Consider the following 56,710-nt stretch of genomic DNA (forward strand, 5'->3'; position numbering starts at 1 on the left):
GACCTTCACCAACGCGCTCACCCGTGACGCGGGCGAGTATGACGTCAAGGAAGTGTTCGGCGAGCTTCGCGTGCCGCTGCTCACCGATACCTTCATCCACAGCCTCGAAGTGGGCGGCGCGGTGCGCTTCTCCGACTACTCGACGATCGGCAGCACCACGACCTGGAAGGTCGACGGCGCGTTCTCGCCGATCCGCGATATCACCTTCAACGGCACCTATTCGAAGGCGGTGCGTGCGCCGAACATCGGCGAGCTGTTCTCGGGCAACTCGCAGACCTTCGAGTTCATCACCGATCCGTGCCTGTCGACCGAGCTACAGTTCGGCACGCAGTATCGCGCGGCAAACTGCCAGGCGCTGCTGACCTCGCTAGGCGCCAACCCGGCGACCTATGACGATACGCGTTCGACGAACATCCCGGGCTTCGCGGGCGGCAACCCGAGCCTGCAGCAGGAAGAGGCAACCACCTGGACTGCGGGCGTCGTGCTCCAGCCGAGCTTCCTGCGTGGCTTCTCGCTGCGTGCGGACTGGTATGACATCCGCCTCAAGAACGCGATCAACACGGTCACCTCGCAGGAGCTCTCCGAGCTGTGCGTCGATCAGCCGACGCTCAACAATCCCTTCTGCGCGGGAATCGTCCGCCAGAATGGCGGCGCGGGCACGGCGGATGCGGGCAATATCGTCGGCTTCACGCTCACCCCGCAGAACGTCGCCGAGTTCCGTACCGCGGGCCTCGACGTGAACCTCAACTACACGTTGCGCACGTCGAAGCTGGGCACGTTCAATCTGAGCGTGATCGGCAACTATCTCGACCGGCTGCAGTTCATCGGCACCCCGGGCGCGGACGTCACTAATTCGCGCGGCGCGGCTGGTGCGCCGAAGTACACGGTCAATGCCGACCTGAGCTGGCAGTATGAGGGCTTCCGGGTCAACTACGGCATCCTGTGGACCGACAAGACGCTGCGTTACTCGAACCAGGCGGTGGCCGGCGATCCGGACATCGTGGCGCCGGAGTATCTCTACTTCAACGAGCTGTGGCAGCACGACATCTCGATGAGCTACAACGTGAACGACCGCTTCCAGCTCTATGGCGGTGTGCGCAACCTGTGGAACCAGAAGCCGGACATCGGCACGCTGGGTACCCCGATCAGTGCCGTCGGCCGTTTCGGCTATGTCGGCGCCCGCGTGAAGCTGCCGAACCTGTTCTGAGCAGCCTCACCGCTGTAAAGCGAACCAGCGAAGGGCCCGGCCGCAAGCCGGGCCCTTTTCGTTTGCGCCGAAACTGTCCTAAGGGTCCGCAATGAATCCCCGGAGCGGCGCGCTTTGATCCACATCACGCAATCGGCCGCGGTGCTCGCGGGTGCTGCGCTGGCGCTGCTCGTGATCGGCAGCGTCTGGGCATTGTTCGCCGGGCTGCGCGCGCGTGCCGAAGCTGCCGGGATCGCCGAGATCAATGCCCAGCTCGCCGCCCTGGTGAGCGGATCGCCCGCGCAGGCGATGCTGGTCCGTGCCGATGGCCGGCTCGAGCTGCCGCGCCGGCTCGGCGACTGGCTGGGCCTCCAGGACCTGCCCCGCGGGCTGGACGCGTTGAGTGGGAAGGGGGCGGGGCTGCTGCCCGAGGATGCAGATGCGCTGGGCGTCCACGTCTCTGCCGCGCAAAAGGCGGGCAAGCCGTTCGCCCTCTCGGTACGGGCACAGGGCTCCGAACGCGCGCTGCTGGTGATCGGCGAGCGCGCGCCCCAGGCAGTCAACGCGCCGGGCGGCGTGGTGCTGTGGTTCCTCGACGCGACCGAGAGCCAGGCCGAGATCAACCGGCTCCAGCGCGAGGCGACGCGCCTGCGCGCCGCCTTCGACGCGCTGACCGCGCTGATCGAGGCTGCGCCGATGCCGATGTGGTATCGCGGCACCGACCTTCGCCTGCTGATGGTCAATACCGCCTATGTCGAGGCGGTCGAGGGCAAGGATGCCGAGGACGTGGTCGCCCGCGGGCTCGAACTGGTCGAGGGCGTCGGCTTTGGCGGGCCGCTCGCCAATGCCGCGATCGCGCGCGACACCGGCGAGCCGCAGACCGTGGCGATGCCCGCGACGATCGGCGGCACCCGCCGGATGCTGCGCCTGCACGACATGCCGTTGGGTACCGGTGGGGTGGCGGGCTTCGCCGTCGATATCGAGGAGCTCGAACAGGCGCGCGGCGGCCTGAAGCGCTTCGCCCAGGCCCAGCGCGCGATGCTCGACAAGATATCGGCAGGCGTGGCGCAGTTCGGCGCGGACCGCAGCCTGATCTTCTCCAACCAGCCGTTCCGCCGCATGTTCGCGATGAAGAACGAGTGGCTGGCCGATCGCCCCGAGTTCGACCGCGTGCTCGATCGCATGCGCGAGACCAATCGCCTGCCCGAAGTACGCGACTATCCGGCCTGGAAGGCCGAGCGGCGCGAATGGTTCGTCTCGGCCGAGGCGGTGGAAGAGACCTGGACGATGGGTCCGACCCATCTGCGCGTCGTCGCGCAGCCTCTGCCCGAGGGCGGGCTGCTGTTGCTGTTCGAGGATCGCACCCAGCAGTTCGAGCTGCAGCGCGAGCATGGCGAGATGCAGCAGGTGCGCACCGCGACGCTGGAGAGCCTGGCCGAAGCCGTCGCCGTGTTCGGCAAGGGCCGGCTCCAGCTGTGGAACCGCAAGTTTCGCCAGGTCTGGGACTTCGAGGATGCCTTCCTCGACGGGCACCCCCAGGTACTGGCGCTCACCCGTGCGGCGGGCCCGAAGCTGGCCAATCCGGCGCGGGCGGACGTGATCGGCGATCTGGTGCGCATGGCGGCGCAGGAGCGCCAGTCGCGCGGCTCCAGCATCGCCTTTGCCGATGGCCGGCATTTCGACGTCACCGCGGTGCCGCTGCCCGACGGCAATGCGCTGGTGACGATGCTCGACACTACCGATCATCACCGCGCCGAGCGTGCACTCAGGGATCGCAACGAAGCGCTGGAGGCGGCGGACCGGGTCAAGACCTCGTTCCTCGCCAACATGAGCTATGAGCTGCGCACGCCGCTCACGTCGATCAAGGGCTTTGGCGAGATGCTGCACGGCGGCTTTGCCGGCCCGCTGAGTGCGAGCGGGCAGGAATATTCCGAGGCGATCCTCGTCTCGGTCGAGCGGCTGGGAACGATGATCGACGAAGTGCTCGACCTGACCCAGAGCGAAGGCACGCCGCTGGAGCGGGTACCGGTCGATATCGAGATGGCCGCGCAGAATGCTGCCGAGGCGATCGCGCAGCTGGCCAAGGCCAAGGGTATCGAGCTGGTCGTCGAGGATGCCGGCAGCGCGGGCAGCGTCATCGGCGATCCGCGGCGCCTCCGCCAGGTGATCGAGCATCTGCTGCGCCACGCCGTCGCGGCGACGCCGGAGCAGGGCAGGGTGCTGCTCCACTTGGACGGCAACAGTCGCGTGGCGCGCGTGATCGTTTCCGACAACAGCCCCGGCATGAGCCCGGAGGCGGCGGCGAGCGCTTTCGATCGCTTCGCCCAGTTCGGCAATGCCCGGGGCAGCGAGCGCACGCTGGGCTTGGGCCTCCCAATCGCCCGCCAGTTCGTCGAGGCGCATCGCGGCCGCATCGAGCTGATCTCCGAGCCGGGTGAGGGCACTTTGGTGACGGTGGAGCTGCCGCGGGCATGATCCTGCGCTCGCCCGAAGAATCGCTCGATCTCGGCCGCAAGCTGGCCGAACTCGTCCGTCCGGGCGACGTGATCGCGCTCTCCGGACCGCTCGGCGCCGGCAAGACCAGCATTGCCCGCGGGCTCCTGGCGGCGCTCGGCCTGGAAGAGGAGGCGCCGAGCCCCAGCTTCGCGATCGTCCAGCCCTATGCGCCGCCCGAAGTCCGCTTCCCCGTCTTCCACGTCGATCTCTACCGAATCGATGACCCGCAAGAAGCCGAGGAGCTGGGCCTCGACGACGCCCGCCATGATTCGCTGCTGATCGTCGAATGGCCCGAGCGTTTGGGCGATGCGGCGTGGCACGATGCGCTGTGGTTGTCCCTGGATGTGGCACCGGACGGCGCGCGCGCCTTGACAGCCAAGGTCCCGGCGGCATGGAAGGACCGATGGTCTCTGACATGAATCCGCCCGCCACGGCGCCCGACTTCCTCGTTGCCGCCGGTTGGGGCGGGGCCGAGATCCGCCCGCTTGCCGGCGACGCCTCGTTCCGCCGCTATTTCCGCGTCGTGGAGCATGACCGCACCGCGATACTGATGGATGCGCCGCCCCCGCACGAGGATCCGCGCCCCTTCATCAACATCGCCCGCTGGCTCACCAGCCACGGCTTCGCCGCGCCCGAGATCCTGCACGAGGACCTTGGCGAGGGCCTCGTCCTCATCCAGGACTTCGGCGACGCACGCATGCGCGAGACCGTCGACGCCGCCCCCGAGAGCGAGCTGCGCCTCTACGAGGAAGCGGTCGACCTGATCATCCGCCTCGCCGAGCATCCGGCGGCAGACATCCTCAATCCCTACACCCTGGCCGAATATCACCGCGAGGCGGACCTGCTCCCCGAATGGTATTGCCCCGCGGTCGGCCTCGACGCCGATATCGAAGGGTATCGCAAGGCCTGGGACGAAGCCCTCGCCCCGGTCCTTTCCGGTCACACGCCCGTCACCGTGCTGCGCGATTACCATGTCGAGAACATCATGCTGATCGACGGTAGCGCGGCGGAGACCTTGGGCCTGCTCGACTTCCAGGACGCGCTGGCGGGCCACCCCGCCTATGACCTCGTCTCGCTGCTGCAGGACGCGCGCCGCGACGTGCCCGAGAGCCTCGAGACCGCGATGCTCGACCGCTACAAGCGCATCACCGGCGCCGGCGATGCGTTCGACGTGGCCTATCACGTGCTCGGCGCGCAGCGGAACGCCAAGATCGTCGGCATCTTCACCCGGCTGTGGAAGCGCGACGGCAAGCCGCGCTATCCGGGCCTGTGCCCGCGCGTCTGGACCTATCTCAACCGCGACCTCCAGCACCCCGCGCTCAAGCCGGTGGCCGACTGGTTCGCCGCGAACGTCCCCGAAGACATGCGCGGCGACCCGCTGACCATTGCCGGCGCATGAAGCAGTCCGCTACCTATTCGCTGCGCCCCAATCCGGACGTCGCCATGCCGGAGACCGCGATGGTGATGGCCGCCGGCCTCGGCAAGCGCATGCGCCCGCTCACCGTCACGCGCCCCAAGCCGCTGGTCGAAGTCGCCGGCAAGACGCTGCTCGACCACACGATGGATCACCTGCGCGAGGCCGGGATCAAGCGCGCGGTGGTCAACGTCCATTACCTGGCGGACCAGGTCGAGGCGCACCTGAAGGCCCGCGCCGAGGGTGTCGACGTGCTGATCTCCGATGAGCGCGCCCAGCTGATGGAGACCGGCGGCGGCATCGTCCAGGCGCGCGCGCTGCTCGGCGACAAGCCCTTCTTCACGGTCAACAGCGACACGCTCTGGGTCGACGGCCCGATCACTTCGCTGCACGCGCTCGCCGCCGCCTGGGACGACGACAGGATGGACGCGCTGCTCCTGCTCGTGCCGCTCGCCCGCGCTTTCAGCCACAAGGGGCAGGGCGATTTCCGCCTCGACCCGTTGGGGCGCATCACCGAGCGCCGCAAGCCCGGCCGCCTCGCGCCCTTCGTCTATGCCGGCGCCCAGATCCTCTCGCCGCGCGTGATCCGCGACTGGCCCGAGGGGCCATTCTCGACCAACCTCTTCTGGAACCGTGCAATGGAGCAGGGGCGGTTGTGGGGCGTGGTCCACCAGGGCCTGTGGTTCGACGTCGGCACTCCCGGCGCGGTCAAGGAAGCCGAGGACGTGCTGGCGACGGTTTGAGCCAGGTCCATCGCCAAATAACCTCCGTCATCTCCCGCCTTCGCGGGGATGACGATGGAAGGGCGATGCTCTAGGTTTCCCGTGCCAATGCCCACCGCCCCAAACCTCTACACCATCCCCCCGCACCGCGCCTTCGCGGATGCACTCGCGAACGGCTTGCTGAAGCGCTTCGGGGCCGACCCCATGCAGCTCGCCCGCGGCCTGATCCTGCTCCCCAACAATCGCGCCAAGAAAGCCATCCAGGACGCCTTCGTCCGCGCCAGCGGCGGCGGCCTGTTGCTCCCGCGCCTTGTCGCGGTCGGCGATCCCGAGCTCGACGAAGCGGTGTTCGATGCTGCCGGCGATCCCGATCCCGTGCCCCCCGCGGTCGAGCCGCTCCAGCGCCAGCTCATCCTCGCCCGCCTCATCCAGGAAGCCGAGCCCCGCCACGACGCCGCCGAAGCCGTCCGCCTCGCCGGCGACCTCGCCGCCACGCTCGACCAGCTGCTCATCGAGGAAGTGCCACCGCGCAAGCTCAAGGAGCTCGATCTCGGCCCCGAGCTGTCAGCGCATTGGGAACGCTCGCTGCACCTTTTCGAGATCGTCCTCGAACGCTGGCCAGGCGAACTCGCCCGTCTCGGCCGCATCGACCTCGCAGACCGCCGCCGCCTGCTCATCGACAAGGTCGTCAAGCGCTGGAAGACCAGCCCGCCCACGGGCTTCGTCTGCGCCGCCGGCATCACCGCCAGCGCGCCCGCCATCGCCCGGCTCCAGCGCCTCGTCGCCGAGCTCCCCAATGGCATGGTCGTCCTCCCCGATCTCGCCATCGCGATCAGCGACACCGAATGGGACATGCTCGGGCCCCACGCGCCCGATCCCGTCACCGGCCGCCGCAAGCGCAACCTCGAGACCCACCCGCAATTCCACCTCAAGCTCCTCCTGGAGCGGATGGGCGTCCACCGCAGCGAGTTCGATCCCTGGCGCGCCGCGAGCGAGCATGACGCCGCGCCGTCGCGCAGCAAGGCGATCGCCTCGGCGATGCAGCCGCCCGGCCTTACCCATGGCTGGACGACGCTCCCCGAAAAGGAACGCAAGCTCGACGGCGTCCGCGTCCTCGAACTCGCGACGCCTGCCGAGGAAGCCCAGGCCATCGCCCTGGCGCTCCGCCAGGTGCTGGAGACCCCGGAAAAGACCGCCGCGCTCGTCACGCCTGACCGCGCGCTCGCCCGCCGCGTTGCTGCCCATTGCGCGCGGTGGGGGATCGTCGTGGACGATTCCGCCGGCCAGCCGCTTTCGATCCTGCCGCCGGGCACCTTGCTGCTCGCGCTCGCCGATGCCGCCGCCCAGCGCTTCGCCCCGTTGCCGCTGCTGACCCTGCTCAAGCACCCGCTGGTGATGCCCGAGACGCGCCCCGAATGGCTCGAAGGCGCCCGCCTGCTCGACCGTGCGCTGCGCGGCCCCCGCCCGGCGCCCGACCTCGCCGGCATCGACCGTCATCTCGCCGAGCAGGAGGGCAGGGACGGGCCCATCCGCAAGGCCGCCCAACGCTGGTGGCCCGAGGCCAAGGCGCTGCTCGCCCCGCTCGAAGCCGCCTTCGCAACCGGCGCCCAGCCGATCCCGGCCCTGCTCGCGGCCCTGCGCGAAGCCGCCCAGTCGCTGGGCGGCGACAGCCTGTGGAGCCGCGCCGAGGGCCGCGCCGCCGCCACGCTGCTCGACGATCTCGAACGTGAAGCCGCCGACGGCCCGCGGCGCGCCGATCCCGAGACGCTCGCCCCGATGCTGCGCACGCTGATGGACCAGATCGCCGTGCGCCCGCCCCAGGGCGGCCATCCGCGCCTTGCCATCCTCGGCCAGATCGAAGCTCGCTTGCAGACCACCGACCTGATGATCCTCTCGGGGCTCAACGAAGGCGTCTGGCCGGGCCTGCCCGCGCCCGATCCCTGGCTGGCCCCGCGTATCCGCGCCGAACTGGAGCTGCCCGGCCTGGAGCGCCGCATCGGCCTGTCCGCCCACGATCTCGCCGGCGCGCTCGGCGCGCCCGAAGTGCTGCTCACCCGCGCCCGCCGCGACGCCACCGCGCCGACCATCGCCTCGCGCTTCTGGCTCCGGCTCGAAGCGCTGTCGGGCGGCCTCGATCGCGCCCATGACCTTGCCGGCTGGGTCCATGCGATCGACGCGCCCGGCGTCCACGAACCTGCCGAGCGCCCCGAGCCCTCGCCGCCGGTGGAAGCGCGTCCCAAGGCGATCTCGGTCACCGAAGTCGATCGCTTGAAGGCCGACCCTTACGCCTTCTACGCCCGCCGGATGCTCAAGCTCGGTCCGCTCGATCCGGTCGATGCCGATCCCAGCGCGGCGTGGCGCGGCACGGCGGTGCACGACGTTCTTCAGAAATGGTTCGAGCTCGACGCCTGCGATCCGGCGAAGCTGCGCGCCCGCGCCGAGGCGATGCTGGCGGACGAGCGCACCCACCCGATGATGCGCGCGCTCTGGCAGCCGCGCCTGATGGAAGCGATCGACTGGATCGCCCGCCAGATCGCCGAGAATCCCGATCGCAAGGTGCTCGCGGTCGAGCTCGACGGCGAGATCGAGTTCGCCGGCGTCAAGCTGCGCGGCAAGTTCGACCGGATCGATCGCCTTGCCGATAACAGCCTGGCGATCGTTGACTACAAGACCGGCCAGCCGCCGAGCACCCGCGCCGTCCGCGCCGGGTTCAGCCTCCAGCTCGGCCTGCTCGGGCTGATCGCCGAACGCGGCGGCTTCGCGGACATCGAGGGTGTCGCCCGCGCCTTCGAATACTGGTCGCTCGCCCGCTCCCCGCGCACCGGCGGCTTCGGCTATGTCGACAGCCCGGTCGACCCGAAGAAGAAGGAGCCGATCCCGGCCGAGGAGTTCGTCGACATCGCCGCGCACCACTTCGCCGAAGCGGTGCGCGCCTGGCTGACCGGCGACGAGCCCTTCACCGCCAAGCTCGTCCCCGAATATGCCCCCTATGCCGAATATGACCAGCTGATGCGCCGCGACGAATGGTATGGCCGTGATTGAGGTTGGTGTGACCGCTCCCACCCAATCCCGTCATCCCCGCCCAGGCGGGGATCCAGGGTTACTCTGCCCGGTCGGTCCTGCTTGGCCTTGGATCCCCGCCTGCGCGGGGATGACGGAAAAGAGCGCGGGGATGATTGTGGTGGAAGCGCGGATGACGGACACGGGAAATGACTGAAGTCCGCCCCCTCCACAAACTCAAGGGCAACCAGAAGGCCGCCAGCGATCCCGGCCGCCATATCTGGCTCTCCGCCTCGGCCGGCACCGGCAAGACCCAGGTGCTCGCCGCGCGCGTCTGGCGGCTGCTGCTCGGCGGCACCGATCCCGGCGCGATCCTGTGCCTCACCTTCACCAAGGCCGGCGCCGCCGAGATGTCCGAGCGGATCACCAGCCGGCTCGCCCGCTGGGTGCGCGCATCCGACACCGAGCTTGCCGCCGATCTGGAAGCGCTGGGCGAGAACATCTCGCCTTCGGGCCGCGAAAAGGCGCGCCAGCTCTTCGCCAAGGTGCTCGATGCGCCGGGCGGCGGCATTCGCATCCAGACGATCCACAGCTTCTGCCAGTCGCTACTCGCTGCCTTCCCGATGGAAGCGGGCTTGGTCCCCGGCTTCCGCCCGCTCGACCAGCGCGAGGAAGCCGTGCTGGCGCGCGAGGCGCTGGCCGAGATGCTCGTCGATGCCGAGCGTGAACATCGGGGATGGGTGGTGGACGCTGTCGGCGCCCTCTCGCTCCGCCTGGGCGAAGGCAAGGCCGAGGATTTCCTCAAGGCCTGCGCGCGGGAAGGGGAGGCGCTGGCCGAATTGCCCCTGCTGATCCAGCCTTATCTCCGCGAGGCGCTGAGTCTCCCCCTCGGCGACGTCGATGCCGAGATCGCCCGCCGCTGCAGCGATGAACAGTTCGATCTCGGAAGTTTGCGCGCGCTCACGGTCATGAACGCCGATTGGGGCACCACGCGCGGCCTGGAGCGCGCCGACATCGCCGCCGCCTGGCTCGGCAAGGGCCCCGAGGCGCGCGCCGCCAGCCTTGCCGACCTCCACGGCATCTGGGCCACCGCCAAGGGCGAGCCGCGCTCCTTCGGCAAGGGCCAGACGCCGCAGGACCCGGCCTATGCCGATTATGCGATGCGGCTCTACGCGACCTGCGCCGAGCTGCTCGGCATGAAGACGCAGGCGGCGTATGCCGACCTGCTGGCGTTGGGGCTCGAAGCAGGCCGAATCTATGCCGAGACCTACAAGCAGGCCAAGCGCCGCCTCGGCGCGGTCGATTTCAACGACCTGATCCACGCCACCGTCGCGCTGCTCGGCACGCCGGGCATGGGCGAATGGGTGCGCTTCAAGCTCGACCAGGCGACCGAGCATGTCCTGATCGACGAGGCGCAGGACACCAATCCCCAGCAATGGGCGATCGTCAGCGCGATTGCGGACGAGTTCTTCGTTGGTGAGGGCGTGCGCGCCGAAACGATCCGCACGCTGTTCACCGTCGGCGACTACAAGCAGGCGATCTTCGGCTTCCAGGGCACCGATCCGATCTTCTTCCGTGCCGCCTTCGAGCGGTTCCTGGCGAAATCACGCATAGTGGCCGATCCGGACTTCGATGTTTACCCGCGCGAAGTCGAGGAGCTCTCGCTTACCCACAGCTTCCGCTCGACCCGCCCCGTGCTCGAATTCGTCGATGCCGCGATCGGCGCGCTGCCGCTGCCCGGCATGGGCGACCTTTCCGATGCCGAGGAACATGCCAGCGAAGTCCCGGGCCCGGGCACCGTGACTTTGTGGCCTCCGGTCACCGAAGGTGGCACCGAGGCCGACGAGGAGGAGTGGGTCAGCGACGCCACGCGCAAGCTCGCCGGCGACATCGCCCGGGCGATCAAGGGGTGGGTGGGCACGCTCGACCTGGAGAGCAAGGGCCGCAAGCTCGCGCCCGAGGATGTGATGATCCTGGTCAAGCGCCGCGGCGAGCTGGCCTCGCTGATCGTCGCGCGCCTCTATGCCGAGGGCGTGCCGGTGGCGGGTGTCGACCGCCTGCGGTTGAATGCCCCGCTCGCGGTGCAGGATTTGCTCGCGGCGATCCGCTTCGCGCTCCAGCCCGAGGATGACCTGTCGCTCGCGTCGCTGCTGGTCTCGCCGCTGATCGGCTGGAGCCAGGACGAGCTGATGGCGGGCGCGGTGCGAGAGCGGGGCGGGCTGTGGCGCCACCTTCGGAATACGCAACCGGACGAACGCCTGGCGCCGCTCTACGCGCTGCTCGCCCGTGCCGACATCGCCACGCCCTATCGCTTCCTCGAGGAGATCCTCTCCGGCCCCCTGAACGGCCGCTACAAGCTGCTGCGCCGCCTCGGCGAAGAGGCGCGCGACCCGATCGAGGAGCTGCTGAACGCAGCGCTCAACTTCGAGAAGGTGGCCACGCCTTCGCTGCAGCGCTTCCTCGACTGGTTCGATCGCGGCGATGTCGAGATCGTCCGCGACGCCGCCCAGCCGCAGGGCGCGGTACGGGTGATGACCGCGCACGGCGCCAAGGGCCTGCAGGCGCCGCTGGTCATCCTCGCCGACGCCACGGTCGACCCGACAAGGTCCCCGCGCGACTTTCTGAGTTGGGAACCGTCCAGTGAGCTCGGAAAGCTGCCGATCTTCCGGCCCCGCGCCTCTGAGCGGGGCGTACTCGGAGAGGTCCTCGAAAAAGCCGATGCGCGCGAACTTAGCGAGCATTGGCGTCTGTTCTACGTGGCCGCCACCAGGGCCGAGGAACGCCTGGTGATCGCCGGCGCGCTGGGCCCCATGGCCAAGGGCGTTCCCCCGCAGAAGAGCTGGTACGCCGCCTCCGCCGCCGCCCTCGATGCGCTTGGGGTAGGGGAGGGCGAGACGCGAGAATTCAAGGGCTTGCACCCCCAGAACCCGGTCCCCGCCAGGCCCCGTCCCGCCCAGGGGCCCGCCGAGCTGGCGGCACTCCCCGACTGGGCCCGCCGCCCGGCCCCCGAGGAAGCCCGCCCGCCACGTCCCCTCGCGCCCTCGTCGCTGGGCGACGACAGCGTGGCCGATCCCCCGCCCACGCCGGCCCTCCGCGCGGCAGCCGAGCGCGGTCGGCTCCTGCATGCTTTGTTCGAGCGATTGCCGTCGGTTAGCCCCGGTGAGCGCGCCGCTGCGGCCGAGCGCTGGCTGGCCGGAGCAGGGGGCGTCTCCGACGCGAGCCTGCGCGCCGAACTCGCTTCGGCCGCGCTGGCGGTGACCGAAGATCCACGCTTTTCCGGGCTTTTCGGCCCCGATTCCCTGGGTGAGGCCCCCATCGCCGCGGTGCTGGGCGATGGCCTGGTGGTCTCCGGCACGGTCGATCGCCTGGTGGTCACCGACAGCCATGTCCGCGTGATCGACTTCAAGACCGGCCGCCGTGCGCCCGCCAGCCTTGCCGACCTGCCCAACTATCACCTGCGCCAGATGGCCGCCTATGCCGCCGCTCTCACGGTGATCTTCCCGGGGCGCATTGTAGAGGCGGGGCTGCTCTATGCCGCAGGGCCGGTTCTCCACCTGCTGCCCGCCGAATTGCTGGCGGCAAACAAGCCGGGCTTCGCTGCCACGGAGCAAAGCTTGGCTTCGCGCGCTTGACCCAGCGAGGTCGCACCATAGATTAGCCCTCACATCGTATCAGGAGTTTACCCCATGGCCACCAAGGCTACCACCGACGCCAATTTCAGCAGCGACGTTCTCGAAGCCGGCAAGCCGGTCCTCGTCGATTTCTGGGCGGAGTGGTGCGGGCCGTGCAAGATGATCGCCCCGGCGCTCGAAGAGCTTGCCGAGGAGCTTGCCGACCAAGTTCAGATCATCAAGATCGACATCGACGAGAATCCCGACGCGCCGACCAAGTACGGCGTGCGCGGCATCCCGACCATGATCCTGTTCAAGGACGGCCAGCCCGCGGCGACGCAGGTCGGCGCAATGCCCAAGAACGGCATCAAGAAGTGGCTCGAGGGTGTGCTCTGAACCCATAGGGCGGGAGGCGCCACGCCTCGCGCTGCTTCGGCTCAGCTCCGGTAATCGGCGTTGATCGAGATATAGCCGTGCGTCAGGTCGCAGGTCCACACGGTGGCGCGGCCCTCGTCCAGGCCCAGCTCGATGCCGATCTCGATCTCGCGGCCCTTGAGATGCGCCGCCACCGGGGCTTCGTCATAGCCTTCCACCGCGAGGCCATCGCGCGCCACCTGCGTGGCGCCGAAGCGGATCGCGAGCTTGTCGCGCTCGGCCGGTTCGCCGGCCTTGCCCACGGCCATGACGACGCGGCCCCAATTGGCGTCCTCTCCGGCGATGGCGGTCTTCACCAGCGGCGAATTGGCGATCGACATCGCGATGCGGTGGGCGCTGTCGTCGCTCTCGGCGCCCTCGACGGTGATCTCGATCAGCTTCTGCGCACCTTCGCCATCGCGCACGACGAGCTGTGCGAGCTGGTGGCACATGTCCTGGAGCGCGGCGCGAAAGGCGTCGGCGCCCTCATCCTCGTCGCTCGCCAGCACTGCGTTGCCCGCGCTGCCGGTGGCGAAGGCTAGCACCGTGTCGCTGGTCGAGGTGTCGCCATCGACGGTGATGCACGAGAAGGTCTTGCGGTTCGCGTCGCCCAGCGCAGTCTGCAGCCAGGCGGGATCGACCGCGGCATCGGTGAAGATGAAGCCGAGCATCGTCGCCATGTCGGGCGCGATCATGCCCGATCCCTTGATGATGCCGGCCAGCTGGACGGTCCTGCCGCCCACCACCGCGCGCGTCACCGCGCCCTTGGCGAAGGTGTCGGTGGTCATGATCGTCGCGGCGGCGTCTTCCCAGCTACAGGGTTCGGCGGTGAAGGCGGCGTCGAGCCCGGCCTCGGCCTTGTCGATCGGCAGCGGCACGCCGATCACGCCGGTGGAGGCGACGAACACGTCCGAAGGCTGGCAGCCCAGATGCGCGGCGGCCCGCGCGGCGATCGCCTCCACGGCGGCGCGGCCGCGATTGCCGGTGAAGGCGTTGCTGTTGCCTGCGTTGATGACCAGCGCGCGCGCCGCGCCCAGCGGCAGCGCCTTGCGGCACCATTCCACCTCGGGGGAGGGGCATTTGCTGCTGGTCAGCACGCCCGCCACCGCGGTGCCCGGCGCCAGCTCGATAAAGGTCAGGTCGCAACGGTCCCAGTTCTTGTAGCGCGCCCGTGCGACGCGCGTGGTGACGCCGGGAATCACCGGCAGGGCAGGGAAAGGCAGCGCGAGCGGGGAGCGTTCGATGGACATGGGCAGACCTGTTGCTAAGCTGGCGCTCGCTTCGGGCAAGCAGGGGGAAAGATCAAATGCTTTTGATGGCGCTTGCGCTACAGGCCGTGCCGGCTACGCAGGACACGTCCGTTCCACCGAATATCAGCAAGCCCACACCGCGCGGCATGCCACAAAGCTGGCTCACCGATGACGATTATCCGGCAGGTTCGTTCCGTCGTCGGGAGTTCGGCGCGGTCAAGTTCCGCGCGGATGTCGATTCCAAGGGTAACGTGGCGGATTGCCATATTACCGGCAGTTCCGGCTATTCGGAACTTGATGAGCTTGTATGCAAGCTCCTGCGCAAGCGTGCGGTGTTCAGGCCAGCGCGTGATGCAGCCGCGGCACAGGACATCCCCTCCTTCTACGACGGCACCTTCACTTGGGTCCTGCCGGGCGGGCCGAAAATCAACCCGATCAGCGCAGTTACCAGCAAACCCGTGGATGTGGTCGTGGGCTTGCGGGTGGTGCCAAAAAGCTATGCCAATCCCGCCCTGTTGCGGCTGGTCTTCGACGCGGGCAAGACGAAGGCCTGCAATGTCGAGCTGACCAGTGGCAATCCGAAGCTCGATGTGCTCGCCTGCGAGCAGGCCAAGGCCCAGGTGTCGCCGCTCATCGTTGGCAAGAAGGGCTGGCCGGAACCTGACAGCCGCATGGCATCGGTGACGTTCGAGGCGGATAAATAGCACGAACAGCCCGGCGCCTCGCCCTTTGGCAGGCAGATATTCGCTTTCGATTGGACGAAGCCGATCTGAGTTACTATGTCCACTCCGCACGTCCCGCAGCCTCGGGACGCCAAGGGCATTTGCGAGCTTCGTTTTTGGAACTGCTGCTTCTCCTGACTGCCTTCCTCGCGAGCCTGACCGGTGTCGGTCAGGCCGATCGCGGTGGGATGCGCCAGGTGCAGGGCGTTGCAGTCGTCCAGGCAGCGCAGGTGGCTCAGGCGGCGGTGCTTCCCGCCCGCCGCGCGGCACCTGCGGTGGCGGTGCCTCTGCTTCGGCCGGAAAAGGCCATCCCGCTCGCCGCCATGCAACATGCGCTCGTCGCGCTGCATCTGCCCTTCGAGCGCATGCTCGATTGAGCTTTTTTGCGGCCCGCTGAACCCTAGCGGCCGCTTTTTCCGTTTCTGCATCCAAACGGGCGCCGACCGTAGCGGCGCGCCCGTCCGACCACCCTAGATTTAGACTGGAAAACCCATGCTCGGCGGCTTTGCCAAGAACCTCTTCGGCTCCTCGAACGACCGTTACGTCAAATCGCTCGATAGCATCGTCAAGAAGATCAACGGATTCGAGCCTGCTATCTCGGCGATGAGCGATGAGGAGCTTTCCGGCCAGACCGCGAAGTTCCGCGAGCGGCTTGCGAACGGCGAGAAGCTCGACAACCTGCTTCCCGAGGCATTCGCCACGGTGCGCGAGGCTGCCAAGCGCGTGCTCGGCCAGCGCCATTACGACGTGCAGATGGTCGGCGGAATCGTCCTCCACCGCGGCGAGATCGCCGAGATGCGCACCGGCGAGGGCAAGACGCTGGTCGCGACGCTGGCGACCTATTTGAACGCGCTGCCCGGCGACGGTGTCCACGTCGTCACGGTGAACGACTATCTCGCCGCGCGCGACGCGGACTGGATGGGCCGGGTCTACAAGTTCCTGGGACTCACCGTCGGCGTGATCATCCCGAACCTCTCCGACCATCAGCGCCGCGAGGCCTATGGCGCGGACATCACCTACGGCACGAACAACGAGTTCGGCTTCGACTATCTGCGCGACAACATGAAGTATGACCGCGCTTCGATGACCCAGCGGCCCTTCGCCTATGCGATCGTCGACGAGGTCGACTCGATCCTGATCGACGAAGCCCGCACCCCGCTGATCATCTCGGGCCCGACCGACGACAAGTCCGAGCTCTATATGGGCGTCGACGCGGTGGTGAAGCAGCTCGTCCGCGAAGATTACGACATGGACGAGAAGCAGCGCACCATCGTGTTGACCGAGGACGGCACCGAGAAGGTCGAGCGCATGCTGGAGGCCGCCGGGCTGCTCGAGGGTGCCAATCTCTACGACTTCGAGAACACCCAGGTCGTCCACCATCTGAACCAGTCGCTGCGCGCGAACGTGATGTTCAAGCGCGACATCGATTATATCGTGAAGGACGACAAAGTCGTCATCATCGACGAGTTCACCGGCCGCATGATGGACGGCCGGCGCTGGTCGGACGGCCTGCACCAGGCGGTTGAGGCCAAGGAAGGCGTCAATATCGAGCCGGAGAACCAGACGCTCGCCTCGATCACCTTCCAGAATTATTTCCGCATGTACCCCAAGCTCTCGGGCATGACCGGTACTGCGGCGACCGAGGCGCCCGAGTTTTTCGACATCTACAAGATGAACGTCGTCACCATCCCGACCAACTTGCCGGTGCAGCGCGTCGACGAGGAGGACGAGTTCTACAAGACGCTCGACGAGAAGTTCGCGGCGATCGCCAAGAAGATCAAAGTCCATGCCGCCAAGGGCCAGCCTGTGCTGGTCGGCACCGTCTCGATCGAGAAGAGCGAAATGCTCTCCGAGTTCCTGAACAAGGAAGGCGTGGAGCACAGTGTGCTCAACGCGCGCCAGCATGAGCATGAAGCGCATATCGTGGCGCAGGCGGGCCGCCTGGGCGCGGTGACCATCGCCACCAACATGGCTGGCCGCGGCACCGACATCCAGCTGGGCGGCAACCTCGAATTCCGCACCCATGACGAGCTCTCCGAGATGGAGGAAGGCCCGGCCAAGGACGCGGCGATCGAGCAGATCAAGGCCGAGATCGCGGCCGAGAAGGAGCGGGTGAAGGAAGCCGGCGGCCTGTTCGTGCTCGGCACCGAGCGCCATGAGAGCCGTCGCATCGACAACCAGCTGCGCGGCCGTTCGGGTCGCCAGGGCGATCCGGGCCTCAGCCGCTTCTACCTCAGCTTGGACGATGACCTGCTGCGCATTTTCGGCTCGAACACGCTGTTCGCCAAGATGATGCGCAACAACATCGAGGACGGCGAAGCGATCGGCTCCAAGTGGCTGTCCAAGGCGATCGAGACCGCGCAGCGCAAGGTCGAGGCACGCAACTACGACATCCGCAAGCAGGTCGTCGAGTATGACGACGTGATGAACGACCAGCGCAAGGTGATCTACGAGCAGCGCGCGGACATCATGGACGCCGAGACGGTGGGCGATGTCGTGGTCGACATGCGTGCCGAAACGGTCAACGCGATCGTCGGTGAATATTGCCCGCACGGCTCCTATCCCGAGCAGTGGAAGCTGGACGAGCTAAAGGAGAAGCTGGTCGGCACGCTCAACCTCGACGTGCCGGTCGAGCAGTGGATCAAGGACGAGGCGCAGATCGAACCGGAGATCGTCGAGGAGCGTATCCGCGAACTGGCGGACAAGGAGATCGAGGCCAAGGCCGCCGATCTTGAGCCCGAGACCTGGAGCCAGATCGAGAAGTCGATCCTGCTGCAGAATCTCGATCATCACTGGAAGGAGCATCTCGCGATGCTCGACGCGCTGCGCCAGGTGGTCCACCTGCGCGCCTACGCCCAGAAGACGCCGATCAACGAGTATAAGCATGAGGCGTTCGCGATGTTCGAGCGCATGCTCGGCCAGATCCGCGAGGACGTGACCCGCACGCTCGCCTTCGCCCAGTTCCGCATGGAGCCGACCCCGGCGCTGCCCGACCTGCCCGACTTCCTGACCACGCATATCGATCCGCTGACCGGCGACGACAATACGTACGACTATGACGGCGGCGCGGCCGGGCTGGTGACCACCCGCCTGCCGCAGCTGGGCATCCCCCAGCCTTCGGGCGAGGATCTCGGTACCGATCCGGCGCAGTGGGACGGGCTGGTCAGCCGCAACGCCCCGTGCCCGTGCGGATCGGGCAACAAGTACAAGCACTGCCACGGCCAGGTCGCGTGACACTGGCCTGGTGACGGACCGATCGAAAAGGCCGGGGCGGTATGCTCCGGCCTTTTCGTATCCGGCGACCCATCCGTCTGCGGTGCCGGAGTCTTGCAATGTAGGATTTCGCCTGCTCGGCTCGCACAGCCGGCCCCCTTGGCCGGCCGCTCTTTGATGCCGTTGGGAAAATAGGATCAGGCGTTCGCAGGAAAGTTGCGAGATGCGGAGCGCTACCGGGAATTATGTCAACCTAAGCCGCGCCAAAGATACGCTCTCGGCGTGTACTCGTGAACTTTGGCGAGTCGCGCTCAGGGCTGATGTTGGAACGCGCAAGCGGGCGACAAAAAAGGGAGGGCTGTTCGGCCCTCCCTCTCGAAAAGCCCCTCCCGCGCGAGCAGGAGGGTTTTTTCGTACCCGCTTACTTCGACGTCGGCATCTGGATCGACGGGCCGAGGCGGCTGACCACCTCGTGCGCGTCGAAGGCGCGGACATTGTCGCTAGGCTTGGGGCCCTTGCCCATCACCACTTCGGCCATCGCCTCATATTGCGTGACGGTGCGATAATCCCAGTCGCGGTCGCGCCAGAAGGGGTCGTCGTAGAACGGATCCCAGCTGCGCCAGCCGCCGAAGCGCGGGCGATAATAGCGCCAGGACGGGCTCCAATAGCCCCAGGGGCCGCCGCCCCAGCCTGCGCCGCCCCAGGCACCGGGCGTGCGGACGACATCGGTCTTCTTCTCGGTATCGCGGTCCGCCAAGACGAAATAGTCGAAGCCCTGCTGCAGCGTCAGCTCGGCAGCACGGTAAAGCAGGTAACGCTCGACCGTCTCGCGCGCGGTAAGGCTGTTACCGGCGAAGCTGACGCGGAAGCGGTTGCCTTCGATCTGGGTATCCGAATAGCCGGCACGGGCAGTGCCGTTGCCGACGGCCGGCTGGTAGGGCGTTGCAGTCATACAGGCGGACAGCGAGACGCTGCCGGCCAAGACGAGAGCAAGCGCTGCGAACCGGGGGCGCTTGAGGGTTCTCAACATGGTTCCTCCGAACTTAAGGTACTGGGCACTGGATGACGGAACGAACGCGCGCCGGCAGCGATGTGTCCGGGCAAAGCGTGGCATAAGCGCGATTGACTGAGGCTGAACGAGGCTGAACAATTGCCGGCAAGTTACGCCAGCCGCTCGGGAACCTCCATGGCTTCGGCTGTCAGCGTATCGCGCGGCGCCATCGCCTCCCAAGGGAAGACGAACCAATCTTTGTCGAGCGAGCGATCGATCTTGCGCGAGCGATAATCTACCTCCTGCGAGGAGCGGACATTGTCGATTAGTACGGCGAAGCGAATGCGGGCGGCGATCGCTCCCTCGGCAGCAAGCGCGCCACGGATCTCGCCGATCGTCTTGCCGCTGTCGTTGATGTCCTCGACGAAGAGCAGCCGGTCGCCGTCGCGCGTGCGCCGGGCAAGCACCGCTACCAACTCCTCGCCGAACTGGGCGATCTTGGTGGAATAGTCGATCGATACCAGCGGCAGGCCCATGCGGTGGGAGAGGAACACCGCGGGGGTGAGCCCACCGCGGCCTACGCCGACCAACAGGGTGGGGGTCCAGGGTTCCGCCGCTTCGGCAATGGTGTGGATGCCCGCCACCATCTCCTCATGGGTGAAATGAGTGAATACGATGCTCAAGAATGGGCCTCCGCATAGGCGTCGATCCGGGCGAGGTGGCCGGCGACTTCGTCGTCCGAAAGGAACGAGCCCAGGAAACTGTTCCGCGCCAGCGTGACCAGATCGCGCCGGCTGAGGGTGCGGCCCTGGGCGATCGCGCGGTAATTGTCGGCGACATAGCCGCCGAAATAGGCCGGATCGTCCGAATTCACCGTGGCGCGAAGGCCGAGCTCGAGCATCCGATCGATCGGATGCACGTCCACCGAGGCCACGTTGCACAGCTTCACGTTGGAAAGCGGGCATACGGTGAGCGTCATCGAGGAGCGGGCGAGGCGGGCGACCAGCGCCGGATCCTCGAGGCTGCGATTGCCATGGTCGAGCCGATCGACCTGGAGCAGGTCGAGCGCTTCCACGACATATTCGGGCGGGCCTTCCTCGCCGGCATGCGCGACGCGCTTGAGGCCCATCGCGGCTGCTGCGGCGAAGACGCGCTCGAACTTGGCGGGCGGATGGCCGACTTCGGAGGAATCGAGGCCGACTCCGGCGATCCGGGCGATCCAAGGCTGAGCCTGGGTGAGCGTCTTGAAGGCGTCTTCCTCGTCCAGGTGGCGCAGGAAGCAGAGGATCAGCTTCGAGGTGATGCCGAGCCGTTCCTCGGCCTCTGCCATGCCGGCGAGCAGGCCATTGGCGACCACGCCGAACGGAATGCCGCGATGCGTGTGGGTCTGCGGATCGAAGAATATCTCGGCATGGGCCACACCATCCTGCGCCACGCGCTCGAAATAGGCGAGGGCGAGGTCGCGGAAATCCTCCTCGGTGCGCAGCACGTCGGCGCCGGCATAGTAGATGTCGAGAAAGTCCTGCAGGTTCGAGAACTCATAGGCCGCCCGAACTTCCTCCACCGAGGCGAAGGGGATGGCGACGCCGTTGCGTTGCGCGAAGGCGAACATCTGTTCGGGCTCGAGGCTGCCCTCGATATGGAGGTGCAGTTCGGCCTTGGGCAGGCCGGTGATGAAAGTGTCCAGGTCGGTCATCGCCGGAACATCGCAGGCGCGCGGGGGAGTCGCAAGGGGAGCGGTGCGGGCGATCGTGCGTTGACCCGCCATGCCGTCGAGCGTGATCCGTGCCTGGACCTATGACGAAGCCGCCCACCGGCTCGACATCATCTTCGTGAGCGGGCGGCACTACAGCTATCACCAGGTGCCGCCGCGTATCGCGCAGGGGATGCGGCAGGCGATCTCGAAAGGAAGCTATTTCAACCGCCGCATCCGCGACCATTTCGCCTTCACAGAGGCCAGGCAGGCGGCGCATTGAATCCGCTGGCTTCCATCGGTGAAGGCGTGGCGGCAGCGGATGCCGGTGCGAAGCCCGGATCATCATGGGCCGAGCGTCGCCATGCGCTGGGCGAGATGCCGAATTCGGACGTGAACCAGCGCGTGAACGCCGCGGGCGAGGTATAGCCGAGCATCTCGCCGATCGAGGCCAGCGAATGCACGCTGTTCAGCAGGTGGCGGACCACAAGCTCGCGGCGGACATTGTTCAGCACCGCGCTGAAGCCGGTCCCCTCCGCCTCCAGCCTGCGCTGGAGCGTGCGGGATGCGCTGCCGAGATGCCGGGCGACATTATCGATCGAGCCATGACCGGAGGGGAGCAGCACATAGAGCGCCCGGCGCGTGCGATCGACCTGGCTGAGCAGTGGGGCCGAGGGCAGCAGCGTCTCGAAATAGCTGTTGGCATAGGCCGCAAGGTTCGAGCGGTAGCTGGGGTTGCGCGACTGCAGCGTCGTGCGGCTATAGGCGACGCCGTTCAGGTCGCTGCCGAATACCACCGGGCAGCCGAGCACGCGGTGATGCACTTCGAGCGAGCGTGGCGCGGCATGCATGAAATGCACGCATTCGGGCTTCCAGACATCGCCGGCGACCTCGGTGAAGGCGCGTGAGAGGATCGCGCCTACCGCCTCATGCGCCTGGCGCGGGACGAAATCGATATTGCTGACGATCTGGGTGCGCACCAGCCCCATGTCGGCATGCATTTCGAGCGTGAAGGTCAGCAGGTCGCTGAGCAGGTGCTGGTAGCGTATCAGCGTTCGGATCGCGTCTTCCAGCGTCTCCTGCTGCTGAAGGACGAGGCTGACGGGACCCATCGCGGAAAGGTCGCGGCGCTCGGCGATCAGCATCGCGAATTGCGGGCAGTTCGCTTCCATCGCCGAACGTTCGAGGATCGAAGCGATTGCGCCGCGAGGAAGCCGCTCCTCCGGATTCCGCAACTGCGATGGATTAACACCTGTGTCAGCAAGAATACGATAAGGATCAAGGCCGACTTCAAGGGCAACCGACACGTAGTTCATCAATATCGCTGCACGTCCCGAGGTCATGCAGGTCCCTCCCCATGCCCGGAGTGCATCCGGGACATTCCATTTCTTATGCAGCCTGACGCCAACTGCCAAGTAGATGGCGTGAATTGCAAAGCAGTTTCATGCCTTCACTCCTATGGGACCCTTGCGACACCGGTTTCCATGGGCAGGAAAATCGGGGGCACGGAGAAATTGAATGGGGTTCGAAAGCGTATCGGCTGCCAGGCGTAGCGAACAGGGGGGTGGGCAGCCGCTGTCGGACCCGCGCGAGTCGGCTGCATTGCCGGCATGTGATTCGCCACTGGGCGAGAACTGCGCCCCCAGCGATCCAGCGGCCCGCGCGCGTCTTACGGCGATGAGTGCCATGGCGGCGGCGATGGCGCACGAACTCAGCCAGCCGCTTACGGCGGCGAGCAACTATATGCAGGGCTGCGCCGCAGTGCTGCGCCAGCGAATCCATGGGCTCGAGCAGCTGCTCGGCTTCATCGAGGATGCCGCCGCGCAGACCGCCAGGGCCTCTGACATCGTGCTGCGCATGCGCGCCTTTGTGAAGACTGGCCGGATCGAGGCGCACCCGGAATATCTGGGGGAGATGCTCGACGCCGTGACCGCCCGCCTGTCGTGCCTTGGCAATGTCGAGGTGATCCGCGACCTCGCGCCGGGGTCGACTTGTGTGCTGGGCGATCGCATCCAGGTCGAGATGGTGCTCTCCAACCTGCTGCTCAACGCCGCGCAGGCGATGTGGGGCAGCGATGTGCGCCGGATCACGATCTCCAGCTGGAGCGAAGGCGAGCAGGTCCGCATCCGGGTGGCGGACACCGGTCCAGGCGTGCCGGCCGAGCTTCGCGCGCATCTGTTCGAGCCGATGGTGAGCACCAAGGTGGACGGCACCGGGCTCGGCTTGGCGATCTCGCAGACGATAGTCGATGCCCATGACGGAACGCTGACCATCGAGCCCTCCGGACCCGGCGAAGGCGCCGTGTTCGTCCTTACGCTGCCGCGCGGAGAGTCGCGCGTCTGAACCTTCCCCCTGAGAGGTCCGCTCCCCCCGGACCCCTCGAGCCCCGCCCGACCCCCCTCGGGCGGGGCTCTCCGTTGAAAATTCTCGAAGGTCGTGCACAGGGGGCATCGCGCTGAATCGTGAAATTCGCGGATAAAGTGCAGTGATTTCAGAAGGTTGTGGTGGCTCCCTGAGTAGGATTCGAACCTACGGCCGCTCGATTAACAGTCGAGAGCTCTACCGCTGAGCTATCAGGGATCACCATCTTTCCGCCGGGCTGAGCCGCGGCGGAGGCGGCCCTATAGCAGCGGTTTTTCCGGGATGGCAAGGGGTCAGGCGACGAATTGTTCCATCGTTATCCGGTCGTCCAGCGCATGCTCCGGATCGAAGAGCAAGGTGAGGTCGCGGTGATGGTCGATCTCGATCTCCACGCGGGCGACATCGCGCACCTCGCGCTGGTCCGCAACGGCGCTCACTGGCCGCTTGTCGGCTTCGAGCACGCGAATCGCGATGCGCGCCTTGTCGGGAAGAATCGCGCCGCGCCAGCGCCGCGGCCGGAACGGGCTGATCGGGGTCATTGCCAGCATCGCCGAGCCCAGCGGCAGGATCGGACCCTGGACCGAGAGATTATAGGCAGTCGATCCCGCCGGCGTCGCGATCAGCATGCCGTCGCAGACCAGCTCGGGCAGCACGATGCGATCGTTGACGGTAACTTCGAGCTTGGCGGTCTGGCGGGTCTCGCGCAGGAACGAGACTTCGTTGATCGCGGGCAGCTCGTAGCGCTCGCCCATCGCATTGACTGCGTTCATCTTGAGCGGGCTCACCTTGAACGGCTTGGCGCGAGCCAGGCGCTCGTCGAGCCCCTCGCGCCGCCAGTCGTTCATCAGGAAGCCGATCGTGCCCAGGTTCATGCCGAACACGGGCAGGTTGCGGCGATTCTCCAGCAGCATGTGGAGCGTCTGGAGCATGTGGCCGTCACCGCCCAATGCAATGATGACCTCCGCCTGCTCCACGGGCACCCAGTCATAGGTCTCGCGCAACTCGTCGGCGGCGAGTTGGGCGGGCTCGGTGGGCGAAGCGACAAGCGCGCGCAACTGGCTCATCCGCCGGTGACGCTCATGTGGCGGCGGGTGGCCGGGGCAGCGCCGGCGGCGATGCGGAAGTCGTGGCGTGCGGGCTTTGTCGCCAGCGCGCCGTCGATCGCCTGGTCGAGGCCGGCGAGACCATCGCCGCGCAGTGCGGCCTTCAGGTCCACGCCCTCGTCATGGCCGAGGCACATATAGAGCTTTCCATCGGTGGCGAGGCGGACGCGGTTGCAGCCGTCGCAGAAATTGGCGCTGAGCGGCGTGATAAGGCCCAGGCGGGTAGCGGTACCGGCAACGCGCCAATAGCGCGCTGGGCCGCCGGTGCGGTGCGTGTCGGGAACCAAGTCGAAGCGCTCCCTGAGATCGGCGAGCACGCCGGTGAGCGGCACGAAGCGATCGGCGCGGTCTTCCTCCACCTCGCCCAGCGGCATCGTCTCGATCAGGGTGAGATCCATTGCTTTTTCGGCTGCCCAGGCGAGCATCGGGGCGATCTCGGTTTCGTTGAGGCCCTTCAGCGCGACCATGTTGAGCTTCACTGCCAGCCCGGCGGCGCGTGCGGCTTCGATTCCGGCTAGCACTTTCGCCACGTCGCCATGCCGGGTGATGTGGCGGAAAATGTCCGGATCGCGGCTGTCGATGCTGACATTGACCCGGCGCACGCCGGCATCGCGCAGCGCGGCGGCATGCTCGGCCAGGCGGGTGCCGTTGGTGGTGAGCGTGATCTCGTCCAGGCCCTCCCCGAGATGCCGGGAAATACGGCGGACCAGGTCCATCGTGTCGCTGCGCACCAGCGGCTCGCCACCGGTGAGGCGGATCTTGCGGACCCCACGCGCCACGAAGCGATCGGCGACCAGCGCCAGCTCGTCGAGGCTCAGCAACTCGCTGCGCGGGAGGAAACGCATATGCTCGGACATGCAATAGCGGCAGCGCAGGTCACAGCGATCCGTCACCGATATCCGCAGATAGTGGATCGTACGGCCATGGGCGTCGATCAGGGCGGGCGCGGCTGCCATGGGGGAGGGGTTACGCATGATGATAGCGGTCGGCAAGCGTTCGCGTTATCGAGGGCGGAATGTCTGAAGATTTCACAATCATCGAAGGCACCAACGCAGCCCACGCAGATGCGGCACCGGTGTTCGTCCTAAGCTTTCGCCAGCGCGATGAAGTCGCCGCTGCGGCAGCCGGGGGAGGCTGGCGTGTGGTGGCGGCGCGGCGATCGGACGCGCTCGAGCGGCGCTTCCTGGCGAGCGGGGCCGCAGTTGCGGTGATCGATGCGCGCGGCGCGCTTTCGGAGGGGCTGGACGCCGCCAAGGTGCTCGGCCCGACGATCGAGGGGCATGGCGCGGCGATGCTGATCCTCGTCTCGCAGAGTGATACGGTGCACATGCGCTATTTCTTCGATGCGGGCGCGACGCACTTCCTGTCGAGCCCGATGTCCTCTGCCGCGATGGCGCACGCGATCCGCTTCGCCCAGCGTCATGTCGAGCGGCTCTCCGGATGGAACGGGCAGGAGAAGGGGCCCCCGGAGCCGCTGGGCTGGCGCTTCGATCCGTCGATGCGCTCGTTGCAGCTCACGCCTGCGCTGGCCGGGCTGCTCGGCCTGCCCGAGGCGCCGGGCACGCGAACCTTCTTCGCCAAGCTCGATCCGGCGGACCGCAGCCTGGCGCGGAGCGCACTGCGCCGGCTGGGTGCCGAGAAGCCGTCCACTGCCTTTGCCCACGACCTGCCGGGCGTGGGGCGCGTGGTGCAGCACCTCCAATATGACGCACAGACCAGCCGGCTGCATGCGCTGGTCGAGGCGCTGGGCGTGGCGCCCGACGCCAATGCCGCGGTGCGCGATGCGCTCACCGGCGCGCGTGACGGGCCGAGTGCGCGGCGCTGGATCGACCGACGGATCGCCGAGGGCGGGCATGTCGGCATCGTCCTCATCGGACTGACGCGATTCGAGACGGTGAACACTGCCTATGGCCGCACCGTGGGCGACGAACTGCTGCGCAGCGTCTCGCGCCGGGTGGGTGAAGTGGCGCGTGAAACGCTGGGCAAGGGTGCGATCGTCGCGCGGATCGGCGGGTCGGAATTCCTGGTCGCCACCGACGATGCAGATGCGGCGAGGATCGGCACCGCGGCGGCGCGGCTGGAAGACGCCTTGGCGCGGCCTTTCGTGGCGGGCGGCGATATCGCCCCGCTTGGCGCGCGGCTGGTGACGAGCGCGAGCCAGGCGGGCGACACCGCAGCGGTGCTGCTCCGCCGGGCGAGCGAAGCACTGCTTGGCGACGTGCCGCTCGAGAAGGGCGCGCCGCCGGTCGATGTGCTGGTCGACAGCCTGCACCGTGCGCTGGAACGCAGCGAGATCGGCGTGCTGTTCCAGCCCCAGGTCTCGATCGCGACCGGGCAGATCGTGGGGGTGGAGGCGCTGGCGCGCTGGAATCACCCGGAATTCGGCGAGCTGGGTGCCGAGACGCTGTTCGCGGCGGCCGAGCGGGCCGGGCTCGATGCGACGCTTTCCGACCATGTCCAGCGCCGCGCGCTGGCGGCGGCGTCGAACTGGCCGATGTCCCTCGCCAAGCTGCGGCTGTCGATCAACGTCACTGCCGCCGATGTGGCCCGGCCGGGGTTCGTCGACGCGCTGCTCGGACGGATCGATTCGAGCAACTTCCCGCGCAACCGGCTGACGGTGGAGCTCACCGAGAGCGGCATCATGTCCGACCTGGGCGAAGCGGCGCGGGTGCTTACCATGCTGCGCGCCGCCGGCTGCCGCGTCGCGATCGACGATTTCGGCACGGGCTATTCGAGCCTCGCCTATCTCAAGGCGTTGCCGCTCGATTATCTGAAGATCGACAAGAAGCTTTCGCAGGATATCACCGGATCGCACCGCGACCGGGTAGTGGTGCGCGGGGTGATCGACATGGCGCGATCGCTGGGGCTGGCGGTGGTGGCCGAGGGGGTGGAGACCGCCGATCAGCTAGACCTGCTCGCCAAGGAAGGCTGCCAGTATTTCCAGGGTTTCCTCTGCTCCGCGCCGGTCGATGTGCCTGCGCTCGCCCATATGGTGAGCCGCGTATGAGCGACCCTCGCGAGATGAGCGGCGTCTGGTACGGGCGCTATGCCAGCAGTGTCGATCCGCAGGAAAGCGGCTTCATCGCCGTGCTCGAAGAGATGGGCGGGGTGTTCTCCGGCAGCATCAGCGAGCCGGACGGACGGGGTGGGGTACGCCGGGCCACGGTTGCCGGGCGGCGTAGCGGCGGTCTGATCGAGTTCGTGAAGCAGTATCGCGGCCGCTGGAACCATGCGGTGTTCTACGAAGGCAGCGTCGATGACCGGGGCACTGCGGCGAGCGGCAACTGGAGAGTCGATTGGCTGCACGGCGGCTTCGACATGCAGCGCGAGAAATTCTCTGCCGAGGAACTGGAGGAAGAGGTCGAGGAGCGGCTCGAGCTTTAGGGCCTCCGTCATCCCCGCGAAGGCGGGTATCCAGAGCCAAATGTGGAACGCGCGCGGCAAGCGCGAGTGGCTCCGGCCGCTGTCCGCCTGATTGCTTCGCTGTACCGAATTGCCATGGATTCCCGCCTTCGCGGGGATGACGGGAAGGGGGCCTAAGCCGTATCGGCGCCCTTGCCGTCGGTGACGCGGCCGAGCGTGACGCCGGCATAGCGCGCCAGGCTGCCGAGCATCGCGGAGGCGCCGGGATCGATCGGGCCCGCCGAGCTCCAATAGGCACCCATCGCCATGCTGGGCCCCATCAGCCCGATCGGATACATCGCCATGCTGCGCACGAAGGTGGGCCGATAGGCGTCCACCGGCACCCGCGGGTCCGCATAGATGTCCGGGATGTGGATCGGGCGCGCCTCGACGATCGCCAGGCCCGAGATGCAGTTCTCGATCGGGAAGTCTTCACCGGCCCAGAGCGGATGGAGCGCGTCTTCGGCGATATAGGCGACGCGCTCGCCCTGGCGGCGGATCACGGTGATGCCATCGGCGCCGGAGATGGCGCGCGCGCACTGGCGCAGGATATCGACGAGTTCGTCGATCGATCCCGCGCGCGACAGGCGCGCCATAGCCTCCGTCAACAGCCGGCGCTGTTCGAAGGGGTCCGGCTGAGCCAAGCGTCGCTCCTCGCGCGCGGACCCGTCGCGGGTCTCGCCAATTTCATCAACATCCGTCACGGCTAAATACGCAGCCTTATTCTTATTATTTCAACGCGAAACGTCGCCAGATCGGGTCGGTTCTGAACAAAGGAGCCTTGCGACGACTCAGGCCCGTCCGTGCCAATGAAGCATTGCGGACAGGATCATCGCGCCGACCGGCAACATTTCACCGGATATCCTGAGCCGGGTTGCATTTCTTGCAACTACGCAAAAATACCGGTGTCACTGGCGCCGCATTCCCTAACGGGCCGCGCGAGTGGAGGTCGCCGAGCAACAGCGTATAGCCCCGACGTACCGGCGCGGCGAGGTGGGACGAAAGAGGATCGGGCACTTCTGGCATTCTCCCTGGGGATCCGCTCCATTCTAGGAGAGAGTCGCCAGGGGTCGTGCGGCGCTCGCGATTTTACGGCAGCGCTATTGGGCCGCGTCAATCATCCGGCGGCCTTGGCAAGCCCGCGCGAGATCTGCAGCGCGGCGTTCAGGCGGGCCTGGGGCGTTGCCCAGGCGCGGGCGACGACCAGCTTCATGTCGGGCCGCAGCTTCGCAGTGCCTTCCAGCTTGTCGACATAGGCGAGCAGCCCTTCGACATTGGGGAACTTGTCGTCGTGGAACGTGATCAGCGCGCCCTTGGGGCCGACATCGAGCTTGGCGATGCAGGCGGTCTTGGCGTTGAGCTTGGCCTCGATCAGGGTGATCAGGTTCTCGGTCGCCTCCGGCAGCTTGCCGAAGCGGTCGATCAGCTCGGCGGCGAACGCCTCGATCCCGCCGCGGTCCTCGACATCGTTGAGGCGGCGGTACAGACCCATGCGGAGATCAAGGTCGGGGACATAGTCCTCGGGGATCATGATCGGCGCGTCGACGGTGATCTGCGGGCTCAGGTCGCGCGGACGCTCGTCGCGCAGGCCGCCGGCCCTGGCGTCCATGATCGCCTCTTCCAGCATCGCCTGGTAGAGTTCGTAGCCGACTTCCTTGATATGGCCGGACTGCTCGTCGCCGAGCAGATTGCCCGCGCCGCGGATGTCGAGATCGTGGCTGGCGAGCTGGAAGCCGGCGCCCAGGCTCTCCAGGTCGGACAGCACCTTGAGCCGCTTCTCCGCCGCATCGGTCATCAGCCGCTCGGGCGGCGTGGTGAGATAGGCATAGGCGCGCGTCTTGGCGCGCCCGACACGGCCGCGCAGCTGGTAGAGCTGAGCGAGGCCGAACTTGTCGGCGCGGTTGATGATGAGGGTGTTGGCCGAGGGGATGTCGATGCCGCTCTCGATGATCGTGGTCGAGACGAGCAGGTCGTACTTGCGGTCGTAGAAGGCGGACATCCGCTCCTCGACCTCGGTCGGCGTCATCTGGCCGTGGGCGACTACATAGGAGATCTCCGGCACGTCGTTGCGCAGGAACTCCTCGATATCGGGCAGGTCCGAGATGCGCGGGGTGACGAAATAGGCCTGGCCGCCGCGATAATGCTCCCGGAGGAGCGCCTCGCGCAGCACGACCGGGTCCCAGGGCATGACATAGGTGCGCACCGCCAGGCGATCGACCGGCGGGGTCTGGATCACGCTCAGTTCGCGCAGGCCCGACATCGCCATCTGCAGCGTGCGCGGGATCGGCGTGGCGGTGAGGGTGAGGACGTGGACGTCCGCCTTCATCGCCTTCAAGCGCTCCTTGTGAGTGACGCCGAAGCGCTGCTCCTCGTCGACGATGACCAGGCCGAGCCGCTTGAACTCGACGCCCTTGGCAAGGACCGCGTGTGTGCCCACGACGATGTCGATCGTGCCGTCCGCGGCGCCGTCCTTGGTCGCCTTGGTCTCGGCGGTGCCGACCAGGCGCGAGAGGCGGCCGACCTTGATCGGGAAGCCCTCGAAACGCTGGGTGAAGTTGTTGAAATGCTGGCGGGCGAGCAGGGTGGTCGGGCAAACCACCACGACCTGCATGCCGGCCATCGCGGCGACGAAGGCGGCACGCAGCGCCACCTCGGTCTTGCCGAAGCCGACATCGCCGACGATCAGCCGGTCCATCGGACGGCCGGCGGCGAGGTCCTCAAGCACTTCGCCGATGGCGCGATCCTGGTCGTCGGTCTCTTCGTACGGGAAGCGGTCGACAAAGGCCGGATAGCCGCCGGCATCGGGCTCGGCGACTTCGGCGGGGCGGGTGGCACGCTTGGCCGCGGTGGCGATGAGCTCGCCCGCGATCTCGCGGATCCGCTCCTTCATCTTCGACTTGCGCCGCTGCCACGCCTCGCCGCCCAGCCGGTCGAGCGTCGCGCCCTCTTCGCCCGCGCCGTAGCGGCTCAGGACCTCGAGATTCTCCACCGGGACGTAGAGCTTGTCGCCGCCGGCATAGCTGAGCGCCACGCAGTCGTGCGGCGCCTTCTGCACCGGGATCTGGGTCAGCCCCTCATAGCGGCCGATGCCGTGGTCGACGTGCACGACCAGGTCGCCCGGCGAAAGCGTCGCCAGCTCGTTGAGGAAGGCGTCGGTCGACTTGCGGCGCTTGGCGCGGCGGATCAGGCGGTCGCCGAGCATGTCCTGCTCGGTCAGCACCGCGACGTCGGGCGCGGAGAAGCCATGGTCGAGCGGCAGCACGATCATCGCGACGGCGCTGTCGGCGATGCCCATCGCCTCGTGCCAGCTCTCGGCCTTGCGCGCGGTCTTCAGGCCGTGATCGGCGAGCAGCCCGGTCAGGCGCTCGCGGGCGCCGTTCGAATAGCTGGCGAGGATCGGCTTCTTGCCTGACTTCCGCAGCTTGGCGATGTGCGCGACCACCGCCTCATAGACATTGGTGTTCGCGGCACGCTCGGGCGCGAAGTCGCGCGGGCCATCGACGTTGAAGTCGAGGACGGTGGCGCTTTCGGGCTCGTGGAAGGGTGTCGAGGTATGCGCCGGCCAATCGGCAAGGCGCTGGGCCCATTCGCTGGCAGTCAGATAGAGCGCATCGGCGGCGAGCGGGCGATAGCTGCCCGGATCGCCCGACTGGGCGCGGACGCGGTTCGACTGATAGTCGGCGATCGCCTCGAACCGCGCTTCGGCGGCGCCGGCATCGCCCGTGTCGCGGATCAGGATCGCGTCGTCCGGGAGATGTTCGAACAGGGTTTCGAGGCGATCCTCGAACAGCGGCAGCCAATGCTCCATGCCGGCGAGGCGGCGGCCGTCACTGATAGCCTGGTAGAGCGGATCGCCGGTGGCGGTGGCGCCGAACTTTTCCCGGTAGCGGGTGCGGAATCGCTTGACCGAGTCCTCGTCGAGCAGCGCTTCGGAAGCGGGAAGGAGCGTGAAGCCGTCGATGCGACCGGTAGTGCGCTGGTCGGCGGGATCGAAGGTGCGGACGCTCTCGATCTCGTCGCCGAAGAAATCGAGACGCAAAGCCTGTTCGGCACCGCTGGGGAAGAGATCGACCAGGCCGCCGCGCACTGCGAACTCGCCGGAGTCGTTCACCGTGTCGACGCGGACATAGCCGTTCGCCTGGAGCAGTACCGCAAGCTTGTCGAGGCCGATGCGCTCGCCGGGGGCGAGGCGGGCGACGAGCTGGCGGATGCGGAATGGCGTGAGCGTGCGCTGGGTGACGGCATTGACCGTGGTGACGATCAGGCGCGGCTTGTTCGATCCTGCCTGGAGTGCGTGCAGCGTAGCGAGCCGCTCGGCCATGACGCGAAGCGTGGGGCTGGCGCGGTCATAGGGAAGGCAGTCCCAGGCGGGGAAGTTGAGGATCTCGAGCTCGGGCGCGAAATAAGGGGCGGTGCCGGCCACCGCGCGCATCGCCGCCTCATCGGGGGCGACGAACACCGTCATCCGCCCGGTGCGCGCCAGATCGGCCAGCATCCAGGGGAGAAAGCCGGCGGGTGCGCCCGACAAAGTGAGGGGCTTTTGCGCGGAGAGGATCGTCTTGAGGTCGGGCATCGGTCTCTTGGTTCGTCATCCAGGCGGAAGCCGGGATCTCGTGCCGCGGGCGCGCGGCTTGTCGCCTGAGACCCCGGCTTTCGCCGGGGTGACGGCTATTCGGAAATCGGTACGTAATTCAGGGTCTTCAACGCAGTCATCACGGTCCCGGCATAGCGCTCCGGCACAAGAGCGGTTCCCATTGCCCAGGCCATGATGTCGACGTCCTGCTCCTCGAGCAGTTCTTCGAACAGGTCCATCTCGGCGTCGTTCCAGCCGGCGCCATGCTGGTCGAAGAAACCGCCGATCAGCAGATCGGCTTCCTTCACGCCGCGGTGCCAGGCGCGGAAGTGAAGGCGCTTGAGACGGATTTCGCGGTCCATGCAGGTCCTCAACGGCAAATGGCCGGCAGCGCGGAAATGCGCGGTCGGCGGAGGGAATATCCGTCCGCAAATAGGTCGGTGGGGCCGGGAAAGCCAGTCCACAACTTAATCGCCCGGTATTGCCCGAACCACCGGCGATTTTCCTATGATGGGAGACAGTCTGCGTAGAGGTCGTCCAAATATGCGTTTCGTGATGCTGAAATCGATCAATGGCGACCCGCTGCTGGTGAACATCGCCGCGGTCCGCACCGTCGCGACGATCAACATGGCGGGCGACGATGTCGGCGTCCTGTCGTTCGACGCCGCGCACGAAGTGGTGGTCGGCTCGACCGTGGCCGAAGTGATCACGGCCATCGAAGCCGCCGGCTTCGCCTGATCCTGCGCGCGCCCCCTAGCGGCGCGCCGGAGCAGGAGCTACCTCGGGGCAAATGCGCCCCGACGTACTCAACCCACTTTTCGCCGAAGTCACCGCGCTCAAGGGCATTGGTGCGGGCCTTGCCAAGCCGCTCGAACGGCTGGGACTGGCGCGCGTCGTCGACGTCGCCTTCCATTTGCCCACCGGCTTTATCGACCGGATTCCGCGCGCCGAGCTGATGGCATCGGACGCGGGGCGGATCATCGCGATCGAGCTCACCGCCATGAGCTATCGCTTCGGCAACAGCCCGCGTTCCCCCGCCCGAGTGCAGGCGGTGGACACGCACGGCAACTTCGTCTCCCTGGTCTTCTTCGGCGGCAATTCGGGCTGGGCGAAGAAGCTGCTCCCGCTGAATGAGAAGCGTTGGGTCTCGGGCAGGCTCGACCAATATGGCCAGGAGCTGCAGATCGTGCACCCCGAAGTCGTCGTGCCCGAAGAGGCCGACGATGGCGGGCGCGAGGCGATCTATCCCTGTTCCGAAGGCATCACCTCCAAGCGGATCGCGGCGATGGCCGCCCAAGCGCTCGAACGCGCGCCCGAGTTGCCCGAATGGATCGAGCCCAGCCTGAAGGACCGCCATCAATGGCCCGACTGGAAGGAAGCGCTCACCCGCATCCATGCCGACCCGTCCGACGCCAAGGCGCGCGAACGGCTCGCCTATGACGAGGTGTTCGCCAACCAGCTCGCGCTGATGCTGGTGCGCGGCGAGGCGCGGGCCAAGCGTGGGCGCTCGCTGCAAGGGGATGGGCGCCTGCGCGACAAGCTCCAGTTGCCCTATACCCCGACTGGGGCGCAGAGCCGGACGATCGGCGAGATCGAAGGCGACATGGCGCAGAGCCAGCCGATGCTTCGCCTGCTCCAGGGCGATGTCGGCGCCGGAAAGACTTTGGTGGCGACAATGGCGCTGCTGATCGCCGCCGAAGCGGGGGCGCAGGGCGCGATGCTGGCGCCGACCGAGATCCTGGCGCGCCAGCATTACGAGAATCTGTCGCGGATGCTCGCCGGGCTCGACGTGCGCATCGCGATCCTCACCGGGCGCGACAAGGGCAAGGCCCGCGAGGCGACTTTGATGGGGCTCGCGGCGGGTGAGATCGACATCCTGGTCGGCACCCACGCGATCTTCCAGCAGGGCGTGACCTATCGCGATCTGGGTCTGGTGGTAGTGGACGAGCAGCACCGTTTCGGCGTGGCCGAGCGGCTGATGCTCCAGGCCAAGGCGCAGGTGCCGCCGCACCTGCTGGTGATGACCGCGACGCCGATCCCGCGCACGCTCCAGCTGGCCAGCCATGGCGAGATGGATGTGAGCCGGCTGGACGAGATGCCGCCGGGCCGCCAGCCGATCCAGACCACGGTGATCTCCGAGGAGAAGCTCGACCAGGTGGTCGAGGGGCTGGGCCGTCACATCGCCGCGGGCAAGCAGGCCTATTGGGTGTGCCCACTGGTCGAGGAAAGCGAGAAGACCGATCTCGCCGCCGCCGAGCATCGCGCGGCGGTGCTGAAGGCGCGGTTCGGCGACAAGGTCGGGCTGGTCCATGGCCGGATGAAGGGGCCGGAGAAGGACGCGGTGATGGCGCGTTTCTCCAGCGGCGAGCTTGGCGTGCTGGTGGCGACGACGGTGATCGAAGTCGGCGTCGACGTGCCCAATGCCACGCTGATCGTGATCGAGGCGGCGGATCGGTTCGGGCTGGCGCAGTTGCACCAGCTGCGCGGGCGCGTCGGGCGGGGCGGGGGGCAGTCGCACTGCATCCTGCTGCGCGGCGACAAGCTCAGCGAGACCTCGCGCGCCCGGCTGGCGCTGATGCGCGATACCACCGACGGCTTCCTGATCGCCGAGCGCGACCTGGAGCTGCGCGGGGCAGGCGAGCTGCTCGGCACCCGGCAATCGGGCGAGCAGACCTTCCGGCTGGCGACGCCCGAGAGCCTGGCGTCGCTGATCGCCGCGGCGAACGCCGATGCGCGGCTACTGGAGGACCAGGATCGAGGGCTGCGGACCTCGCGGGGGGAAGCGGCGCGGGTGGCGCTATATCTGTTCGAGCGGGATGCGGCGGTTAGTTTGCTGCGGGCGGGGTAGGCGTTGGTAGCGCACAAGGGGTAGCGATTTTGGGGGATGGAATGCGTCGGAGTTATCTTTTGGCAGCCGCCGGGGCGGTTGGTGCGCTTGGAACCGCGTCCGCACTTGCGGCGGCGGGCGACCTGCCGGACGTCGTGGGACAGATGGGGTTGAAGCCGGGCAGTTGGCATACGACCGTGCGGGTCGTTGACGTTAACGTCACGCCCGTCGCCGGAAAGGCGCTTCCTGCGGACGCAGAAGCCAGGTTCAGGAGCAAGATTGGGCAGCAGTTTGAGACAGATGATTGCATCCGATTAACGCGTGCTCCGAATGAAGATCTGAAATTGCCCGGGATATCGATCGGTTCCGCTTGCGCTGTGGACGAGGTGGTGGCGGACAGGCAGAATCTCAGGCTGCACGCGCGCTGCGGTGACTACGCCGTCATGGACGTCAAGGCCACGCATACGGATAGCTCTATGTTGGCTGAGGTCGAGACGCTGGCATCCCCGACTGGAGTGCCGTTTACGGTCAACATCACCTTGGCCACGAAGAGCAGCCATGTGGGAGAATGTCGCTAAGGTGGGTAGGCGGGAAGCGTTACCTCGCCTTCACCATCGTCGAGATCAGCTCGTAATAGCTTGCCAGGTCGATCGCGCGTTCGAACTGGCAGCCGATGCGGCCGCCGAGCGACCAGCGAACTTCCGCGACCACCGTGCCGGCATGCGGCAGCGCGACGCGGATGCGGTCGCCCACTTCGAAGGGATCGTCACAGCGTGCCATCAGGCCATGTGCGGAGATGTTGACGATGATGAAGTTGAGCTGCTTCGCGTCCGGGCCGAATGCGCGCGCGCGGTAGTGGACGTCTTCGCGCCCCTCCTGCCGGGAATCCGAATAAGCCAGGTTCGATCCAAAACTCACGCATGCCTCACAAACGCTTGAGGTACGTCTGCGGTGATAACGCTACCGTGTGAATCCCGTTGCAACGAAGCTGCTTAACACCTGCTTATCAGGCGATCCGGAATGTTACGCAGAAGTGAGCAATCCGTGTTTCTTCTTGCCGAAGCTGAGCTTGACCGGCGCGGCGCTGGAGACGGCGATGTCGAGCGCGGGATCGCTCACCACCACGTCATCCACTCGGATCGCGCCCTCGGCGACCTTGCGGCGGGCCTCGCCCTTGGAGGGGCAGAGGCCGAGTGCGACCAGCGCATCGGCAACGGTGATGCTGCCGCCCTCGACCGTGAAGCTCGGCAGCGAGCCGCCGGCAGAGCCTTCCTCGAAGACCTTGCGCGCCGTCTCCGCCGCTTCCTCGGCGGCGGCGCGACCGCGGCACATCGCGGTGGCCTCAACTGCGAGGATCTTCTTGGCTTCGTTGATCTCGGCGCCTTCGAGCTTCTCGAGACGGGCGATCTCGTCGAGCGGGAGGTCGGTGAACAGGCGCAGGAAGCGGCCGACGTCCCGGTCGTCGGTGTTGCGCCAGAACTGCCAGTAATCGAAGTGCGGGAGCTGGTCGGCATTGAGCCACACCGCGCCCGACATGGTCTTGCCCATCTTGCCGCCGTCCGCCGTGGTGATCAGCGGGGTGGTGACGCCATAGACTTCAGTGCCGTCGACGCGGCGCGACAGCTCGATGCCGTTGACGATGTTGCCCCACTGGTCCGATCCGCCCATCTGCAGGCGGCAGGCGCTGCGGCGCGACAGCTCCAGGAAGTCATAGGCCTGGAGGATCATGTAGTTGAATTCGAGGAAGGACAGCGACTGCTCGCGGTCGAGGCGGAGCTTGACCGAATCGAAGCTCAGCATCCGGTTGACGGAGAAATGCTGGCCGTAATCGCGCAGGAACGGCAGGTATTCGAGCGCATCGAGCCACTCGGCATTGTCGACCATCACGGCGTCGGTCGGGCCGTCGCCGAAGGTCAGGAAATTTTCGAACACGGTCTTGATCGAGGCGATGTTGCTGGCGATCGTCTCCTCGGTCATCAGCTTGCGCGCCTCGTCCTTGAACGAGGGATCGCCGACCTTGCCGGTGCCGCCGCCCATCAGCACGATCGGCTTGTGGCCGGCCTGCTGCATGCGGCGCAGGAGCATGATCTGGACGAGGCTGCCGACGTGCAGCGACGGCGCGGTCGGATCGAAGCCGATATAGCCGGGGACGATCTGCTTACCGGCGAGGGCATCGAGGCCTGCCGGGTCGGTGACCTGGTGGATATAGCCGCGCGAGGAGAGCAGGCGGAGCAGATCGGACTTGAATTCGGTCATGATGCGGGCCGCATAGCCGAGGAGAGGGCGCGCGTCATCCCCAAGGCATGACGTCGAAGACCCGGGCGTTTACCGGCTGTTTGGGTTGATGCGCGAGAATGCGCGTGATGACGCTCTCCCTGTTCCTCGCCGAGCTGCGCCAGTCCTTGACCGGCTGGGTGTTCGTGCTCGCAGTGTTGACCGTGTTCGAGCTGTTCAACCGGCGTGGGCAGGAGTCGCTCGGCACCCGCATGTATGGCGCGCTGTTCTGGCTGATCTCGATACCGCTCTGGGCGCTTTCCGCGCAGATGCTCTACGCCGCCTGGGGCGCGCTCGGCGTGCGGCCGCTGCTCATGCTGCGGGTGCCGGAAGGCGGCGGCTGGGCGGCGATCGGCATCGGCGTGGGCGCGGCGCTGGTCGGCGCAGTGGGGCATGACTTCTTCTTCTACTGGTGCCACCGCGCGCAGCACCGCTTCCTGTGGCGCTGGCACAAGGTCCATCATTCGGTGCGCCATTTGAACGCCGTGAACTCCTACCACCACATCAGCGAGCCGCTGCTCGAGATGCTGCTGATCCAGGCGCCGCTGACGCTGCTGATCGGCAATGTCGGGCCGGCGCTGCCCTTCGTCGCGCTGACCCTGTGGCTGCACGTCGTGTGGATCCATTCGCCGACCCGCGCGACGCTGGGGCCGCTGCGCGCGGTGCTGGTCGACAATCGCTTCCACCGTATCCACCACTCGCTGGAGGAGCGGCATTTCGACAGGAATTTCGGGGCGTTCACCACGGTGTGGGACAGGCTGTTCGGCACCTGCCACATGCCGGAGAAAGACGAATGGCCGGATGTCGGCCTGGAAGGCGTGCCGCAGCTCGCCGGAGTGGGGGACTGGTTCGCGGCGCCGTGGCACGAGGAGGAGGCGCCGCCTGCCGATTCAGCGCCGAGCCGCGACCCGCTGACCGCCTGAAGATTACGAAGCCGGGCCTGCGCAGGCTCCATTTCCCGCATAGGCACTGAGGATCGCCGCGATCAGACCGGGGAAGCGCGCGTCGACTTCGGTGCAGCGCGAGGTGTTGCGCATCTCCACGCCCTGGCGCTCCGACCGGATCAGCCCCGCTTCGCGCAGCACCTTGAAATGCTGCGACAAGGAAGACTTCGGAATCACCCGGTCGCCCATCGTGGCGAAGCTGGTGCAGTTCTGCACGCAGCCGGCATTGGCCAGCCCGGCGAAGATCGCCGCGCGCGCCGGATCGGACAGCGCGTGCAGGATCGCTTCCACCGACAGGTCTTCGACCGAAGGATGAATCAGGGGGCGCATGAATTTTATCTAGGGGCTCTTGAAGGTTCGTTCAACAGTTCCGAAATCCTGAACTATGGGAGTAAGGCGCCATTCCGGCGGCCGGCCCATCGGGAATTCAGTCATGTCGAAGCTCGCAGACAAGGTCGCGATCGTTACCGGAGCCTCCAAGGGGATCGGCGCCGGCATCGCCAGGGCGCTGGCGGCGGAGGGTGCCGCGGTCGTCGTCAATTATGCATCGAGCAAGGCCGGCGCGGACACGCTGGTGCACGAAATCACCACGGCGGGCGGCAAGGCGATCGCCGTGCAGGCCGATGTGTCCAAGGCCGATCAGGCCCAGGCCCTGGTCGATGCCGCGATCCAGGCGTTCGGCCGGCTCGACGTGCTGGTCAACAATTCGGGCGTCTATGAATTCGCCTCGCTCGATGCGACGACCGAGGATCTGTATCGCCGCATGTTCGACGTGAACGTGCTTGGCGTGCTGCTCACCACCCAAGCCGCGGCGAAGCATCTCGGCGAGGGCGCGAGCGTGATCAATATCTCGTCCGCCGTCACCAGCCTCTTCCCGGCCGAGTCGGCGATCTACACCGGAACCAAGGGCGCTGTGGATGCGATCACCGGCGTGCTCGCCAATGAACTCGGCCCGCGCAAGATCCGCGTCAACGCGATCAATCCCGGTGTCGTCGAGACCGAGGGCACGCATGCCGCAGGGTTCGTCGGATCGGAATTCTTCGATGCGATCATCGGCCAGACCCCGCTGGGCCGCGTTGGCTATCCGGATGACATCGCCGCGATCGCCGTCTTCCTCGCATCGGACGATGCACGCTGGCTTACCGGCGAGAAGCTGACCGCCAGCGGCGGCCTGCGCTAGGCGACGTGCGGGATGGGGCTGGTCGGCCTCATCCCGCATTGCGCGCGGGGCGCACGGTGCTCGCTATTGCCGCTTGCCGAGCGAGATCGGGTAAGCGGTGTTGCGCATCGCCAGCATCGGATCCGCCGGCTCGACGCCAGGATGGATCTGGCCAGGGAGGAAGAGCAGGCTCTTCTGGGCCGTTTGTGGATCGGCGGGAAAGCGCGCGAGGCTGAAGGTGCCGAGCTTCACCATACGGCGCGTCTCCGGCCAGGCGATGGCGGGATTATCGACCACATCGCCCGGGCCGGCGATCTGGGCATAGAGGTCGAACGCGATTGGCCCAGAGGCGACGCGGCGGACGATCTCGTCATGCAGGTAGCTGGCACCTGCGGCCTTGCGCGCCTCGGGCGAGAGATATTTCTCGCCGGCGCGCGGCACGAAGCGATAGCGGACGAACACTGATTTGCCTTGGGCATTGGTGAACTTCAGCGCGTTGACGCCGAAGAACGCCGCGCTCGCGAAGGACGCGGGATACGTCCTGCTTTCGAGGAATGCCCTGGACTCGGGATGCGCGCCGAGGAATGCCTGGAGCAACCTGGCATCGCCCTTGCCGGCGGCGCCGAGCGCGCGAAGGAAGATCGCGAACTCGTCGAAGGTCCGGACGATGAAAGTGTTGTGCTGGTTCGCCTCGATATCGAAATCATCGCCGTCGGGCGCGATCATCTTCACCGCGAAGCCTGCGGGCGAGGCGCCGTCGTCATTGTCGGGGAGATCGGGCACGCCGGCGAACAGCGAGAAGCGCGCGACCACCGGCACCGTGCCGCCGGCGAAGATCGGCTCCCTGGTGAGCCGACGCGCTTCGGGAGCTGGCGTGAAGCTGCCCTCCAGCATGACGCCCTTGGTATGGACTGCGCGGGCGTGATGCTCGCCGAACGCGGTGTTGAGCGCTTCGACCATGGTGAGCGGGGTTTCCTTCGCCTTGACGGACGGGCTCTGGGTCTGGGCGAAGGCGGGAAGGGGCGCGCTCATGCAAAGCAGGGCGGCGGCCAGGCGGGCGTGCGGATTCGGCATGCGACTCTCCTATGGGATGGGTGAGGCGGTGCGATCGTCTCTGACCTCGCCGCGGTCATCGCACCGGTGGTTCGCCTAGGGCAGCCCGCAGCAGGCGAAAATGGCTACCCTTTTCGGGCGTCCCGGATGTACCTGCGCGGGCTTGCAAACACGTGCGATTGAGAGAAGCGATGATCCTGGACGTCCTGCAATTGGTGCCGCACCCCGACACCCCCGCCAAGGCGGTGCCGAGCATCACCTGCACGCTATCCTGGCGGGATGCGGGGCATTGGGTGGCTGGCTTCATCGTCGGCGCCCCGCCCGAGGTCCTGGCGCTGCCGGCGCCGGCCGCGCCGGCGCGTGCCGACGGGCTGTGGCAGCGCACCTGCTTCGAGCTGTTCCTGCGCAATCCCGAGAACGGGACCTATCTGGAGTTCAATTTCTCGCCCTCCGGCGAATGGGCGGCCTATCGCTTCGATGGCTACCGCGCGGGGATGCGGGCGCTCGATCTGGCCAATCCCTGGATCACTTCGAGCGAAGCCTTCGCGCACTATGCGCTCAACGCGCATCTGGAAGATCCGGTGCTCGGCGTGGCCAAGGCTTGGCAGCTGGGGATCAGCGCGGTGATCGAGGAGGCGGACGGCACCAAATCCTATTGGGCGCTCGCGCATCCCCAAGGGAAGCCGGACTTCCATGCGGAAGCGTGCTTCGCCCTGGAGCTGCCTGTATCGAGTTGAGGTCAGGCCGGTGCGCTGTGTCCGGGTCTGGAAGGCGTGGTGAAATGGGTCAGCCGCTCCGGAAAGGGCGCGAGCGCGGCGGCGGTGGCGGCGGAGAGGGTGAGCGCGTCCTCGACCAGCCCGGTCGATAGCTGGTGTTCGCCGTTCATTGCCCGCATCCGGAGCGCGTAGCTGGCATAGGAAGCCAGCGCCGCCGTCGCCCCGGCGACCACGCCCGCGGCGAAGCGATGCTTGCGTGGCGCCATCGCCATGCCGGCAAAGGCGGCGTTCCAGCTGCGGATGATCACGGCGGGGGTGATGATCCGATCGGGTGCGGTCTTCTGCTTGTCGCCGGCAAGTTCATAGGCGGCGAGCGCGGTGGTGCCGAGCGAGATCAGCGGATGGGCCAGGAAGCGCGGCGCGCCATTGTCGGCAGGCAGGTTGCCCGTGCGCGCGGCATTGGCGACGACGGCGAGCGGCGTCATCGCGCGGGCGCCGGCAGCGAGGCCCATCAGGACGGATCGGATCATGCATGCGTTTCCTTGTGGTTTCATAGGCTCAACCCGTGAGTTGGGTTTCGGTGCCTCATCATATGGCGGTGGAGTTGGGGCGAGGCGTTATGACGATGATCCGGCTTGCGTCGCACGCCGCTTCCCGGCACCTCTCGCGCCCATGAAATTCGGTATCGACCGGCTGCTCGCCGACCCTGAGCTTCGTCGCCCCCTGGAAGGCAAGCGCGTCGCGTTGCTCGCGCACCCCGCTTCGGTGACGGCGGACCTGACGCATTCGCTCGACGCACTCGTGGCGACCGGGCTCAACGTCTCGGCGGTGTTCGGCCCGCAGCACGGCGTGCGCGGCGATCTGCAGGACAATATGATGGAGTCGCCGGACTATACCGATCCCACCTACGGGATGCCGGTGTTCAGCCTGTACGGCGAAGTGCGGCGGCCGACCGGCCAGTCGATGGGCACGTTCGACGTGATTCTGGTCGACCTGCAGGATGTGGGCTGCCGCATCTACACCTTTGTGACGACATTGCTCTACGTGCTCGAAGCCGCGGCCGAGCATGGCAAGAGCGTATGGGTGCTCGATCGCCCCAATCCCGCCGGCCGTCCGGTGGAGGGCACCACGCTGCTGCCGGGCTGGGAGAGCTTTGTCGGCGCGGGGCCGATGCCGATGCGGCATGGCATGACCTTGGGCGAGATGGGCCATTGGTTCATCCCGCGGTTCGGGTTGGACGTCGATTACCGGGTGATCGCGATGGAGGGCTGGCAGCCCGACGCCGCGCCCGGCTTCGGCTGGCCGCCCGAGCGCCCCTGGATCAACCCGAGCCCCAATGCCGCCAACGTCAACATGGCGCGTGCCTATGCCGGCACGGTGATGCTGGAAGGGACGATGCTTTCGGAAGGGCGGGGGACGACGCGGCCGCTCGAGCTGTTCGGCGCGCCGGACATCGATGCCAAGGCGGTGATCGCCGAGATGCGCCGGTTCGCGCCGGCATGGCTCGCGGGCTGCACGCTGCGCGACTTGTGGTTCCAGCCGACCTTCCACAAGCATGTCGGCCAGCTCTGCTCGGGCGTGTTCATCCATGCCGAGGGGCCGGCATACGACCACGAAGCGTTCCAGCCCTGGCGGATTCAGGCGCTGGGCTTCAAGGCGATCCGTACGCTATATCCGGACTACGACCTGTGGCGCGACTTCCCGTACGAATATGTCTTCGACAAGCTCGCGATCGACGTGATCAACGGCGGCCCCGACCTGCGTGAATGGGTAGACGATGCCGGCGCCGAAGCGGGCGATCTCGATGCGCGTACGAAGCCCGACGAAGCGGCGTGGGTCGAGGCGCGCGCGCCGCATTTGCTATACTGATTCGAGCGGGGCCGGGATCGGAACCCGGCCCCGTCCTTCCTATGGGGCGTTGCGCGAGATGTGCCAGTGCGTGTCGTGATGCGGCGCGGCGTTGGCGGTTACCGGCTTCGCCCATTCGCCGACCGCCACGTCCGCGCCGCCGGTGACGGCATATTTGATCGCCGTGCCGTCCGGATATTTGCCCAGGACGAGCGCCTTCAGCAGATAGTCTTCCTTTCCGAACCATATCTCCAATGTTCTCGCCTCCGCGGCGGCGTTTGTGATCATGGTGCGGTTGTTGGTGATCCATTGCACCAGCCGCGTCGTCGCGGCGCTCGCCGAGCCTCCGGTCTTCGATGCGGTGAGCAGCGTGGAAAGGCCGCCGCCGCCGCTCTCGCCGATCGCCGAGGTATAGGTGCCTTCCGGCGTGGCGTAGCGTAGATCGACTTCCTGGCCGTTGCTGTGGCCGCAATGGCCGAGCACCGAGCCCTCGAGCGTTCCGCCTCTGCACTTGTTGGCGGCGCGCCCGGCGTGGAGCGCGGAGATGTCGTCGAACCGGAAGGGCTTGCTGCGCAGCCATGCGATCGTCGCCTGGGTGGCCCAGCTGTCGCCGCCCGCGTCGGACGGCTGGTTGTAGCGCAGGCCCGACAGGAGCGTGTCGTCCCCGGCGAGGAATAACGGCGTGAACAGCGTCGAGCCCTCCACCATGACATTCTGCTCGCCGGTTGGGCTCGTCGTTGACTGGCCGTTGACCGTCCCGGTCAGCCGCACGGTGAAGCTCAGATAAGCGCCTTGCCGGTCGAAGGGCATTACCGGGAAGATGAAGTCCTTGAAGACCAGCTTGCCCGGCGTGGTGCTCGTCGCCTGGGCCCGGATGTCCCCCGTCCAGGCCACCACGGTGCCGTTCTGGATTATGCCGAGCTCGACCTTGCTGAGGGTCGCGTCCTTGGGCGCATAGTTGATCTCGAACGGGACGCCATAGGTATCGATCGCCGTGGCCTGCGGGATCGACAAATAGGGGAGAAACGGTCCGACCACGTTGTTGGCGTTGCGGCCGAGCATCACTTTCTTGCCGCTCTTGTTGGGCGTTGTGAAGTCCGCCTTGGTGACCTGGAGGCCGCAGCCACCCGGATTGAACGACGCGGACACCACCGTCGACAGCGAGCTGTCACCGATGTTCACCGATTTGAGCGTGCCGATGATCGTGTGGCTCGCGTCCTTGGTGAGCGTGGAGAGATCCAGGCATTTGGTGCGTGTGAAGCTGCCCGAATTATAGTGCGAATTATTCACCGAGCCGCTTTCCGGCGTCGGCAGGCCGGGCGCGTTCGAGAAGCTGAACGACCATTGATCGTTATATTTGCTGTTGGACTGGGTGTAGGTGGGATATTCCGCCGTCGTGACGGTCACGCGCATTTCCACGAAGCCGGTGCCCTTGGGGGCTACATAGCTGACATCGCAGCTCTGCGTGACGTTCTGCTGGCTCGCGGCGACGGTGAAGGTCTCGATGCTCCCGGCACTCGACGAGCAGGACGAGGCCGCTGGCGGCGCCTGCTCGCCTTTCGCGCGGCTCGGCGGCGCCCTGCCGGTATTGAAGGCACGCGCGCTGGAGAACAGCTTGCCGGAAGACACCGATTGCGCCGTCGCGCCGGGTGCAACATAGGTCAGGTCGGCACTGGCCGTCGACGCACCGTTGAAGATCGCGAAGAAGCCGCCGGTGAAGCCCGGCCTGTCGAGGTCGAGCAACTGCACGAGATAGGTGTCAGGCGGAAGCCCGTCCGCTGCGAAGCGGCCATCGGCACCGACAGTGACGACGCGGCGGACATTGGTGTTCTTGCCGACGATGGCGACTAGGCGCCCGGACAGCGTGGTCACGGCCGTGCCCGCAAGGTCGATGATCCGTCCCTCGACCCGCGAACTGCCCTTGAACAGGTTCGCCGAATAGGTCCCCGCGAAATTGCCGTCCTCGGAAATGAGCCCGATGACGAGCCGCGCTTGCCCTTCGGGAAGCGCATCGCGCAGGGCGGCGGCCTGATCCGCCGACAGGTTGAAGCTGTTGGTCGCCGCATCGTAGCTCCAGAGCGTGCTGACCGAACGCTTGGCTCCGAGGGAATCGATGATGTAGGCGCTCGACACGGTGGTGCTGAACTTGGGCGCGCCTGCCACGGACACGCGTATCGCGGCACCGGTCAGCCGGTTGCCCGTATCGACCCCGGTTAGGCCGAGGGTGGGTAGCGTGGCGGTTCCGGCGGCCTCGTCCTCGGGAGTATCCTCGGCGGTGGCGATCTGGGTGGACAGCGCGGTGTTCATGGTCACCGCCACGTCGAACATGTCGCCATCGGCCTCGCGCAGCCGGATGGTGAACAGTTCGTCCTTGCCGGTATCGCCTGGCGCGAGAATGCGCAGCTGGCCGTCGGCCATCTTGATCGAGCCGGCCACGACGCCCGATGTCCCGGAATCGATCGAGACGAAGACTGCGTCCGCAGTGATGCCCAGATCCGCGAGCGGCAGGACTGCGACTTCCGCCGGATCGATCTGCGCACCGACCTTGGTCGTTGTGGGCGTCGGGGTGGGCGATGGCGTCGGGCTTGGGCTCGGCGTTGCCGTGGGTGTCGAAACCTGGCCATTGCCATCGCAGGCAGCCAGAAAAATGGCAGCAGAAATCACGACGCTCGAACGGCGCATCTCAATTCTCCTCGCTCTGATGTCCCCTCTGGCCGCAAACAGATCCAAGCAGCACAGCATTATGATTTGAATACTTGCAAATAATCAGAACTTATCTCAACGGTTCTAAATGAGATTATGAGAAATCGCCGTGAAACTATTGTGAAATGTAAGTGAAACTGTTTGATGTGGTGCTCTGGGCGAAATTATACTTCCTGAATTTGCGACAATTGCGCGTGAGGTGGGGCATATCTCCAGAACGCTCCCGGTCAGGCCTGTGGCGCGCGCAAGCCGAATCGCTTGGTTGCCGCAAGGGCGTGCACCGATCGCGAGCACGGATCGGCCTTCCTGGCTTGCAATAGCGCCCAAAGCCCGTAACCACCCGATCATGCTCGCGGGGCTCATATTTGCTGTCGAGGAGGCGGAAGGCCGCCCGGGTACGCTGATGGCGACATTGCCGTTCGGCGGGATGACGTTGCTCGAATATCAGGCACGGCTTCTGTTCGGCGCCGGGACCGACCAGGTACTGGTCGCCGTGGGCAAGATGACGCCCGCGCTGCTCGCTGCAGTCAATCGCGCCGCCAAGCGCCATCCGCGCATCGAGATCGTCCGCTCGGCCGAGGAAGCAGCGGAGAAGATCACGCCGGGCGCGCAGGTGCTGGTGATGGCCGACGGCCTGGTCACCACCGACCCGGTGATGGACCGGATGGCGGCGGAGGGCGGCGAGGCGTTGCTCGTCACCGACGATCCGACGTCGCCCGCCGCGATCGAGCGGCTCGACATGCGCGACAGCTGGGCCGGGATCGCGCGTATCACGCTCGCGCAACTCGGCCAGATCGCGAAGATGCCCGAGGATTATGATTTCCAATCGGCGCTGCTTCGCGTCGCCGCGCAATCGGGCGCCGAACACGTGCCGCTCACCGCCGGCTGGCTTCGCAGCGGACACGCCGTAGAGCGCAGCGTCGAAGGGCTGGCCGCGCGCAACACCGGCGTGCTCGCCGCGCTGACCGAGCGCCGCACCGACTGGGCGGACCGCTGGGTCTTCACCCGCGCCGCGCGGATCGCGTTGCCCGAGCTGGTCGGCCGCAACGTGCCGGGCTGGAGCGTGAGCATCGCCGGCGGGGTGATCTCGGCGCTGGCGCTGGTCGCCACGGCGATGAGCTGGCTTGGGACAGGCACCGTCACTGCATTGGTCGGCACCGCGACGCTCGCCACCGGCGCGGCAATGGCGGTGCTGCGTGGCGAGGAGAAGCGGGCCGGCCTGCTTGAATGGGCGATCTTCGCGCTGTTCGCGCTGATCGCCCTGCTCACCGGCTGGGCCCAGTTCGCCGCCACGGGCAGCTCGACGCCGCCAGTGCTCGCACTCGTTGCCGCAGTCGCACAGTTACTGGTCGAGCGCGCGCCCGCCCGCCCGAAGCGCTGGTGGGCCAGCCCCTCTGCGCATTTGCTGATTCTGGCGCCCTTCGCCATCGCCGGATTCGCCACGATCGGCCTTGCTGCAGTTGCGATATATTCCTTCGCCACGCTTGCCGCGGCGGTTGAGGACACGCGCGAAAAAGCTTAGTCTCGTCTTAAGGACATTTCCGCTAACCTGAGGTCGATGTCGGATAATCCCGTCGGCACGCGCGATGGCTTTGCCATTGGCGCTCGGGAGCTGCTCGCACGCGCGGCGGCTGCGGAGCTGCACGCCTATAAGGGTCTGATGGTCGCCGTTGAAGATTTCTTCCTGCCCGAAGAGGCCCGGCTCGACGAGCACAGCCGCGCGGAGCTCGCCGCGCTGCTGCGGAGCCTTGTCGAGACGGTGGAAAGCGAGATTCGCGAGCATGCCGTACGGTTACTCACCGGGCGCGGCGAATCGGCGCTGGCCGTGGCGCTGGTCGAGCCGGGGGCTTCGGTGCTCAGCCGGCTGTGGAATTCCGGACTGCTGCGCGACGGCGACCTGATGGCCGAACTGGTCGCGCGCGTCCGCCAGGAGATGCTTGGCGCCGCGCTGCCGATGAGCGCGCCGGACGATCCCGAGCGGCCCAGCCTGATCAACCGATTCGTCCAGCATCCGGACCGCGTCGTCGCCGCCAGCGCGATGGCGGTGCTGATCGCCGAGAGTCGGCGCAGGACAGGTCCCGATACGGGACAATATCAAAGCGAGCTCCCTGCCGAATTGCACCATAAGCTGGTGTGGTGGACTGCCGCTGCGCTGCGCGAGCGCGTCGAGACGGCAAATGAAGCCCTGGACCAGGCACTGTGCGACGCTGCCCAGCGCAGCCTCTCCGCCTATGACGAGGGCGACCGGCTCGAGGCGGCCGCGATGCGCTTTGCCGCGGCGATAGACGCGCAGCCTGGCGAACTGGCCGGCATGTTCGCCGAATCGCTGGGCGACCGGCGGATCGTATTATTCGTTGCGCTGCTCGGCCATGCGATGGGCGTGCCTTATGCGCTCGCGCGCGATCTCGTCCTCGATTCAGCCGGCGAGCGGCTGTGGCTGGCGTTGCGGGCGCTGGAAATCGGCCGCGAGGGCGTTGCCCATATCGGCTATGCGCTGAGCGAGGCCGATCCGGCGCGCGACATCGAGACATTCGCCGACACGCTCGATCTCATCGCTGCGATCACGCCGGCCGAGGCGCGCGCCGCGTTGGCGCCGCTCAAGCTCGACCCCGATTATCGCCTGGCGCTGATCGCCCTCCAGCGGGGAGGGGTGAAGTGAATATCATAGATCCCACGCTGCCGCTGGCGATCGGGCGGCTCGATTCAGAGGGCCGCCTGCTGGATGCCGAAGCACGCCTCTTCGAGCTGAACATGCGCGCCGGCGGCACGATCGGTGCACCACTTGCGGTGCCGCAGATTGCCACGCTGGCAAGGCTTTCGCAGCGGCTTGGCATCGCCATCTCGCGCAATGTGATCGCCGCGGACGGCGAGGATGATCTGGAGCTGTGGGTCCGCGCCGAGCCCGACCAGGGCGGGGTGCGCCTGGAAGTCAGCGGCTGGCGGCTGCGGCCGGGCTGGCGCGCACCGGCGAGCGAACCCGAGCGCGACGGCGATTTCTTCCGTTCGGCGGCCGACTGGCTGTGGGAAACCGATGCGTCGCTGCGCATTACCTTCCTCTCGATCGAGGCGGGCGCCCGCTACGGCTTCGACAGTTCGGCGATGCTCGGCCAGCCTTTGACCCGGCTGTTCCGGCTCGAGCAGGACGAGGCCGGCGAGCTGCCGATCCTTACCGCGGTAGCAGGGCAGGCGCGGTTCGACGGGCAGAAGGCGGAATTGCGCGGCACGGGCCGGATGGTCCGTCTTGCGGCGACGCCGCGCACCGATCCGGGCGGGCGTTTCGCCGGGTTTGTCGGTGCGGCGCATATGCTCGACATGGCGATCCCGGCTGTGCCTAAGGTGGACGCCCCGGTACCCGCAGCCGAAGTGCCGTTCGGCGGCTTCCCCGACTCGTTCAGCCAGCGGCTGGACCGCGCGCTGCGCGGCCCGCTCGGCAAGATCATCGCCAATGCCGATTCGATCAGCGCGCAGACCGAGGGGCCGCTCAAGCCCGACTATGCCGAATATGCCAGCGACATCGCCAATGCCGGGCGCCATCTGCTCGGGCTGGTCGATGACCTGGTCGATCTGCAGGCGATCGAGCGCGACGATTTCGATACCGCCGACGAGGACATGGACCTTGCCGATGTCGCGCGTCGCGCCGCCGGCTTGCTCGCGGTGCGTGCCGCGCAGGCCGAGGTGCGGATCGACCGACCGGCGATGGACGAGAATATTCCGGTGCATGGCGAGTTCCGCCGCGCGCTGCAGGTGCTGGTCAATCTGATCGGCAATGCAGTGCGCTATTCGCCGCCGGGCGCAATGGTGTGGATCCGGCTGGAGCGCGACGAGGCGCGCGGCCACGTGATCGTCGCCGATCAGGGCAAGGGCATCGCCCATGCCGATCAGGATCGGATCTTCGAGAAGTTCGGCCGCGTCGATCCCAGCGAGCCGGGTGGCTCGGGCCTTGGCCTCTACATCGCTCGCCGGCTTGCCCGTGCGATGGGCGGCGACCTGGTGGTGGATAGCGCGCCGGGGCAGGGCGCTCGCTTCGTGTTCAGCCTGCCCATACGGCAATAAGGCGCCCGCCGGCTCTCGCGGCGGACGCCCTGATATTGCCCCGTCTCAGGCCTTAGCGGCGATAGCAGACCTGCACGCGGCGATGATGACGCCACTCGGTGCGGCAATAGCGGCTGCTGCGGTGATAGCGGCCACGATTGTAATGGCGGCGGCGTTCGTAACGCTCGCGGCGCTCATAGCGGTCACGGTGGCGCCAGTCCTGAGCGGCAGGCGCCGCGGCGGCAAGTGCGATCACGCTTGTGGCAGGTGCCGGCGCAGCAGCGACCGGGGTGGCGGCACTGGCAACGCCAACAGTGGCCAGGGCGGCCGCGGCAATCAGCTTGGCAAGATTCATTTCGTCTCTCCTCGTAACTCTCTTCCCCGCAGGCCTGAACGTTAGAGAGGCGATTGAGTCGCGTTGCTGAACCACTTTGTTTGCTGGCGTTAAGGTTAAAGTTCCTCGCGTCCGGCCCGGCGCGCAGCCTTGCGCTCGGCGCGGGTAGGGACGAGCCGCACGCCGCCGACCAGGATCGCGCCCCCGACGAGCAGCGCCAGCCCGCGATAGGCCCAGATGCGCGCGTCGATCATCGTGCTGGTTGCCGGCCAGCGGACGATGCCGAACCCCTGCAGCACGAACAGCGCGCCGAAGATCATGGCAAGGATGCCGGCGAGGATCAGGATGTTCTGGCGCATTCGGGCAACTCCGGAAGGAAGACCGCCGGAGGGTTAACCGAAAACGCCGCCCCCGCGAAGGCGGGGACGGCGTTTCCTAAGCCAATGCTGGGAGCGAAGCGGTTTAGCGCTTGCCGACCGGCACATAATCGCGCTGCACCGGGCCGGTGTAGAGCTGACGCGGGCGGCCGATCTTCTGCTCGGGGTCCGAGATCATCTCGTTCCACTGCGCCACCCAGCCCACGGTGCGGGCCAGCGCGAACAGCGCGGTGAACATCGTGGTCGGGAAGCCGATCGCCGAGAGGATGACGCCCGAATAGAAATCGACGTTCGGGAACAGCTTCTTCTCGATGAAGTACGGATCGTTGAGCGCCATTTCCTCGAGCTGGAGCGCGACTTCGAACACCGGATCGGAGACGTTGAGTGCCTCGAATACTTCGCGGACGGTCTTCTGCATCACCGTCGCGCGCGGATCGTAGTTCTTGTAGACGCGGTGGCCGAAGCCCATCAGGCGGAACGGATCGTTCTTGTCCTTGGCGCGCGCGATGAACTCGGGGATGCGCTCCGGACGGCCGATCTCGTGCAGCATGTTGAGCGCCGCTTCATTGGCGCCGCCATGCGCCGGGCCCCACAGGCAGGCGATGCCGGCCGCGATGCAGGCGAACGGATTGGCGCCCGACGAACCGGCGAGACGCACGGTCGAGGTCGAGGCGTTCTGCTCGTGATCCGCGTGGAGGATGAAGATGCGGTCGAGCGCCTTCTCGATCACCGGGTTCACCACATATTCCTCGGCGGGGACGCCGAAGGTCATGCGCAGGAAGTTGCCGGTGTAGGACAGCGAGTTGTCGGGATAGAGGAAGGGCTGGCCGACGCTGTACTTGTAGGCCATCGCCGCGATCGTCGGCATCTTTGCGATCAGGCGATGCGACGCGATCATGCGCTGCTTCGGATCGGTGATGTCGGTCGAGTCGTGGTAAAAGGCCGAGAGCGCACCGGCGACGCCGCACATCACCGCCATCGGGTGCGCATCACGGCGGAATCCGCGATAGAAGGTCGCCAGCTGCTCGTGCAGCATGGTGTGGCGCGTGATCGTGCTCTCGAAGCCGGTCAGCTGGTCCTGGTTCGGCAGCTCGCCATTCAGGAGGAGGTACGCGACTTCCATGAAGCTCGAATTCTCGGCGAGCTGGCCGATCGGATAGCCGCGATGGAGCAGCACGCCCTCATCGCCATCGATATAGGTCAGGCCCGATTCGCACGACGCCGTCGACGTGAAGCCGGGATCGTAGGTGAACATGCCGGTCTGGCCATAGAGCTTGCGGATGTCGATGACGTCCGGTCCGACGCTGCCCGACAGGACCGGATACTCAACATCCTTCCCCGGAACCTGCAGCTTCGCGGTGTCGCTCATAAACGTCGTCCTATGTTGGGCCGGGCCTGGGATCAGGCCGGCACGGTCATCTGGTCAGCGATACGGCCCAGGCTTTCCTCGCGTCCCAGCAGCGCCAGAACGTCGAAGATGCCTGGGGAGGTCCGGCGCCCGGTGAGTGCGGCGCGCAGAGGCTGCGCAGTCGCACCGAGCTTGACACCCGCATCTTCCGCAACGGTGCGTACCGCTGCTTCGAGCGCCTCCGTATCCCAGCTTTCCACACCGTCAAGTGCGGTATGCAACTGAGCCAGGAGGGCGCGCGCGTCGCCCTCTAGCAGAGGCTTTGCGTCCTCGTCCAATTCCAGTGGGCGAGTGCGAAACAGGAAGGCCGCACCCTCCGCCAATTCGAGAAGATTCGCGGCGCGCGGCTTCAATGCGGCCATGCTGCGGCGCAGAAGATCGAGCTGAGATTCCGAGAGTTCGAAACCGAGTCGCGCGGCGATCAGGTCGGCCAGTCGGTTGTCGTCCGCCAAGCGGATATAATGGCCGTTGAGGCTCTCGAGCTTCTTCAGGTCGAAACGCGACGGGCTCTTGCCGACGCCGGCGAGATCGAACCATTCGGTCGCCTGGTCGCGGCTGATGAACTCGTCGTCGCCATGCCCCCAGCCGAGGCGGAGGAGATAGTTGTTCAGCGCCTCGGGCAGGATGCCCAGCTCGTCGCGATAGGCGTCGACGCCGAGCGCGCCGTGGCGCTTGGAAAGCTTGGCGCCGTCCGATCCATGGATCAGCGGGATATGGGCATATTCGGGCTCGGGCCAGCCCATCGCGCGATAGATGGGCAGCTGGCGGAAGGCGTTGTTGAGATGGTCGTCGCCGCGGATGACGTGCGTCACGCCCATGTCGTGATCGTCGACCACCACCGCGAGCATATAGGTCGGTGTGCCGTCCGAGCGGAGCAGGACCATGTCGTCCAGCTCGCTGTTGTTGACGGTGACGCTGCCCTGGACCTTGTCCTCGATCGTCACCGCGCCTTCGCGCGGCGCCTTGAGGCGGAGAACGAACGGCGCGCCTTCGGGCGCTTCGCTCGCATCGCGGTCGCGCCAGCGGCCGTCATAGCGCAGCGGCTGCTTGTTCGCGCGCTGCTCGGCGCGCATCGCCTCGAGCTCCTCGGCGGTGGCGAAGCATTTATAGGCATGGCCATTGGCGAGCATCGCGTGCGCAACCTCGGCGTGGCGCGCGGCGCGGGCGAACTGGTAGGTTTCGTCGCCGTCCCAATCGAGGTTCAGCCAGCGCATCCCGTCGAGGATCGCCTCGATCGCCGGCTGGGTCGAACGCGCGCGATCCGTATCCTCGATGCGCAGCAGGAACTTGCCGCCGTGATGGCGCGCGAACAGCAGGTTGAACAGGGCCGTGCGCGCACCGCCGATGTGCAGGAAGCCGGTGGGGGACGGTGCGAACCGCGTGACGACCTGTTTCGCACCCGTATCAGATGTTGCGCCCAACCGAGCTTGCTCCCAGACTGTGTTTCCGATGGCCCATTCAGCCGCCGAGGGCGCCCCTAGCACGGGGCCTGCCTCCCTTCAAATGGGGGTGTGGGCGCCCTTTCGCCAGATCGGGGAGGCAATCGAGTGCTGGCTCGAGGCGGAGCGGGCGCAACTGCCGCTCTGGCTGCCGATTGCTCTCGGCGCGGGGATCACCGCCTGGTTCGTGCTGCCGGATGCGCCGCGCTGGATCGGGTTCCTTTTGGCTTCTGGTGCCGCGGCGTTGCTCGGACTCGCCTTGCCGGGGCGGCTGGGGCAGGCGCTGCTGATCGGCGGGCTCGCCATGGCGGCGGGCTGCGCGCTGATCTGGTGGCGCTCGGAGAGTGTCGCGGCGCCGATCCTGGCGCGGCCGGCGGTGGTGGAGGTGACGGCGCGGGCGGTACGCGTCGAGCGGTTGCCGGCACGCGAACTGGTGCGGGTGACGCTGTTGCCAGGGCGCAGCGACTTGCCGCCGAAGATCCGCGTGAACCTGGCGATGAAGGATGTGCCCGCCGGGCTGGCCACGGGCGCGGTGGTGAAGCTGCGAGCACGGCTGATGCCGCCGGCAGAGGCTTCGGTGCCGGGCGGCTATGATTTCGCGCGCACGGCCTGGTTCGCCGGGCTGGGGGCGACGGGCAAGGGCTTTGCGCCGGTGGAAGTGGTGAAGGCAGCCGAGGCGCCGGGTGCGGACCTGCGCGCCAGGCTCTCGGCGCACATCCAGTCGCGCCTCGAAGACAGCGCGGGCGGTATCGCCTCTGCGCTTGCCACCGGCGACCAGGGTGCGATCAGCACCGAAGATGTCGAGGCGATGCAGCGCTCGGGGCTGGCGCACCTGCTCTCGGTGAGCGGGCTGCATGTGACCGCCGTGACTGCGGCGGCGATGCTACTGGTGCTCAAGCTGCTCGCGCTCAGCCCCACGCTGGCGCTGCGATGGCGGTTGCCCTTGGTGGCGGCGGGTGCGGGGGCGCTGGCGGCGATCGGCTATACCTGGCTGACCGGCGCCGAGGTGCCGACGATCCGCTCCTGCGTCGCCGCGCTGATGGTGCTGCTCGCACTGAGCCTGGGGCGCGAGGCGATCACGCTGCGGCTGGTCGCGGCGGGCGCGCTGATCGTGCTGCTGCTCTGGCCCGAGGCACTGGCAGGCGCGAGCTTCCAACTGAGCTTCGCCGCAGTAACGGCGATCGTCGCGCTGCATGAGAGCCCGCGGATGGAACATTGGTTCGGCAGGCGGGAGGAGGGGCGGGTGAAGCGGCTGCTGCGTGGCCTCGGCTCGTTGCTGCTAACCGGCGTCGCGGTGGAACTCGCGCTGATGCCGATCGGGCTGTTCCACTTCCACCAGGCCGGCATCTATGGGGCGTTGGCGAATATCGTCGCCATCCCGCTGACGACCTTCGTGATCATGCCGCTCGAGGCGCTGGCGCTGCTGCTCGACGTCGCGGGACTGGGTGGACCGGCCTGGTGGCTGACCGACCAGGCGCTGGAACTGCTGCTCTGGCTCGCCAGGACCACGGCCGCGGCACCGGGTGCGATCGCCGCGCTACCGGCCATGCCGAACGGGGCATTTGCGCTGATGATGGCGGGCGGACTGTGGCTTGCCTTGTGGCGAACTGTGGTGCGCTGGGCGGGCGCGGTGCCGCTGGCGATCGGCCTGGCTTCGATGCTCGCCACGCCGGCGCCGGACCTGATCGTCACCGGCGACGGCCGCCATTTGGCGATCCGCATGCCCGATGGCAGCATGGCGCTGCTGCGCGACCGGGCGGGGGACTATACCCGCGACATGCTCGCCGAGACGGCTGGCAGCGACGCGGAGCCGGTCGCGCTTGCCGACCAGCCGGGTGCCCGGTGCAGCGAGGATGTCTGCATGATCGAGCACCGCGCCCGTGACCGCGCCTGGCGAGTCGCCGCGACGCGGAGTGGATACGTCCTGCCCTGGGCGCAGTTCGTGGCGCTGTGCCGCAGCGTCGATGTGATGATCAGCGACCGTCGCCTGCCCACCGGCTGCACGCCGCGCTGGCTCAAGCTCGACCGGCCGGCGCTGGCGAAGACGGGCGGCGTGGCGATCGCCTTCTCCAGCGGCCGGGTGACGATGGTGCGCGGATCGGGCCGGCATCCCTGGCTGAACCCGCTCAAGGTGCAGCCACCCTATGTGCCGGAACAGGGAACTGCGCCTGTCCGGACACGAAATCGCTGGCATTCCAGCCCGGCTGGCGTTTTCGGGCCATGATGCGGTCTCCAAGAAGAGCGACCGCGCCCTTCTAGGAACTAGTAGCGCCGCAGCAGTCCGGCGAGCTTGCCCTGGACGCGGATCTGGTCGGGACGGTAGCGCTGGGGGTTATAATCGCGATTTGCCGGGTCGAGCCGGATCATCGCGCCTTCCTTGCGGAAATACTTCAGCGTCGCCTCGGCATCGTCGATCAGCGCCACGACGATCTCGCCGTCCCGGGCGGTCTCGGTGCGGCGGATCAGGGCGAAGTCGCCGTCGAGGATACCAGCCTCGACCATCGAATCGCCGGCCACTTCGAGCGCATAATGCTCGCCCGCGCCGAGCAGCGCCGCGGGGACGGGCAGCATAGTCGAGCTTTCGAGTGCCTCGATCGGCGTGCCGGCGGCGATGCGGCCGTGCAGTGGAATCTCGATCACGTCATTGGCCGGCGCAGGCAGATTCGTTGATTCCCTTGGTACTCTCACGGGTGCGGGAGAGGCCTTGGCCGGCTTTTTCGACGCTTCGCCGCGTTCCGGCATGCGCAGCACCTCGAGCGCACGGGCACGGTTCGGCAGGCGGCGGATGAACTCGCGCTCTTCCAGCGCCGAGATCAGGCGGTGCACGCCCGACTTCGACTTGAGATCGAGCGCCTCCTTCATTTCCTCGAACGAAGGCGACACGCCGGTCTCGGCAAGCCGATCGGCAATAAAGCAGATAAGCTCGTGCTGCTTGCGCGTGAGCATCCCGTTTCTCCTGGGTCAGGAACAGACTGGGAACGTTTATGCAATGTTCCGCGCGCTTGTCAAGCGATGTCGAGGATTTCTGCCGAGTCGCCGGTTTTCGCCTCCGCAGCGCCTGCCGGACGGACGATCAGGCAGGTCGCGCGGGCGAGGGTGCGCAGCATCGACGAGTCCTGGGTCGCGGCGGCATGGGCGCGGCCATCGATGAGCGTGGCACGGAGATAATCGGCGCGCGGGCCGGTGGCGGGGAGCGGCTCGCCGAGCGGAACGGTGCGGGTGCGCGGCGCCGGATCGGCAGCGCCGGCGAGATGCGCGATCAGCGGACGAACGAACAGCGTGGCGGTGACGAAGGCGGAGACCGGGTTGCCCGGCAATCCGACCACGACGGCATCGCCCAGCCGGCCCGCCAGCATCGGCTTGCCCGGGCGGACGGCGACTTTCCAGAAATCGATCGTCGCGCCGGCTGCCTCCAGCGCGGGACGGACAAGGTCGTGATCGCCGA

General features: G+C 67.0%; 48 protein-coding genes and 1 tRNA gene (2 of these 49 only partly in view). 26 read left to right on the forward strand and 23 right to left on the reverse strand.

Annotation, left to right across the window (positions count from 1 at the left end):
* The 8 genes from AC1RPL_RS20860 to trxA all read left to right on the forward strand — a co-directional run.
* Positions 1–1,207, forward strand: the end of a protein-coding gene (locus AC1RPL_RS20860; protein ID WP_493072175.1) for a TonB-dependent receptor plug domain-containing protein. 1,784 nt of this gene lie to the left of the window's left edge; 1,207 of the gene's 2,991 nt are visible here — the last part of the coding sequence; its start codon lies off the left edge, out of view; its stop codon occupies positions 1,205–1,207.
* 114 nt (positions 1,208–1,321) lie between these two features.
* A complete protein-coding gene (locus AC1RPL_RS20865) occupies positions 1,322–3,661 on the forward strand; it encodes a sensor histidine kinase (protein WP_493072177.1) in 2,340 nt (779 codons plus the stop codon).
* The gene (tsaE, locus tag AC1RPL_RS20870; protein ID WP_493072179.1) at positions 3,658–4,101 is read left to right on the forward strand and encodes a tRNA (adenosine(37)-N6)-threonylcarbamoyltransferase complex ATPase subunit type 1 TsaE; all 444 of its coding nucleotides are present in this window, start codon (positions 3,658–3,660) and stop codon (positions 4,099–4,101) included. Before AC1RPL_RS20865 ends, tsaE begins: the two co-directional genes overlap by 4 nt.
* Positions 4,098–5,081 (forward strand): aminoglycoside phosphotransferase family protein, encoded by a 984-nt coding sequence (locus AC1RPL_RS20875; RefSeq protein ID WP_493072421.1) that lies wholly within the window; start codon positions 4,098–4,100, stop codon positions 5,079–5,081. The genes tsaE and AC1RPL_RS20875 overlap by 4 nt, the downstream gene beginning before the upstream one ends.
* Positions 5,078–5,839, forward strand: a complete 762-nt coding sequence (locus AC1RPL_RS20880) for a nucleotidyltransferase family protein (RefSeq protein ID WP_493072180.1) — start codon at positions 5,078–5,080, stop codon at positions 5,837–5,839. Before AC1RPL_RS20875 ends, AC1RPL_RS20880 begins: the two co-directional genes overlap by 4 nt.
* 87 nt (positions 5,840–5,926) lie before the next feature.
* A complete protein-coding gene (gene addB, locus AC1RPL_RS20885; protein ID WP_493072182.1) occupies positions 5,927–8,860 on the forward strand; it encodes a double-strand break repair protein AddB in 2,934 nt (977 codons plus the stop codon).
* A gap of 167 nt (positions 8,861–9,027) precedes the next feature.
* Positions 9,028–12,450 carry a double-strand break repair helicase AddA gene (addA, locus tag AC1RPL_RS20890; RefSeq protein ID WP_493072184.1) on the forward strand — a complete coding sequence of 1,141 codons (3,423 nt, stop codon included), beginning with the start codon at positions 9,028–9,030 and terminating at the stop codon, positions 12,448–12,450.
* A gap of 54 nt (positions 12,451–12,504) precedes the next feature.
* Positions 12,505–12,825 (forward strand): thioredoxin, encoded by a 321-nt coding sequence (gene trxA / locus AC1RPL_RS20895; protein ID WP_493072186.1) that lies wholly within the window; start codon positions 12,505–12,507, stop codon positions 12,823–12,825.
* A gap of 41 nt (positions 12,826–12,866) precedes the next feature.
* Here trxA and argJ read toward each other — a convergent pair whose 3' ends face one another.
* Positions 12,867–14,093, reverse strand: coding sequence for a bifunctional glutamate N-acetyltransferase/amino-acid acetyltransferase ArgJ (gene argJ, locus AC1RPL_RS20900; RefSeq protein WP_493072188.1), 1,227 nt, complete (start codon positions 14,091–14,093; stop codon positions 12,867–12,869).
* Between the two features lie 56 nt (positions 14,094–14,149).
* Here argJ and AC1RPL_RS20905 point away from each other — a divergent pair, with 56 nt between their 5' ends.
* From AC1RPL_RS20905 to secA, 3 genes are all read left to right on the forward strand, one after another.
* A complete protein-coding gene (locus AC1RPL_RS20905) occupies positions 14,150–14,797 on the forward strand; it encodes a TonB family protein (protein ID WP_493072189.1) in 648 nt (215 codons plus the stop codon).
* Positions 14,798–14,931: 134 nt separating this feature from the next.
* The gene (locus AC1RPL_RS20910; protein WP_493072191.1) at positions 14,932–15,192 is read left to right on the forward strand and encodes a hypothetical protein; all 261 of its coding nucleotides are present in this window, start codon (positions 14,932–14,934) and stop codon (positions 15,190–15,192) included.
* Between the two features lie 115 nt (positions 15,193–15,307).
* Complete coding sequence (gene secA / locus AC1RPL_RS20915) at positions 15,308–18,049, forward strand: preprotein translocase subunit SecA (protein ID WP_493072193.1); 2,742 nt, start codon at positions 15,308–15,310, stop codon at positions 18,047–18,049.
* Between the two features lie 400 nt (positions 18,050–18,449).
* Here the strand turns inward: secA and AC1RPL_RS20920 are convergent, their stop codons facing one another.
* The 3 genes from AC1RPL_RS20920 to AC1RPL_RS20930 all read right to left on the reverse strand — a co-directional run bounded on the left by AC1RPL_RS20920 (position 18,450) and on the right by AC1RPL_RS20930 (position 20,715).
* The gene (locus AC1RPL_RS20920) at positions 18,450–19,058 is read right to left on the reverse strand and encodes a CC0125/CC1285 family lipoprotein (protein ID WP_493072195.1); all 609 of its coding nucleotides are present in this window, start codon (positions 19,056–19,058) and stop codon (positions 18,450–18,452) included.
* Between the two features lie 131 nt (positions 19,059–19,189).
* Positions 19,190–19,702, reverse strand: coding sequence for a phosphoribosyltransferase (locus AC1RPL_RS20925; protein WP_493072197.1), 513 nt, complete (start codon positions 19,700–19,702; stop codon positions 19,190–19,192).
* A complete protein-coding gene (locus AC1RPL_RS20930) occupies positions 19,699–20,715 on the reverse strand; it encodes an adenosine deaminase (RefSeq protein WP_493072199.1) in 1,017 nt (338 codons plus the stop codon). The genes AC1RPL_RS20925 and AC1RPL_RS20930 overlap by 4 nt, the downstream gene beginning before the upstream one ends.
* 82 nt (positions 20,716–20,797) lie before the next feature.
* On the opposite strand from AC1RPL_RS20930, the gene AC1RPL_RS20935 reads away from it, so the two are divergent.
* Positions 20,798–20,995: a KTSC domain-containing protein gene (locus AC1RPL_RS20935; RefSeq protein WP_493072201.1), complete on the forward strand. Its 198-nt coding sequence runs from the start codon at positions 20,798–20,800 to the stop codon at positions 20,993–20,995.
* Here the strand turns inward: AC1RPL_RS20935 and AC1RPL_RS20940 are convergent.
* Positions 20,967–22,055, reverse strand: coding sequence for an AraC family transcriptional regulator (locus AC1RPL_RS20940; RefSeq protein ID WP_493072202.1), 1,089 nt, complete (start codon positions 22,053–22,055; stop codon positions 20,967–20,969). The genes AC1RPL_RS20935 and AC1RPL_RS20940 overlap by 29 nt on opposite strands.
* Before the next feature lie 355 nt (positions 22,056–22,410).
* Between AC1RPL_RS20940 and AC1RPL_RS20945 the strand changes: the two genes are divergently transcribed.
* Positions 22,411–23,055 (forward strand): sensor histidine kinase, encoded by a 645-nt coding sequence (locus AC1RPL_RS20945; protein ID WP_493072203.1) that lies wholly within the window; start codon positions 22,411–22,413, stop codon positions 23,053–23,055.
* Between the two features lie 162 nt (positions 23,056–23,217).
* Here the strand turns inward: AC1RPL_RS20945 and AC1RPL_RS20950 are convergent.
* The 3 genes from AC1RPL_RS20950 to moaA all read right to left on the reverse strand — a co-directional run bounded on the left by AC1RPL_RS20950 (position 23,218) and on the right by moaA (position 25,132).
* Positions 23,218–23,292 (reverse strand) — tRNA-Asn (locus tag AC1RPL_RS20950).
* A 74-nt stretch (positions 23,293–23,366) separates the two neighbouring features.
* Positions 23,367–24,137, reverse strand: a complete 771-nt coding sequence (locus AC1RPL_RS20955; protein WP_493072205.1) for an NAD kinase — start codon at positions 24,135–24,137, stop codon at positions 23,367–23,369.
* Positions 24,134–25,132, reverse strand: a complete 999-nt coding sequence (moaA, locus tag AC1RPL_RS20960; RefSeq protein WP_493072207.1) for a GTP 3',8-cyclase MoaA — start codon at positions 25,130–25,132, stop codon at positions 24,134–24,136. The genes AC1RPL_RS20955 and moaA overlap by 4 nt, the downstream gene beginning before the upstream one ends.
* 59 nt (positions 25,133–25,191) lie before the next feature.
* On the opposite strand from moaA, the gene AC1RPL_RS20965 reads away from it, so the two are divergent.
* Both AC1RPL_RS20965 and AC1RPL_RS20970 read left to right on the forward strand, forming a co-directional pair.
* Positions 25,192–27,183, forward strand: a complete 1,992-nt coding sequence (locus AC1RPL_RS20965; RefSeq protein WP_493072209.1) for a putative bifunctional diguanylate cyclase/phosphodiesterase — start codon at positions 25,192–25,194, stop codon at positions 27,181–27,183.
* A complete protein-coding gene (locus AC1RPL_RS20970) occupies positions 27,180–27,560 on the forward strand; it encodes a hypothetical protein (protein ID WP_493072211.1) in 381 nt (126 codons plus the stop codon). The genes AC1RPL_RS20965 and AC1RPL_RS20970 overlap by 4 nt, the downstream gene beginning before the upstream one ends.
* Positions 27,561–27,712: 152 nt before the next feature.
* On the opposite strand, the gene AC1RPL_RS20975 is transcribed toward AC1RPL_RS20970, so the two are convergent.
* From AC1RPL_RS20975 to AC1RPL_RS20985, 3 genes are all read right to left on the reverse strand, one after another.
* Positions 27,713–28,222 carry a GAF domain-containing protein gene (locus AC1RPL_RS20975; RefSeq protein WP_493072212.1) on the reverse strand — a complete coding sequence of 170 codons (510 nt, stop codon included), beginning with the start codon at positions 28,220–28,222 and terminating at the stop codon, positions 27,713–27,715.
* Positions 28,223–28,695: 473 nt separating this feature from the next.
* Positions 28,696–32,151: a transcription-repair coupling factor gene (mfd, locus tag AC1RPL_RS20980; RefSeq protein WP_493072214.1), complete on the reverse strand. Its 3,456-nt coding sequence runs from the start codon at positions 32,149–32,151 to the stop codon at positions 28,696–28,698.
* A gap of 95 nt (positions 32,152–32,246) precedes the next feature.
* Entirely contained in the window at positions 32,247–32,513 is a 267-nt protein-coding gene (locus AC1RPL_RS20985) for an FAD assembly factor SdhE (RefSeq protein WP_493072216.1), read from the reverse strand.
* 181 nt (positions 32,514–32,694) lie between these two features.
* Between AC1RPL_RS20985 and AC1RPL_RS20990 the strand changes: the two genes are divergently transcribed.
* Genes AC1RPL_RS20990 through AC1RPL_RS21000 form a run of 3 tightly spaced genes read left to right on the forward strand, consistent with a single transcriptional unit; the run spans position 32,695 to position 35,556 of the window.
* The gene (locus AC1RPL_RS20990; RefSeq protein ID WP_493072217.1) at positions 32,695–32,889 is read left to right on the forward strand and encodes a hypothetical protein; all 195 of its coding nucleotides are present in this window, start codon (positions 32,695–32,697) and stop codon (positions 32,887–32,889) included.
* A gap of 52 nt (positions 32,890–32,941) precedes the next feature.
* A complete protein-coding gene (gene recG, locus AC1RPL_RS20995) occupies positions 32,942–34,999 on the forward strand; it encodes an ATP-dependent DNA helicase RecG (protein ID WP_493072219.1) in 2,058 nt (685 codons plus the stop codon).
* 59 nt (positions 35,000–35,058) lie between these two features.
* Positions 35,059–35,556 carry a DUF3617 family protein gene (locus AC1RPL_RS21000; protein WP_493072221.1) on the forward strand — a complete coding sequence of 166 codons (498 nt, stop codon included), beginning with the start codon at positions 35,059–35,061 and terminating at the stop codon, positions 35,554–35,556.
* Between the two features lie 19 nt (positions 35,557–35,575).
* On the opposite strand, the gene AC1RPL_RS21005 is transcribed toward AC1RPL_RS21000, so the two are convergent.
* Positions 35,576–35,896 (reverse strand): PilZ domain-containing protein, encoded by a 321-nt coding sequence (locus AC1RPL_RS21005; RefSeq protein ID WP_493072223.1) that lies wholly within the window; start codon positions 35,894–35,896, stop codon positions 35,576–35,578.
* A 105-nt stretch (positions 35,897–36,001) separates the two neighbouring features.
* Positions 36,002–37,234 carry a tyrosine--tRNA ligase gene (tyrS, locus tag AC1RPL_RS21010; protein WP_493072225.1) on the reverse strand — a complete coding sequence of 411 codons (1,233 nt, stop codon included), beginning with the start codon at positions 37,232–37,234 and terminating at the stop codon, positions 36,002–36,004.
* Positions 37,235–37,341: 107 nt separating this feature from the next.
* On the opposite strand from tyrS, the gene AC1RPL_RS21015 reads away from it, so the two are divergent.
* A complete protein-coding gene (locus AC1RPL_RS21015; RefSeq protein ID WP_493072227.1) occupies positions 37,342–38,175 on the forward strand; it encodes a sterol desaturase family protein in 834 nt (277 codons plus the stop codon).
* A 3-nt stretch (positions 38,176–38,178) separates the two neighbouring features.
* Here AC1RPL_RS21015 and AC1RPL_RS21020 read toward each other — a convergent pair whose 3' ends face one another.
* A complete protein-coding gene (locus tag AC1RPL_RS21020) occupies positions 38,179–38,526 on the reverse strand; it encodes an ArsR/SmtB family transcription factor (protein WP_493072229.1) in 348 nt (115 codons plus the stop codon).
* A gap of 103 nt (positions 38,527–38,629) precedes the next feature.
* Between AC1RPL_RS21020 and AC1RPL_RS21025 the strand changes: the two genes are divergently transcribed.
* Positions 38,630–39,376 (forward strand): glucose 1-dehydrogenase, encoded by a 747-nt coding sequence (locus tag AC1RPL_RS21025; RefSeq protein ID WP_493072230.1) that lies wholly within the window; start codon positions 38,630–38,632, stop codon positions 39,374–39,376.
* Positions 39,377–39,439: 63 nt separating this feature from the next.
* Here the strand turns inward: AC1RPL_RS21025 and AC1RPL_RS21030 are convergent, their stop codons facing one another.
* On the reverse strand, positions 39,440–40,429 hold the full coding sequence (locus tag AC1RPL_RS21030; RefSeq protein WP_493072232.1) for a catalase family peroxidase: 990 nt from the start codon (positions 40,427–40,429) through the stop codon (positions 39,440–39,442).
* A gap of 170 nt (positions 40,430–40,599) precedes the next feature.
* On the opposite strand from AC1RPL_RS21030, the gene AC1RPL_RS21035 reads away from it, so the two are divergent.
* Entirely contained in the window at positions 40,600–41,145 is a 546-nt protein-coding gene (locus AC1RPL_RS21035) for a DOMON-like domain-containing protein (protein ID WP_493072234.1), read from the forward strand.
* A gap of 2 nt (positions 41,146–41,147) precedes the next feature.
* Here the strand turns inward: AC1RPL_RS21035 and AC1RPL_RS21040 are convergent, their stop codons facing one another.
* The gene (locus AC1RPL_RS21040; protein WP_493072236.1) at positions 41,148–41,654 is read right to left on the reverse strand and encodes a DUF4126 family protein; all 507 of its coding nucleotides are present in this window, start codon (positions 41,652–41,654) and stop codon (positions 41,148–41,150) included.
* A gap of 142 nt (positions 41,655–41,796) precedes the next feature.
* Here AC1RPL_RS21040 and AC1RPL_RS21045 point away from each other — a divergent pair, with 142 nt between their 5' ends.
* Complete coding sequence (locus AC1RPL_RS21045; RefSeq protein WP_493072238.1) at positions 41,797–42,993, forward strand: exo-beta-N-acetylmuramidase NamZ family protein; 1,197 nt, start codon at positions 41,797–41,799, stop codon at positions 42,991–42,993.
* A gap of 39 nt (positions 42,994–43,032) precedes the next feature.
* Here the strand turns inward: AC1RPL_RS21045 and AC1RPL_RS21050 are convergent, their stop codons facing one another.
* Positions 43,033–45,654: a carboxypeptidase-like regulatory domain-containing protein gene (locus AC1RPL_RS21050; protein WP_493072240.1), complete on the reverse strand. Its 2,622-nt coding sequence runs from the start codon at positions 45,652–45,654 to the stop codon at positions 43,033–43,035.
* A gap of 367 nt (positions 45,655–46,021) precedes the next feature.
* On the opposite strand from AC1RPL_RS21050, the gene AC1RPL_RS21055 reads away from it, so the two are divergent.
* From AC1RPL_RS21055 to AC1RPL_RS21065, 3 genes are read left to right on the forward strand one after another with little or no spacing between them, the layout of a single operon-like run.
* Positions 46,022–47,197: a hypothetical protein gene (locus tag AC1RPL_RS21055; protein ID WP_493072242.1), complete on the forward strand. Its 1,176-nt coding sequence runs from the start codon at positions 46,022–46,024 to the stop codon at positions 47,195–47,197.
* A gap of 36 nt (positions 47,198–47,233) precedes the next feature.
* Positions 47,234–48,334, forward strand: coding sequence for a DUF2336 domain-containing protein (locus tag AC1RPL_RS21060; RefSeq protein WP_493072243.1), 1,101 nt, complete (start codon positions 47,234–47,236; stop codon positions 48,332–48,334).
* Entirely contained in the window at positions 48,331–49,728 is a 1,398-nt protein-coding gene (locus AC1RPL_RS21065; protein ID WP_493072245.1) for a sensor histidine kinase, read from the forward strand. Before AC1RPL_RS21060 ends, AC1RPL_RS21065 begins: the two co-directional genes overlap by 4 nt.
* 52 nt (positions 49,729–49,780) lie before the next feature.
* Here AC1RPL_RS21065 and AC1RPL_RS21070 read toward each other — a convergent pair whose 3' ends face one another.
* The 4 genes from AC1RPL_RS21070 to gltX all read right to left on the reverse strand — a co-directional run bounded on the left by AC1RPL_RS21070 (position 49,781) and on the right by gltX (position 53,247).
* Entirely contained in the window at positions 49,781–50,062 is a 282-nt protein-coding gene (locus AC1RPL_RS21070) for a hypothetical protein (protein ID WP_493072247.1), read from the reverse strand.
* A 95-nt stretch (positions 50,063–50,157) separates the two neighbouring features.
* A complete protein-coding gene (locus AC1RPL_RS21075; protein ID WP_493072249.1) occupies positions 50,158–50,400 on the reverse strand; it encodes a hypothetical protein in 243 nt (80 codons plus the stop codon).
* Positions 50,401–50,503: 103 nt separating this feature from the next.
* Positions 50,504–51,787, reverse strand: coding sequence for a citrate synthase (locus AC1RPL_RS21080; protein ID WP_493072251.1), 1,284 nt, complete (start codon positions 51,785–51,787; stop codon positions 50,504–50,506).
* Positions 51,788–51,819: 32 nt separating this feature from the next.
* Complete coding sequence (gene gltX, locus AC1RPL_RS21085; RefSeq protein ID WP_493072253.1) at positions 51,820–53,247, reverse strand: glutamate--tRNA ligase; 1,428 nt, start codon at positions 53,245–53,247, stop codon at positions 51,820–51,822.
* A gap of 82 nt (positions 53,248–53,329) precedes the next feature.
* On the opposite strand from gltX, the gene AC1RPL_RS21090 reads away from it, so the two are divergent.
* A complete protein-coding gene (locus AC1RPL_RS21090) occupies positions 53,330–55,489 on the forward strand; it encodes a ComEC/Rec2 family competence protein (protein WP_493072254.1) in 2,160 nt (719 codons plus the stop codon).
* A gap of 38 nt (positions 55,490–55,527) precedes the next feature.
* Here the strand turns inward: AC1RPL_RS21090 and lexA are convergent, their stop codons facing one another.
* Together lexA and AC1RPL_RS21100 are read right to left on the reverse strand one after the other, a co-directional pair.
* Positions 55,528–56,211: a transcriptional repressor LexA gene (gene lexA / locus AC1RPL_RS21095; RefSeq protein ID WP_493072256.1), complete on the reverse strand. Its 684-nt coding sequence runs from the start codon at positions 56,209–56,211 to the stop codon at positions 55,528–55,530.
* Positions 56,212–56,270: 59 nt separating this feature from the next.
* A protein-coding gene (locus AC1RPL_RS21100) for a molybdopterin molybdotransferase MoeA (protein WP_493072258.1) crosses the window boundary here: on the reverse strand, positions 56,271–56,710 show its end. 745 nt of this gene lie beyond the right edge of the window; 440 of the gene's 1,185 nt are visible here — the last part of the coding sequence; its start codon lies off the right edge, out of view — the gene reads right to left on this strand; its stop codon occupies positions 56,271–56,273.

The organism is Sphingomonas sp. GW821-FHT12D09, from assembly GCF_058807215.1.

What these genes read in the sequence shown, in the direction of transcription:
- tyrS (WP_493072225.1), bottom strand. Translation starts at nt 37,234, where the DNA reads ATGACCGAATTCAAGTCCGATCTGCTCCGCCTGCTCTCCTCGCGCGGC.
- AC1RPL_RS20905 (WP_493072189.1), top strand. Translation starts at nt 14,150, where the DNA reads ATGCTTTTGATGGCGCTTGCGCTACAGGCCGTGCCGGCTACGCAGGAC.
- argJ (WP_493072188.1), bottom strand. Translation starts at nt 14,093, where the DNA reads ATGTCCATCGAACGCTCCCCGCTCGCGCTGCCTTTCCCTGCCCTGCCG.
- AC1RPL_RS21055 (WP_493072242.1), top strand. Translation starts at nt 46,022, where the DNA reads ATGCTCGCGGGGCTCATATTTGCTGTCGAGGAGGCGGAAGGCCGCCCG.
- AC1RPL_RS20875 (WP_493072421.1), top strand. Translation starts at nt 4,098, where the DNA reads ATGAATCCGCCCGCCACGGCGCCCGACTTCCTCGTTGCCGCCGGTTGG.
- AC1RPL_RS20920 (WP_493072195.1), bottom strand. Translation starts at nt 19,058, where the DNA reads ATGTTGAGAACCCTCAAGCGCCCCCGGTTCGCAGCGCTTGCTCTCGTC.
- AC1RPL_RS21060 (WP_493072243.1), top strand. Translation starts at nt 47,234, where the DNA reads ATGTCGGATAATCCCGTCGGCACGCGCGATGGCTTTGCCATTGGCGCT.
- AC1RPL_RS20930 (WP_493072199.1), bottom strand. Translation starts at nt 20,715, where the DNA reads ATGACCGACCTGGACACTTTCATCACCGGCCTGCCCAAGGCCGAACTG.
- AC1RPL_RS21080 (WP_493072251.1), bottom strand. Translation starts at nt 51,787, where the DNA reads ATGAGCGACACCGCGAAGCTGCAGGTTCCGGGGAAGGATGTTGAGTAT.
- addB (WP_493072182.1), top strand. Translation starts at nt 5,927, where the DNA reads ATGCCCACCGCCCCAAACCTCTACACCATCCCCCCGCACCGCGCCTTC.
- AC1RPL_RS20880 (WP_493072180.1), top strand. Translation starts at nt 5,078, where the DNA reads ATGAAGCAGTCCGCTACCTATTCGCTGCGCCCCAATCCGGACGTCGCC.
- AC1RPL_RS20940 (WP_493072202.1), bottom strand. Translation starts at nt 22,055, where the DNA reads ATGACCTCGGGACGTGCAGCGATATTGATGAACTACGTGTCGGTTGCC.
- AC1RPL_RS20970 (WP_493072211.1), top strand. Translation starts at nt 27,180, where the DNA reads ATGAGCGACCCTCGCGAGATGAGCGGCGTCTGGTACGGGCGCTATGCC.
- tsaE (WP_493072179.1), top strand. Translation starts at nt 3,658, where the DNA reads ATGATCCTGCGCTCGCCCGAAGAATCGCTCGATCTCGGCCGCAAGCTG.
- AC1RPL_RS20955 (WP_493072205.1), bottom strand. Translation starts at nt 24,137, where the DNA reads ATGAGCCAGTTGCGCGCGCTTGTCGCTTCGCCCACCGAGCCCGCCCAA.
- AC1RPL_RS20990 (WP_493072217.1), top strand. Translation starts at nt 32,695, where the DNA reads ATGCGTTTCGTGATGCTGAAATCGATCAATGGCGACCCGCTGCTGGTG.
- AC1RPL_RS21090 (WP_493072254.1), top strand. Translation starts at nt 53,330, where the DNA reads ATGGGGGTGTGGGCGCCCTTTCGCCAGATCGGGGAGGCAATCGAGTGC.
- AC1RPL_RS21025 (WP_493072230.1), top strand. Translation starts at nt 38,630, where the DNA reads ATGTCGAAGCTCGCAGACAAGGTCGCGATCGTTACCGGAGCCTCCAAG.
- recG (WP_493072219.1), top strand. Translation starts at nt 32,942, where the DNA reads ATGCGCCCCGACGTACTCAACCCACTTTTCGCCGAAGTCACCGCGCTC.
- mfd (WP_493072214.1), bottom strand. Translation starts at nt 32,151, where the DNA reads ATGCCCGACCTCAAGACGATCCTCTCCGCGCAAAAGCCCCTCACTTTG.
- addA (WP_493072184.1), top strand. Translation starts at nt 9,028, where the DNA reads ATGACTGAAGTCCGCCCCCTCCACAAACTCAAGGGCAACCAGAAGGCC.
- AC1RPL_RS21045 (WP_493072238.1), top strand. Translation starts at nt 41,797, where the DNA reads ATGAAATTCGGTATCGACCGGCTGCTCGCCGACCCTGAGCTTCGTCGC.
- AC1RPL_RS21030 (WP_493072232.1), bottom strand. Translation starts at nt 40,429, where the DNA reads ATGCCGAATCCGCACGCCCGCCTGGCCGCCGCCCTGCTTTGCATGAGC.
- AC1RPL_RS21020 (WP_493072229.1), bottom strand. Translation starts at nt 38,526, where the DNA reads ATGCGCCCCCTGATTCATCCTTCGGTCGAAGACCTGTCGGTGGAAGCG.
- moaA (WP_493072207.1), bottom strand. Translation starts at nt 25,132, where the DNA reads ATGGCAGCCGCGCCCGCCCTGATCGACGCCCATGGCCGTACGATCCAC.
- secA (WP_493072193.1), top strand. Translation starts at nt 15,308, where the DNA reads ATGCTCGGCGGCTTTGCCAAGAACCTCTTCGGCTCCTCGAACGACCGT.
- AC1RPL_RS21075 (WP_493072249.1), bottom strand. Translation starts at nt 50,400, where the DNA reads ATGCGCCAGAACATCCTGATCCTCGCCGGCATCCTTGCCATGATCTTC.
- AC1RPL_RS21070 (WP_493072247.1), bottom strand. Translation starts at nt 50,062, where the DNA reads ATGAATCTTGCCAAGCTGATTGCCGCGGCCGCCCTGGCCACTGTTGGC.
- AC1RPL_RS21040 (WP_493072236.1), bottom strand. Translation starts at nt 41,654, where the DNA reads ATGATCCGATCCGTCCTGATGGGCCTCGCTGCCGGCGCCCGCGCGATG.
- AC1RPL_RS21015 (WP_493072227.1), top strand. Translation starts at nt 37,342, where the DNA reads ATGACGCTCTCCCTGTTCCTCGCCGAGCTGCGCCAGTCCTTGACCGGC.
- AC1RPL_RS20965 (WP_493072209.1), top strand. Translation starts at nt 25,192, where the DNA reads ATGTCTGAAGATTTCACAATCATCGAAGGCACCAACGCAGCCCACGCA.
- AC1RPL_RS21035 (WP_493072234.1), top strand. Translation starts at nt 40,600, where the DNA reads ATGATCCTGGACGTCCTGCAATTGGTGCCGCACCCCGACACCCCCGCC.
- lexA (WP_493072256.1), bottom strand. Translation starts at nt 56,211, where the DNA reads ATGCTCACGCGCAAGCAGCACGAGCTTATCTGCTTTATTGCCGATCGG.
- trxA (WP_493072186.1), top strand. Translation starts at nt 12,505, where the DNA reads ATGGCCACCAAGGCTACCACCGACGCCAATTTCAGCAGCGACGTTCTC.
- AC1RPL_RS21050 (WP_493072240.1), bottom strand. Translation starts at nt 45,654, where the DNA reads ATGCGCCGTTCGAGCGTCGTGATTTCTGCTGCCATTTTTCTGGCTGCC.
- AC1RPL_RS20945 (WP_493072203.1), top strand. Translation starts at nt 22,411, where the DNA reads ATGGCGCACGAACTCAGCCAGCCGCTTACGGCGGCGAGCAACTATATG.
- AC1RPL_RS20985 (WP_493072216.1), bottom strand. Translation starts at nt 32,513, where the DNA reads ATGGACCGCGAAATCCGTCTCAAGCGCCTTCACTTCCGCGCCTGGCAC.